General features: G+C 56.9%; 52 protein-coding genes and 2 pseudogenes (2 of these 54 running past the window's edge). 15 read left to right on the plus strand and 39 right to left on the minus strand.

Features of this window, described 5'->3' with window-relative positions; genetic code table 11:
- From acnB to ACHH0Z_RS06285, 11 genes are all read right to left on the minus strand, one after another.
- Nucleotides 1-382, minus strand: partial view of a bifunctional aconitate hydratase 2/2-methylisocitrate dehydratase gene (gene acnB / locus ACHH0Z_RS06235; RefSeq protein WP_045410300.1) — the 5' end (the start) only. Its footprint begins 2,213 nt before the window's first position; the window shows 382 of its 2,595 coding nt (coding positions 1-382); it begins with the start codon at nt 380-382; its stop codon lies beyond the left edge, outside the window.
- Between the two features lie 17 nt (nt 383-399).
- Entirely contained in the window at nt 400-948 is a 549-nt protein-coding gene (locus ACHH0Z_RS06240) for an alpha/beta hydrolase (protein ID WP_039025287.1), read from the minus strand.
- A gap of 17 nt (nt 949-965) precedes the next feature.
- A complete protein-coding gene (gene citG, locus ACHH0Z_RS06245; protein ID WP_025910943.1) occupies nt 966-1,841 on the minus strand; it encodes a triphosphoribosyl-dephospho-CoA synthase CitG in 876 nt (291 codons plus the stop codon).
- A complete protein-coding gene (gene citX, locus ACHH0Z_RS06250; RefSeq protein WP_025910942.1) occupies nt 1,816-2,355 on the minus strand; it encodes a citrate lyase holo-[acyl-carrier protein] synthase in 540 nt (179 codons plus the stop codon). The genes citG and citX overlap by 26 nt, the downstream gene beginning before the upstream one ends.
- A 5-nt stretch (nt 2,356-2,360) precedes the next feature.
- The gene (citF, locus tag ACHH0Z_RS06255) at nt 2,361-3,881 is read right to left on the minus strand and encodes a citrate lyase subunit alpha (protein ID WP_045410302.1); all 1,521 of its coding nucleotides are present in this window, start codon (nt 3,879-3,881) and stop codon (nt 2,361-2,363) included.
- A 31-nt stretch (nt 3,882-3,912) separates the two neighbouring features.
- On the minus strand, nt 3,913-4,788 hold the full coding sequence (citE, locus tag ACHH0Z_RS06260) for a citrate (pro-3S)-lyase subunit beta (RefSeq protein ID WP_023616934.1): 876 nt from the start codon (nt 4,786-4,788) through the stop codon (nt 3,913-3,915).
- Nucleotides 4,788-5,078, minus strand: a complete 291-nt coding sequence (gene citD / locus ACHH0Z_RS06265; protein ID WP_045410304.1) for a citrate lyase acyl carrier protein — start codon at nt 5,076-5,078, stop codon at nt 4,788-4,790. The genes citE and citD overlap by 1 nt, the downstream gene beginning before the upstream one ends.
- Nucleotides 5,079-5,102: 24 nt before the next feature.
- Nucleotides 5,103-6,170 (minus strand): [citrate (pro-3S)-lyase] ligase, encoded by a 1,068-nt coding sequence (gene citC, locus ACHH0Z_RS06270; RefSeq protein ID WP_045410306.1) that lies wholly within the window; start codon nt 6,168-6,170, stop codon nt 5,103-5,105.
- Between the two features lie 18 nt (nt 6,171-6,188).
- Nucleotides 6,189-7,052 (minus strand): fumarylacetoacetate hydrolase family protein, encoded by an 864-nt coding sequence (locus tag ACHH0Z_RS06275; protein WP_045410308.1) that lies wholly within the window; start codon nt 7,050-7,052, stop codon nt 6,189-6,191.
- A 71-nt stretch (nt 7,053-7,123) separates the two neighbouring features.
- The gene (locus tag ACHH0Z_RS06280) at nt 7,124-8,398 is read right to left on the minus strand and encodes an MFS transporter (RefSeq protein WP_258320300.1); all 1,275 of its coding nucleotides are present in this window, start codon (nt 8,396-8,398) and stop codon (nt 7,124-7,126) included.
- Between the two features lie 45 nt (nt 8,399-8,443).
- The gene (locus ACHH0Z_RS06285) at nt 8,444-9,532 is read right to left on the minus strand and encodes a 4-oxalomesaconate tautomerase (RefSeq protein WP_032667216.1); all 1,089 of its coding nucleotides are present in this window, start codon (nt 9,530-9,532) and stop codon (nt 8,444-8,446) included.
- A gap of 153 nt (nt 9,533-9,685) precedes the next feature.
- Between ACHH0Z_RS06285 and ACHH0Z_RS06290 the strand changes: the two genes are divergently transcribed.
- Entirely contained in the window at nt 9,686-10,615 is a 930-nt protein-coding gene (locus ACHH0Z_RS06290; RefSeq protein WP_045410313.1) for a LysR family transcriptional regulator, read from the plus strand.
- A 38-nt stretch (nt 10,616-10,653) separates the two neighbouring features.
- Here ACHH0Z_RS06290 and nhoA read toward each other — a convergent pair whose 3' ends face one another.
- Nucleotides 10,654-11,499, minus strand: coding sequence for an N-hydroxyarylamine O-acetyltransferase (nhoA, locus tag ACHH0Z_RS06295; protein WP_045410315.1), 846 nt, complete (start codon nt 11,497-11,499; stop codon nt 10,654-10,656).
- Nucleotides 11,500-11,607: 108 nt separating this feature from the next.
- Here nhoA and ACHH0Z_RS06300 point away from each other — a divergent pair, with 108 nt between their 5' ends.
- The 3 genes from ACHH0Z_RS06300 (at nt 11,608) to ACHH0Z_RS06310 (ending at nt 13,094) form a co-directional block, all read left to right on the plus strand.
- Nucleotides 11,608-12,180: a flavin reductase family protein gene (locus ACHH0Z_RS06300; protein WP_023292319.1), complete on the plus strand. Its 573-nt coding sequence runs from the start codon at nt 11,608-11,610 to the stop codon at nt 12,178-12,180.
- 126 nt (nt 12,181-12,306) lie between these two features.
- A complete protein-coding gene (locus ACHH0Z_RS06305) occupies nt 12,307-12,669 on the plus strand; it encodes a hypothetical protein (RefSeq protein WP_039025296.1) in 363 nt (120 codons plus the stop codon).
- A complete protein-coding gene (locus ACHH0Z_RS06310; RefSeq protein ID WP_039025297.1) occupies nt 12,669-13,094 on the plus strand; it encodes a DUF3828 domain-containing protein in 426 nt (141 codons plus the stop codon). Before ACHH0Z_RS06305 ends, ACHH0Z_RS06310 begins: the two co-directional genes overlap by 1 nt.
- 83 nt (nt 13,095-13,177) lie before the next feature.
- On the opposite strand, the gene fusA is transcribed toward ACHH0Z_RS06310, so the two are convergent.
- Nucleotides 13,178-15,277: an elongation factor G gene (gene fusA, locus ACHH0Z_RS06315; RefSeq protein WP_045410318.1), complete on the minus strand. Its 2,100-nt coding sequence runs from the start codon at nt 15,275-15,277 to the stop codon at nt 13,178-13,180.
- Between the two features lie 160 nt (nt 15,278-15,437).
- Between fusA and ACHH0Z_RS06320 the strand changes: the two genes are divergently transcribed.
- Entirely contained in the window at nt 15,438-15,737 is a 300-nt protein-coding gene (locus ACHH0Z_RS06320) for a helix-turn-helix transcriptional regulator (protein WP_008501755.1), read from the plus strand.
- On the opposite strand, the gene ACHH0Z_RS06325 is transcribed toward ACHH0Z_RS06320, so the two are convergent.
- Together ACHH0Z_RS06325 and ACHH0Z_RS06330 are read right to left on the minus strand one after the other, a co-directional pair.
- The gene (locus tag ACHH0Z_RS06325) at nt 15,730-16,371 is read right to left on the minus strand and encodes a helix-turn-helix domain-containing protein (RefSeq protein WP_045410320.1); all 642 of its coding nucleotides are present in this window, start codon (nt 16,369-16,371) and stop codon (nt 15,730-15,732) included. The two genes, ACHH0Z_RS06320 and ACHH0Z_RS06325, sit on opposite strands and share 8 nt — an antisense overlap.
- 121 nt (nt 16,372-16,492) lie before the next feature.
- The gene (locus tag ACHH0Z_RS06330) at nt 16,493-17,824 is read right to left on the minus strand and encodes a 2-hydroxycarboxylate transporter family protein (RefSeq protein ID WP_023344225.1); all 1,332 of its coding nucleotides are present in this window, start codon (nt 17,822-17,824) and stop codon (nt 16,493-16,495) included.
- Nucleotides 17,825-18,239: 415 nt separating this feature from the next.
- Between ACHH0Z_RS06330 and ACHH0Z_RS06335 the strand changes: the two genes are divergently transcribed.
- Nucleotides 18,240-19,925 carry an NAD-dependent malic enzyme gene (locus ACHH0Z_RS06335; protein ID WP_023292315.1) on the plus strand — a complete coding sequence of 562 codons (1,686 nt, stop codon included), beginning with the start codon at nt 18,240-18,242 and terminating at the stop codon, nt 19,923-19,925.
- Between the two features lie 44 nt (nt 19,926-19,969).
- Here the strand turns inward: ACHH0Z_RS06335 and ACHH0Z_RS06340 are convergent, their stop codons facing one another.
- From ACHH0Z_RS06340 to ACHH0Z_RS06390, 11 genes and pseudogenes are all read right to left on the minus strand, one after another.
- Nucleotides 19,970-20,971 (minus strand): Kdo(2)-lipid IV(A) acyltransferase, encoded by a 1,002-nt coding sequence (locus ACHH0Z_RS06340; RefSeq protein ID WP_039266480.1) that lies wholly within the window; start codon nt 20,969-20,971, stop codon nt 19,970-19,972.
- Nucleotides 20,972-21,155: 184 nt separating this feature from the next.
- A complete protein-coding gene (gene pptA, locus ACHH0Z_RS06345; protein WP_008501760.1) occupies nt 21,156-21,386 on the minus strand; it encodes a tautomerase PptA in 231 nt (76 codons plus the stop codon).
- A gap of 37 nt (nt 21,387-21,423) precedes the next feature.
- Complete coding sequence (locus tag ACHH0Z_RS06350) at nt 21,424-22,041, minus strand: glutathione S-transferase family protein (RefSeq protein ID WP_045410322.1); 618 nt, start codon at nt 22,039-22,041, stop codon at nt 21,424-21,426.
- Nucleotides 22,042-22,082: 41 nt separating this feature from the next.
- Nucleotides 22,083-22,970 carry an ABC transporter substrate-binding protein gene (locus ACHH0Z_RS06355; protein ID WP_032652013.1) on the minus strand — a complete coding sequence of 296 codons (888 nt, stop codon included), beginning with the start codon at nt 22,968-22,970 and terminating at the stop codon, nt 22,083-22,085.
- A 9-nt stretch (nt 22,971-22,979) separates the two neighbouring features.
- On the minus strand, nt 22,980-23,753 hold the full coding sequence (locus ACHH0Z_RS06360) for an amino acid ABC transporter ATP-binding protein (protein ID WP_045333893.1): 774 nt from the start codon (nt 23,751-23,753) through the stop codon (nt 22,980-22,982).
- On the minus strand, nt 23,737-24,663 hold the full coding sequence (locus ACHH0Z_RS06365) for an amino acid ABC transporter permease (RefSeq protein ID WP_023327573.1): 927 nt from the start codon (nt 24,661-24,663) through the stop codon (nt 23,737-23,739). The genes ACHH0Z_RS06360 and ACHH0Z_RS06365 overlap by 17 nt, the downstream gene beginning before the upstream one ends.
- Nucleotides 24,664-24,672: 9 nt before the next feature.
- Nucleotides 24,673-25,182: a GNAT family N-acetyltransferase gene (locus ACHH0Z_RS06370; protein WP_008501765.1), complete on the minus strand. Its 510-nt coding sequence runs from the start codon at nt 25,180-25,182 to the stop codon at nt 24,673-24,675.
- Nucleotides 25,183-25,191: 9 nt separating this feature from the next.
- A pseudogene (locus ACHH0Z_RS06375) lies at nt 25,192-27,455 on the minus strand (NtaA/DmoA family FMN-dependent monooxygenase).
- Nucleotides 27,456-27,471: 16 nt separating this feature from the next.
- On the minus strand, nt 27,472-28,593 hold the full coding sequence (locus ACHH0Z_RS06380; protein WP_021240231.1) for an amidohydrolase: 1,122 nt from the start codon (nt 28,591-28,593) through the stop codon (nt 27,472-27,474).
- On the minus strand, nt 28,590-29,591 hold the full coding sequence (locus ACHH0Z_RS06385; RefSeq protein WP_023344233.1) for an LLM class flavin-dependent oxidoreductase: 1,002 nt from the start codon (nt 29,589-29,591) through the stop codon (nt 28,590-28,592). Before ACHH0Z_RS06385 ends, ACHH0Z_RS06380 begins: the two co-directional genes overlap by 4 nt.
- Nucleotides 29,592-29,701: 110 nt before the next feature.
- Nucleotides 29,702-30,241, minus strand: coding sequence for an AAA family ATPase (locus tag ACHH0Z_RS06390; protein ID WP_045410324.1), 540 nt, complete (start codon nt 30,239-30,241; stop codon nt 29,702-29,704).
- A 341-nt stretch (nt 30,242-30,582) separates the two neighbouring features.
- Between ACHH0Z_RS06390 and ACHH0Z_RS06395 the strand changes: the two genes are divergently transcribed.
- Nucleotides 30,583-32,118 carry a methyl-accepting chemotaxis protein gene (locus tag ACHH0Z_RS06395; protein WP_045410326.1) on the plus strand — a complete coding sequence of 512 codons (1,536 nt, stop codon included), beginning with the start codon at nt 30,583-30,585 and terminating at the stop codon, nt 32,116-32,118.
- On the opposite strand, the gene ACHH0Z_RS06400 is transcribed toward ACHH0Z_RS06395, so the two are convergent.
- Nucleotides 32,115-32,513, minus strand: a complete 399-nt coding sequence (locus ACHH0Z_RS06400; protein WP_023292304.1) for a cupin domain-containing protein — start codon at nt 32,511-32,513, stop codon at nt 32,115-32,117. The two genes, ACHH0Z_RS06395 and ACHH0Z_RS06400, sit on opposite strands and share 4 nt — an antisense overlap.
- Before the next feature lie 108 nt (nt 32,514-32,621).
- Here ACHH0Z_RS06400 and ACHH0Z_RS06405 point away from each other — a divergent pair, with 108 nt between their 5' ends.
- Entirely contained in the window at nt 32,622-33,536 is a 915-nt protein-coding gene (locus ACHH0Z_RS06405) for a LysR family transcriptional regulator (RefSeq protein ID WP_008501773.1), read from the plus strand.
- A 304-nt stretch (nt 33,537-33,840) separates the two neighbouring features.
- Nucleotides 33,841-35,337, plus strand: coding sequence for an L-asparagine permease (gene ansP, locus ACHH0Z_RS06410; RefSeq protein WP_008501774.1), 1,497 nt, complete (start codon nt 33,841-33,843; stop codon nt 35,335-35,337).
- A gap of 92 nt (nt 35,338-35,429) precedes the next feature.
- Here the strand turns inward: ansP and ACHH0Z_RS06415 are convergent, their stop codons facing one another.
- The gene (locus tag ACHH0Z_RS06415; protein WP_023292302.1) at nt 35,430-36,491 is read right to left on the minus strand and encodes a YncE family protein; all 1,062 of its coding nucleotides are present in this window, start codon (nt 36,489-36,491) and stop codon (nt 35,430-35,432) included.
- A gap of 241 nt (nt 36,492-36,732) precedes the next feature.
- On the opposite strand from ACHH0Z_RS06415, the gene pqqU reads away from it, so the two are divergent.
- Nucleotides 36,733-38,847 (plus strand): TonB-dependent receptor PqqU, encoded by a 2,115-nt coding sequence (gene pqqU, locus ACHH0Z_RS06420; protein WP_023292301.1) that lies wholly within the window; start codon nt 36,733-36,735, stop codon nt 38,845-38,847.
- A gap of 119 nt (nt 38,848-38,966) precedes the next feature.
- Here pqqU and ACHH0Z_RS06425 read toward each other — a convergent pair whose 3' ends face one another.
- The 3 genes and pseudogenes from ACHH0Z_RS06425 to ACHH0Z_RS06435 form a co-directional block, all read right to left on the minus strand.
- A complete protein-coding gene (locus ACHH0Z_RS06425; protein WP_045410329.1) occupies nt 38,967-39,635 on the minus strand; it encodes a GntR family transcriptional regulator in 669 nt (222 codons plus the stop codon).
- Between the two features lie 255 nt (nt 39,636-39,890).
- Nucleotides 39,891-40,931 (minus strand): annotated as a pseudogene (locus ACHH0Z_RS06430) (NADP-dependent oxidoreductase).
- A gap of 65 nt (nt 40,932-40,996) precedes the next feature.
- A complete protein-coding gene (locus ACHH0Z_RS06435; RefSeq protein ID WP_008501301.1) occupies nt 40,997-41,572 on the minus strand; it encodes a helix-turn-helix domain-containing protein in 576 nt (191 codons plus the stop codon).
- Nucleotides 41,573-41,720: 148 nt separating this feature from the next.
- On the opposite strand from ACHH0Z_RS06435, the gene ACHH0Z_RS06440 reads away from it, so the two are divergent.
- On the plus strand, nt 41,721-42,239 hold the full coding sequence (locus ACHH0Z_RS06440) for a GNAT family N-acetyltransferase (protein WP_023292298.1): 519 nt from the start codon (nt 41,721-41,723) through the stop codon (nt 42,237-42,239).
- Nucleotides 42,236-42,685, plus strand: a complete 450-nt coding sequence (locus tag ACHH0Z_RS06445; RefSeq protein ID WP_023292297.1) for a DMT family transporter — start codon at nt 42,236-42,238, stop codon at nt 42,683-42,685. Before ACHH0Z_RS06440 ends, ACHH0Z_RS06445 begins: the two co-directional genes overlap by 4 nt.
- 3 nt (nt 42,686-42,688) lie before the next feature.
- Here ACHH0Z_RS06445 and ACHH0Z_RS06450 read toward each other — a convergent pair whose 3' ends face one another.
- Nucleotides 42,689-42,922, minus strand: coding sequence for a YdcY family protein (locus ACHH0Z_RS06450; protein WP_023292296.1), 234 nt, complete (start codon nt 42,920-42,922; stop codon nt 42,689-42,691).
- A 100-nt stretch (nt 42,923-43,022) separates the two neighbouring features.
- Complete coding sequence (locus ACHH0Z_RS06455; protein WP_032652043.1) at nt 43,023-44,621, minus strand: ABC transporter substrate-binding protein; 1,599 nt, start codon at nt 44,619-44,621, stop codon at nt 43,023-43,025.
- A 283-nt stretch (nt 44,622-44,904) separates the two neighbouring features.
- On the opposite strand from ACHH0Z_RS06455, the gene ACHH0Z_RS06460 reads away from it, so the two are divergent.
- From ACHH0Z_RS06460 to ACHH0Z_RS06470, 3 genes are read left to right on the plus strand one after another with little or no spacing between them, the layout of a single operon-like run.
- Complete coding sequence (locus ACHH0Z_RS06460) at nt 44,905-46,254, plus strand: SrfA family protein (RefSeq protein WP_045410332.1); 1,350 nt, start codon at nt 44,905-44,907, stop codon at nt 46,252-46,254.
- Between the two features lie 4 nt (nt 46,255-46,258).
- Nucleotides 46,259-49,240 (plus strand): virulence factor SrfB, encoded by a 2,982-nt coding sequence (locus ACHH0Z_RS06465; protein ID WP_032663439.1) that lies wholly within the window; start codon nt 46,259-46,261, stop codon nt 49,238-49,240.
- Entirely contained in the window at nt 49,237-51,414 is a 2,178-nt protein-coding gene (locus ACHH0Z_RS06470) for a virulence factor SrfC family protein (protein ID WP_045410334.1), read from the plus strand. The genes ACHH0Z_RS06465 and ACHH0Z_RS06470 overlap by 4 nt, the downstream gene beginning before the upstream one ends.
- Nucleotides 51,415-51,484: 70 nt before the next feature.
- Here ACHH0Z_RS06470 and ACHH0Z_RS06475 read toward each other — a convergent pair whose 3' ends face one another.
- From ACHH0Z_RS06475 to ACHH0Z_RS06500, 6 genes are all read right to left on the minus strand, one after another.
- The gene (locus ACHH0Z_RS06475) at nt 51,485-52,240 is read right to left on the minus strand and encodes an alpha/beta fold hydrolase (protein ID WP_023292291.1); all 756 of its coding nucleotides are present in this window, start codon (nt 52,238-52,240) and stop codon (nt 51,485-51,487) included.
- An 86-nt stretch (nt 52,241-52,326) separates the two neighbouring features.
- Nucleotides 52,327-52,500, minus strand: coding sequence for a GhoT/OrtT family toxin (locus ACHH0Z_RS06480; protein ID WP_013096478.1), 174 nt, complete (start codon nt 52,498-52,500; stop codon nt 52,327-52,329).
- A gap of 182 nt (nt 52,501-52,682) precedes the next feature.
- Nucleotides 52,683-54,107, minus strand: coding sequence for an aminobutyraldehyde dehydrogenase (gene patD, locus ACHH0Z_RS06485; RefSeq protein WP_021240249.1), 1,425 nt, complete (start codon nt 54,105-54,107; stop codon nt 52,683-52,685).
- A gap of 24 nt (nt 54,108-54,131) precedes the next feature.
- Entirely contained in the window at nt 54,132-54,938 is an 807-nt protein-coding gene (locus ACHH0Z_RS06490) for an ABC transporter permease (protein ID WP_032652061.1), read from the minus strand.
- The gene (locus ACHH0Z_RS06495; protein WP_023292289.1) at nt 54,928-55,872 is read right to left on the minus strand and encodes an ABC transporter permease; all 945 of its coding nucleotides are present in this window, start codon (nt 55,870-55,872) and stop codon (nt 54,928-54,930) included. The genes ACHH0Z_RS06490 and ACHH0Z_RS06495 overlap by 11 nt, the downstream gene beginning before the upstream one ends.
- A gap of 1 nt (nt 55,873) precedes the next feature.
- A protein-coding gene (locus ACHH0Z_RS06500; protein WP_045410336.1) for an ABC transporter ATP-binding protein crosses the window boundary here: on the minus strand, nt 55,874-56,885 show its 3' portion. The gene runs 2 nt beyond the window's last position; only the last 1,012 of its 1,014 coding nucleotides appear in the window; only part of the start codon is in view: it crosses the right edge, with 1 base visible at nt 56,885; the stop codon is at nt 55,874-55,876.

The following is a 56,885-nucleotide window of genomic DNA, read 5'->3' on the forward strand; positions in this document are numbered from 1 at the left end:
TGTCAAAAATGAGGATGGTCGAAGAGAGCTGCTGTGCGGCCAGCGGTGCCAGATCCGGATGATCAAGAAGCGCAATCAACGGCTGGACATTATAGCCGCCCTGCATGGTACCCAGCAGCGTGGTGGCCGCTTCGGGAGAGAGGCCGTTAACACGGTAGTCCTGCAAAGCCACCTTAAATAAAAATTCAGCTTTTAACTTTGCCGCAGGATCGACACCCGGTGGGACGCAGTGGGTTAATAAATCGATTAATTGCGGGTGATGTGTCGGCGCATCGTGAAGTAAACGCTGGATCAGCGCCGCTGTCTGTTCCGCTGTTAACGGTTTCGCCGGAATACCCGCCTCCTGGCGGGCTTTCCGGTGCTGAGTGTAATCATCTAACATAGGTTCTCCTGTTAAAGCTAAAGTTGTTCACAAAATTCTGTTAGCCGTTCGAGTCCGTAAGGCCATTCACCGTGGCCAGATTCGGCATTAATATGTCCGGCCTCGCCGATATCGATTAACTGCCCCTTCCAACAGGCAGCCCAGAACTGCGCGCGGGTGAAGCGCATCAGGGGATCGTTTCTGCTGGCAAACATCAGGCAGGGAACCGGTAATGGCGCAGGCTGAATGGCCTCTTCAAGGCCGAAAAACGCGGGCTCTGCCGGTGCGACCATCACCACCCCGGCGACGTTTACCCGCCGCGTTTGCAGCAGCCGGCATGACGCCAGCGCGCCAAAGCTATGGCCGACGAGGATGGCGGGCAGCTGACACGCTGCCAGCTCGCGGGTAATGGCGGAGACCCAGTTTTCAATATCGGGCTCGAACCAGTTTTTCTGCTGAATTCGCTTCCAGAAAGGAAAACGTCGGCCCCAGCAGCTTTGCCAGTGATGTTCATCGCTGTCTCTCAGACCCGGCACAAGAACCACGGTATAGACGCTACTGAGCTGCTTGAGGCGTTGTTCAATCATGACGTTTTCCTTTTCGATTATTCGCACGGAAACTGCGACAATAACCATCCGACGGCGATAAGATCTGCGCTCCCGCCCGGGCTTAAATTCCGGCGAATAAACTGAACGTCCATATTGGTTAAGGCATTAACGCGTTTCTCCGGCGTCAGATGTTTCACCGCTAAAATTCGTCTGGAATAGCGTCTGGCATAATTCAGCCCTTTTATTCCCCCCCGTGAAACAAGATTGGTATCCGGATTCGCCGCCATCAGCCCGAGCAACATTCTCAGTAACGCGTCATCCTCAGAGGCTCCCTGGCGCAGTGCCATTTCAAAGTGAGGTAGTCCGGCGTGGCGGACGGTGGCAAAACCGCTTTCAGCTTCCCCTCGGGCACCGGTTAAACCGTATGCCTGGAACTGCTGCTCGCCCTTCGTTTTCGCCACGCCGCGATTTTTCAGCTCCCGATCAACGATGCCAGCGCAAATCGCCCTGCTCTCATCGCACAGGCTGCGCTGCGTGAGGCTTTCCTGCCTTTGCGTCAGACGCCCTGCCGCGGCACACAACAGCCCCAGAGAGAAGATGCCGCCTTTATGGGTGTTCACCCCGCCGGTGGCGTTGAACATCGCCTGTTCGCAGGCCAGACCGACCGGCCTTATTGCCCGCAGCGTTTGCGGCCCGGCAAGACGGGCCGTCTCCCTGCCGACGTTAAAGAACGCGGTGAACCACGGGGCAATGGCCGCGATACTGGCCATAAACAGCGCGTAATTCATATCGCGATGCGCCCCGCTGTTGACGCGATCTACCAGACCCGGTTTCGGGGTCAAGCGAATTTCACGGTACAGGGCCTCGGCCGCCAGCTCCGCGAAGGGGTGCTGAACGTCTGGCGCATTACATCTGGCAAGCGAAGTAGTCATCGGTTAACGCCTCGATTACGCGCGTGAGCTCGGCCAGCGAATGACGTCGCATGCGGGAACAAACGTGAGCAGGTTCATGACAGATAAAGCATCTGCGCATCGGTTGCTGGATGGCGCTTCTTTTCAGCAGTCCCGTTTTCGGACACAGCACGTCGATATCCCACAGGCGTCCCAGAGGATGGTTATCTTCGAGATGCGCGGTGACGTGCTTGATCATCCAGGCCGGGGCCGCCACCGACCAGAGCGCTTCCGGCCCGGTGACCGGCTGCAGAGTCTGCTGGCGACAGACCGTCCACTGATGCGTGCGGAATAGCTCTCCGAGCGCCTCATTCGCAACGGCCATCACTCGTCGGGCCAGACCGGTATCCTTCACCGCCCCCGGCCAGACCAGCGTGACGGATACCACGGTATGATCCGACTGAAACAGCCACGCCTGCTGTCGGCGTGCGCGCTGCTCTTTTGATGTCAGAACCTGTTCCAGCGAAACAGGGGCGTTCGATGCGTTATCCGTCATGGGGATCACTCCTTCACCTGGTGAACCACATCAATCACGCTGCCGTCGCGGTAGCGCACCACGCCAACGATCCGGTCGGTAAACGCCACCGGCTTAGGCTCACCCGAGATGAGCAACGCCTTCTGATACAGCACCTCAATGTCGACGACGGGCAGCCCGGCGTGAATCAAGCGTTCGCGGACCTCCGGGCGCGCCGGGTTAACGGCAATACCGTGATCGGTAACCAGAACGTCAATGCTTTCGCCCGGCGTCACCAGGGTGGTGACCTGCCTGACAACGGTAGGAATTCGGCTGCGGATCAGCGGGGCAACCACGATGGTGAGATTTGCCGCCGCGGCGACGTCGCAATGCCCGCCCGACGCGCCGCGCATCACCCCGTCGGAACCGGTCAGCACGTTGACGTTGAACCGGGTGTCCACCTCCAGCGCGCTGAGGATAACCACGTCCACCCTGTCGCAGCAGGCGGCTTTTGCAGCCGGGTTCGCATAGACGTTGGTGGAGATTTCCACATGGCCAGGATTGACGGTCATGGAAGCGGCCGCAGCACCGTCAAAGCTTTGCGTATCGAGGATCTTTTCAATGAGCCCCTTTTGATGCAGATCGACAATGCTGCCGGTGATCCCGCCGAGCGCGAACCGGGCGACAATATTGTGTTTACGCATCCGGGCCTCCATAAACCGCGTACAGGCGGTGGACGCCGCACCTGAACCGGTCTGAATGGAAAAGCCGTTGCGGAAGTAGCCGGAGTGTTCGATTACATCGGCAGCAGAGCGGGCAATCATTAGTTCACGTGGATTACTGGTCACCCTGGCGGCGCCTACGCTGATTTTTGCCGGGTCGCCGACGCTCTCAATCTGCACCACATAGTCAACCCGGTCCTGAACGATACTGGCCGGCAGGTTGGGGAACGGCTTCAGGGTTTCGGTGAGCAAGACCACCTTTTTGGCATATTGCGCGTCGACCATAGCGTAACCGAGCGAGCCGCACTGCGATGTGCCGCCGTTGCCGCTGGCATTGCCATATTCATCGCTGCAGGACACCGCCAGAAAGGCGACATCAATGGCAATTTCACCCTTCTGAATCAGGTTCACCCGCCCGCCGTGGGAGTGGATCTGTACCGGCTCATCCATCAGCCCGTGTGAAATCGCATCCGCCAGCTCGCCACGCATGCCGGAGGTGTAGATTTTGCCAATCACGCCACTGCGAATATGTTCAATAAGCGGGGCATTGCACGACATTAACGAGCTGGACGCGAGCGTGATCCCTTTCAGACCGCGCTGAGCCAGCTTATCCATCACATAGTTGATCACCTTGTCGCCTTCGCGGAACGCGTGATGGAAGGAGACGGTCATGCCGTCATGCAAATCGCAACGGTCCAGCACCTCGTCCACGCTGGCAAAAAGTTTGCGCTGATATTTTTGCTGTGTATCAGAAAGATACGGCGTCGTCGCGTTAGCGCCGCTGAAGGCGACGTATTCACGACGCGTGCCGGGAATGTGGTGCAGGGTTTCTGTGAGATTTTTCATTATTCATCCTGTCGCTTGCGAAAAAAGGTGATTACTGACGAATGCCAGAGGCATTTTTGCGTTCGATAACAACCCGGGCATGGTTGATAATCGGCGCGTCGATCATTTTGCCGTTCAGTGAGATCACCCCGAGTCCGTTGCGTTCGCCCTCTTCTGCGGCAGCAATCACGCGCTGGGCGTAATCCACTTCTTCCTGCGTGGGCGCGTAGGCGTTGTGAAGAATTTCAATTTGTCGCGGATTAATCAGCGATTTTCCGTTGAAGCCCATCCGGCGGATGAGATCCACTTCTTTCAGGAAACCGGCCTCGTCATTGACATCGGCGTAGACCACGTCGAAAGCGTCGATCCCTGCCCCGCGCGCGGCATGTAATACCGCGCACCGCGCATAAAACAGCTCTGTTCCGTCGCCCCGCTCGGTTTGCATATCCATCACGTAGTCAAAGGCGGCGAGCGCAATCCCCATTAAACGGTCGGAGGATTTCGCAATGGCAACGGCATTAATGACGCCGACGGCGGATTCGATTGCCGCCATTAATTTCGTTGAGCCAACAGGACGCCCGCAGCTTTCTTCAATGCGGACGATTTCACGTTCGAGCTGATAAATATCTTCCGGTGTGTCGGTTTTCGGCAGACGAATAACATCCACCCCTGCCCTGACGGCGGCTTCCAGATCCTTTAAACCAAAAGGGGTATTAAGCGGGTTAATTCTGACAACGGTTTCAATATCGTTGTACATCGGGTGTTGCAGCGCGTGAAATACCAGAAGACGCGCGCTGTCTTTTTCTTTCAGCGCAACGGCATCTTCCAGGTCAAACATAATGGAGTCTGGTTTATAGATAAATGCCGTCGACAACATGGCAGCACTTGAACCGGGAATAAATAACATACTGCGACGTAACTTTTTCATTATAACGTTTCCCATGCACTGTCTTCCCGGGCTGTCCCTCTGAGCAGTGCAGCCTGCACGCGGGCGCGGATCACGCAGTCCAGCGCGCCTTTATCATCAATAATGATCTGCCCCTGTTCGATGTTGAACGCAGCCAGGGTTTCATGGACCACCTCTGCAATTCGGTCGCCGAATTGCTTATACACTTCGCTCTGGATGACCACGTCCAGCCCGCTCTCATCGGGGCTGACCTTAACCATGAGGTCGCTGGACTCCAGCGTTCCCGCCATCGCGGCTTGCACAATTTTCATATTCATTTTCCTGTGATAATGCACTTAAACCGCTGCCGTCAGCGGCTCGGATAAACAGGGCTGATGCTGTATTCCGTTATTCAGAAACGCGCGCGTGGTGGCAGGCACCATGCGGCTGGCGGCAGCGATGTTGTTTTCTTTTAATAAACGACGAACGGCTGAAGCCGATACCGGCACATTATTACCGTCCGTTCTTCTTTCTATTTCGTGTACGCTAATACGGGCCGCTGTGCTCGTTTCTTCTTCCAGCCAGCGGTGCATCGCCCGGTTATATTCGGCGGTTAACGGACAGAACGGCTCGGTACCCACGAAACGATGGTTAATATTCAACGCGGGGGCGATGTAATTTCTGAACAGCATGAGGTCAATTGCCGCGTAGGTTTTATCGATGACCTGCTTATCTTTCAGGAAATAGCTCGGGAATGTCCCGCGCGAAATAATATACGCCGACCCCGGATGAACGGTGACATTCGGCAGGTGCTGCGATCCGTCCCTGACCATCGCGAACCGTTCTTTAAACGAAAATGCCGAGACATCTTCCTGGACCACGAAAACATGTAACGCGTCGCACCGGCTCGCCGCATGCTCGATAAGATATTGGTGGCCGAGGGTGAACGGATTGGCGTTCATCACAATCGCGCCAATATTTTTCCCCGGCACGAAATGATGGCGGCGCAGCTGGCTGCAATAACGATGAATACCCACCGGCGTATTCTCCATTAATGACGCACGGTTCTCGACCGTCACCAGCGGATAAAACCCGCATCCGCGAAATGACTTCACGTTATCCGGACAGGTAAAGAGAAAGAGTTGATGTTCACCGTTCTGTGCCGCCTGAAGTTCGGCCTCATGGATTAACGTCAGGATTAACGACGTGCCCCGCCACCCGGCATCCACTGCGATGCACTTCAACGTGTTACCCGCAATGCCGGTGCAGGCGACAAGATGGCGCTGATAGCGGGCAACAATAAATTGCGCAATATCGTCATCAATACCTAAACCGTTGCGGGCCAGGAAGCGGACAACCTCTTCCCGGGACTGGGCGTTACCGGCGTTAATAACCTCAAACTCGGGTGTTCTGGCGGTGTACATCTTCTCTCTCCTGAGCGTTTAGACAGCTAACGCTTGTGGCTGCGGCTGGGCTTCCACAATGGTATTGACCAGCCGGCCAACGTTTTCGATCTCCACTTCAACGCGATCGCCGTCGTGCAGAAACAGAGGTGGATTGCGCTTTTTGCCGACGCCGCCTGGCGAACCGGTAATAATGACGTCGCCGGCGCTGAGAGAGGTAAACGTGCTGATGTAGGCGATAAGATCCGCCACTTTGTGGATCATGCTGCCTGTGGAGTCATTCTGAACCAGCATGCCGTTCAGCCAGGTGTGAATGGTCAGGGCGTGAGGATCGGGGATCTCGTCCGCCGTGGTCATGTACGGGCCGAAGGCGCCGGTTTGCGTCCAGTTTTTACCGGCGGTGAACCAGGCGTGCTGCCAGTCGCGCACGGAGCCGTCCATATAGCAGCTGTATCCCGCGACGTGGCTGAGCGCGTTACTGACGTCAATTTGGCTACCGGGTTTACCGATAATTACGGCCAGCTCGCCTTCATAATCGAACTCGCTGGAGAGAACCGGTTTTATCACCGGCCGCGCATGCCCGGTTTGCGAATCAGGAAAACGGATAAACAGCGTGGGGGCATTATTCGTCTCAGCAAACTCTTTTCTTTTTTCAGCGTAATTCATGCCAACGCAGAAAATTTTTCCGGGCGCTTCTATAACGGGCAAAAAGGTCACGTCTTCAGGCCTAATATCCACCGGGCAATCGAGATATTGTCTGGCGACATCAATCGCATCCCATTGAAGGAGATCTTTCAGGGTTGCATATTGATGGCCAATTTTATTACCCAGGTCGATAAAGCCCGACTCAGTATACATTCCGTAGCTTTTACGGCCCTGATGAATATAACTTGCTAGTTTCATAATAATACCTGATTAATATACGTGCTCATTCTGTGTTCACGCATCGAAGCGTGAACACATTGTCATGCAACTTACTCGGCTGACTGCGCTGGAACCAGAACCTGCTTATTACCAGATGCCAGATACGTAGCCACGACTACGCCAACGCCAAGTAATGCCAGAATAAATCCGGTCATTCCCTGCCAGCCCATTGAATGGAAGACAAAACCGTTGATAAAACCAATCACCGAACCGCCCATGTAGTAGAAGAATAAATAGAGCGCGACGGCCTGACCTCTTGCATGAGTGGCATTTTTACTGACCCAGCTTAAGCCGATAGAATGGCAGCCGAAGAAACAGCCGGTAAAAATCACTGCGCCAACAATAAAGGTGACAACGTTCGACGTGAGCGTCAGCAGCATGCCGAACGCCATGATCAGGAACAACACGCGCAGGACTTTCATTGCGCCATATTTTGCCGATAAGCGGCCTGCCTGCGGTGCCGTAAAGAAACTCAGGGCGAAGCTAAAGGAGAGCAGGCCTGCATTTGCCGGTGAAATATGGAACGGTTCACCTTTCAGGAAGAAGGCCAGATAGTTATACAGTGAGGTAAATGCGCCGAAGATAATAAAGCTGATGACAAACGCCAGCGCCAGATTTTTATTTTTGAAATGCGATGCTGCCCCTTTCACCATTCGCATCACGTTCAGGTTCTGGGTAGGGGTAAAATTTTTGGAATCTGGCAGCAGGAATTTCACCAGAATAGCAACCGCAATCAGGCTGACGGCAAAGCCGTAAAAGATGACATTAATGGAAACGTGGTCGATCAGCTGGCTGGCAACAATACGGCCGGACATGCCACCCATCGAGTTACCGAAGACAAAATAGCCCGTCACGATGCCAGCTGCCACCGGTGCGACCTCCTCACTGATGTAGGCGGTTGCTGCCGCCGCGATGCCGCTCAGCGCCAGACCAATCACCGCACGCAGCGCCACCAGCATCGCCCAGGATTCTACCAGCGGGCAGAGCAGCGTCAGAATGCCGCCCAGCAGGAGGGAGACGATAATTAACCGCTTCCTGCCATAATGATCGGATAACGTCCCGGTAAACAGCAACCCAATTGCCAGCAAGGCCGTTTCTGCGGATAAGATAATACTCACCTGGCTGACCGGAACATTATATTCCACGGCCAGCGTTGGAAGCAGTGGCTGAATAAAAAACAGAGAAGCAAGTTCTGCAAGCCCGGATAATGCGAGTGCCAGAATTACGCGAATATGCGCGCTGGCTTTTACAGGATCGGGCGCTTTCAGGGTATTGTTAGCATGCGTGAACGCCATAATAACCTCAGTATTATAGTTAAGGTACAGAATGTAATTGTTTAAGACAGGTATGTTTCTTAGTTTGGCTTTTACCTAATCAACTTCAGAGAGCATTTTTTCAGGTACGCAGACGACACCTTCAAATAGCTTACGGGAAGTACGAATTACCGCAGCTCGGGTATTTTCGATATTGTTCCCGTCCCTCAACAATGACACGGATATTTTTCCACTTGGGTGTTCAATATCAATAATATTGGTAAAGCGCTCTTTTGGACGACCAGCGACAATTTTAGCGGCGACGGAGCCTTCTATAAGCGTCGCGGTCGAAATACCAATCGAGCCGGTAATGGCCAGGGATTTATGGCAGGTGTGTGGCATGAAATACCGCACCTGAAGCGTTCCGCCGTTGCGCGCCCGGCTGAGGAGAACCGGTTTAGGGATCACTTTGTTTGACACATCCCCTAAGCCCATCGCCTCACCCGCCTGACGACGCAGGCTCTCCAGCCTTGCTTTAAACGCCGCATCGGCATCCAGTTCCGCGGGTGACTCCCCTCCTGTTTTCCCCAGTGCCGAGGCCTCAATCAATACCATCGGCATCGCCATATCAATACAGGTAACGTCAATACCGTCGAATACGTTTGTAACGCTGTCGGTCGGAAGCAATTTTCCTGTTTTGGAACCCGCTGAATTCAGGAAGGTTAAACCAATGGGCGCGGCAGTACCCGGAACTCCGTCAATCTGGGTATCGCCTTCATACACAACGCGATAATCCGGCGTTTGCACCTCGGCGTCGACCAGTGTTCCGGTGTTCAGATTGCGGATACGCACCGTTGTCACCGGGCTTTGCGCCTTTACCAGCCCTTTTTCTATCGCAAAGGGCCCCACCGCGCAGAGCATATTGCCGCAGTTTGGCGTGGTATCGACGCGACGTTCATTCACCATCACCTGTGCGAATAAATAATCCACATCAGCGTCCGGGCTGTCGGAAGGACTGACGATGGCCACCTTACTGGTTTGCGGACTTCCACCGCCAATGCCATCAATTTCAAGTTCATGACCTGCGCCCATCAAGCTGAGTAACACCGCGTCGCGCGCTTCGGTTTCCTCAGGCAGGTCGCTGGCCAAAATAACGGGGCCTTTTGACGTACCGCCACGCATTAATACGCAAGGGATCTTTAACATGTGTTTTTCTCATTTCGTTTTATCAGGAACGCAATAAGGTTTTCACACTCCAGTTGATAACTCTAATGTCAAAAAAAGCCGGATTAATACGTTTTGCACATTAATAGCCCTTGCGTTATCGTGGTTTAAGAAAAGCGAAAATGGGATGCAGACATGCAACATGAATTACAAGGAATACAAGCGTTTGTAAAAATTGCAGAAATCGGATGTTTTACAAAAGTGTCGCAATTTCTTCACATTTCACAACCGGCGTTAACACGAAGAATTCAAAAACTGGAAGAAAGTTTGGGTACCACGCTATTTGAGCGTTCAACGCGTAGCGTCAAGCTCACGACGGTGGGAAGAGAATTTTTACCTAAGGCAAAGAATTTAATCGATTTTTATGAAAGCTCAGTCCTGAGTATTAAAGAGATGGCGACGCATCAGGCCGGGGTTATTACGGTTTCCTGTATTCCTACTGCCGCCTTCTATTTTCTACCTTCAGTGATACGAGATTATAACAATGACTATCCAAACATCCGGATCCGCATCCTTGAGCACAGTGCCAGCGATTGTCTCGAAGCGGTTTTAAATGGCGACGCAGATTTCGGCATAAATATGATAAACATCACACATCCGAATATCGATTTTGCCCCGCTGGTAAACGAACCCTTTGTTCTGGCATGCCGCCGCGACAATGAACTGGCGAAAAAACCGCTGGTGACCTGGGACGATCTGGCAGGCATGAAGCTGATTGGAGTCAGGCGTTCCAGCGGGAACCGTTCGCTTATCGATCAGGCTTTTGAAAAGATGGACTGGAAGCCGAACTGGTTTTACGAAGTGCGTCACCTGTCAACGTCACTGGGGATGGTAGAGGCGGGTCTCGGGGTGTCTGTTGTGCCGAGTCTGGCGATGCCGACCGATGAACATCATGTCCTTGTTAGTCGCCCGCTGATTGAACCCGTCATCCGGCGAACGCTGGGGCTAGTACAACGCCGGGAAAACCCTCTCAGCCCGGCGGCGGAAAAATTCAGAGAGCTGCTTGTACAGCTATGGTCAGCGGAAAACAACAGCCCGTGGATCGGCAAGTTTACTCAGCTGTAAGCCATGACATGACAAAGGGGCTAAGGCCCCTTTGCGCATTATTTTCCCGCCTGAGGATGTGTATCAAAGCCCGCCATCACCGCCGTCAATTCTGCAAGTGAAAAACCGTGTTTTGCATCGTCAACGCCCAGCCCAAAGCGTTCCTGCACCAGCTGGTAAAGCGCTGCCGCATCGGAAAGATGGATCTGCTCCTCCACATGACCGTTCTGCCAGTGGGTAAAGTTGAAGTTGGTCAGCGTCAGCTTGCCGCCGTCCGGCAGATGGCGGCACATCAGCAGATGATGGCGGAAATGCGACTGCGGCCAGTGCGCCGACCAGAAATTTCCCATCACGTAATCGCTGAAATACTGCGTCGTCAGGTCAAAGTGGTACATCGACTGCCAGTGCTCGTGGTGGCGGAACTGCAGCACCCAGTCGTTGCCCTCGCTCAGCAGACGATACAGACCGTGCGGCGTTTCCTGCTCCTCGTTAGCGAGTAAACGAATCGGCGCCGTCAGCGTCTGGCCGCCAAACCCCACGTCCGCAATCCAGCGCTCACCGTTAAGCTCCACCAGCAGCAGGCGGTGCGTGCGCGGCGGCATTTGCGGCGGGCTCGCTAATACCACGCGCCCCAATACGCTGCGCACCGTAAACCCGACGTCACGCAATACCCGCTCAAACAGGCCGTTTTGCTCAAAGCAGTATCCCCCACGACGGGCGGTCAGCAATTTGTCGACCAGACACTGGTCTTCGAGATGAATTTCGCGCGGCAGGACGACATCGATATTCTCAAACGGGATCGCGCAGTTGTGATGTAAATGCAGTGCGCGCAGGGTGTCTATATCAGCAGAAGCCGGTTGCTTCCAGCCGATGCGGGCGAAATAGGCGGTCAGAAAGGGGGACATATATCAGTTTCCTTTGATAGTGATGCTGTGTTTATAAACTAATTCTACGCGCTCACTTTGATTTACGTGCTTTTTCGTCATACTCATCGTTACAGATGAGGAGATCCTATGAGCCACTTTCGCCCTGTTGAATTACGTCATGCCAGCCGTCTGCTCAACCACGGTCCTACCGTACTGATTACCAGTCGTGATGAAACGATCGACAGACGTAACGTTATGGCCGCCGCATGGTCCATGCCCGTTGAGTTTGAACCGCCACGCATCGCGATAGTCGTGGATAAAAGTACCTGGTCACGTGAGCTGATCGAACGCAGCGGGAAATTTGGCATCGTCATCCCCGGCGTGGCGGCGGCCAACTGGACTTACGCGGTGGGCAGCGTCAGCGGGCGCGACGAGGACAAATTCAACTGTTACGGGATCCCGGTCGTGAATGGCCCGGAGCTCGGCCTGCCGGTCATTGAAGAGAAATGCCTGGCGTGGATGGAATGCCGGTTATTACCCGTGACCTCCGCGGCAGAGAAATACGACACGCTGTTTGGTGAAGTGGTTTCAGCGGCAGCGGATGAGCGGGCCTTTATTGCCGGACGCTGGCAGTTTGACGGGGATAAGCTCAATACCCTGCATCATCTTGGAGCCGGGACGTTTGTGGCGAGCGGGAAGATGGTGAAGGCGCTGGATTGATTGTTTAAATCATATATGGCTGAATTATATTAAATTTCTATGGCATTTTATGTTTACTCTTGCGTTGTAAAACGGAGGATATTTCCGGAGTTGCTGCATTAGCACTCTCCCGTTAAGGAAATATCAATGTCATGGAATAAAGATGGCGCAATCTCCTATGCAAAATCACACGCCCAACCGAAGAGCACCGGTTATTGTGCTCGCTACGTCACCGAAGCGATCAGAACGGGGGGAAAATTAAAAATTTCCAATACGCGTCTGGCAAAAGATATGGGGCGTACATTGGTCAACGCTGGATTCCGCCTGGTATACGATCAACCTCATGCCGGAGACGTAGCCGTTATCCAAAATATAGTGGGTCACGATAGCGGGCACGTTTGCATTTATGATGGTCAGCAGTGGATAAGCGATTTTGTACAACGCACCCTGTATCCGGGACAGGCTTACCGAAACATACAGCCTCATTACGAACTGTTCAGGCACGACTAATGAAAATACTCTGCTTTTTTCTTTTTGCCCTGTCTCCCTTCGCGGTCGCAGATAGCCTATCTTCACCAGGCCAGGCTGCGCTTAAATTCAATCAATGGTATATCGCTCAGCTGAATCAGGACAAACCGCCAGTGCTGAATCCAGACATTATGAATGAGTACGTTGCCTCTGGGACAATTGATGCAATTAAGGAGATGTACTCAGGAGACAGTAACGAAAAAGACATGCCCGATGCTGATATGTTCATTAAAGCGCAGGACTGGGATGAGGACTGGGATCAGATAACCGTTCTGCATTCTGATTTTGATGCCGTTTGCACCAACGTTTATGTCGCATTCGGTCAGAAACAAGATCACGTTGTCGCAGATTGTCTCGTTCAGGAAAAAGGAAAATGGAAAGTTCGTTCGGCCACGCTGATTAAGTAACCACGGGCCAGGGAAAGAAGCGCCCCCTCGTGAGGGTGAAAAAGCACAGGGTAGCCTGGCGGCTACCCTGTACAATTACTTAACTACTTCGCACGCCGTGCAATAATCTCATCCGCAACATTCCGCGGGGCTTCCGCAAAATGGTGGAACTCCATCGTATACGTCGCGCGTCCCTGGGACATCGAACGCAATGTCGTGGCATAACCAAACATCTCCGCCAGCGGCACGTCAGCGCGGATAATCTGGCTGCCGTACTGCTCTGCCATCCCCTGCACCATGCCGCGTCGGGATGAGAGATCGCCCATGATGTTACCGGCGTACTCTTCCGGTGTTTCCACCTCCACATGCATGATCGGCTCAAGGATCACCGGATCCGCCCTGCGGGCCCCCTCTTTAAAGCCGAGGATCGCCGCCATGCGGAACGCCATCTCCGAGGAGTCGACGTCGTGATACGAGCCAAACGTCAGCGTCGCTTTGACATCGACGACAGGATAGCCCGCCAGCACGCCGCTGTTCATCGCTTCGCGCAGCCCTTTCTCAACGGACGGAATAAACTCGCGCGGCACCACGCCGCCCTTGGTGGCATCTTCAAATTTAAAACCACTTCCGGGCTCCAGCGGCTCCAGACTCAGGACCACATGGCCGTACTGCCCTTTACCGCCGGACTGTCGGACAAATTTGCCTTCGATGTCCTTCACCGTTTTACGCAGGGTTTCACGGTAGGTCACCTGCGGACGACCGATATTTGCCTCGACGCCAAACTCACGCTTCATGCGGTCGACGATAATCTCAAGGTGTAGCTCACCCATCCCGGAGATAATGGTCTGACCGGACTCTTCGTCAGTGTGCAGGCGGAAAGACGGATCTTCCGCCGCCAGACGCTGCAGCGCGATCCCCATTTTCTCCTGGTCGCCTTTGGTTTTCGGCTCAATCGCCAGCGAGATCACCGGGTCCGGGAACTCCATGCGTTCAAGCGTAATGACGGCGTTCGGATCGGTGAGCGTGTCGCCGGTGGTTACGTCTTTCAGCCCCACGCAGGCCGCGATATCCCCGGCGCGCAGTTCATCCACCTCATGGCGATCGTTGGCATGCATCAGTACGATTCGCCCGATGCGCTCTTTCTTCCCTTTCACCGGGTTATACACCGCGTCGCCTTTACGCAGCACGCCAGAGTAGACGCGGATAAAGGTCAGCTGCCCGACGTACGGATCGCTCATCAGCTTGAACGCCAGCGCCGAGAACGGCTCATCATCGCTCGGGTGACGCTCCGCGTGCTGCCCTTTTTCATCCACGCCATCAATGGCCGGCACGTCCAGCGGCGACGGCATCAGCTCGATCACCGCATCGAGCATGCGCTGCACCCCTTTGTTTTTAAACGCGCTGCCGCAGAGCATCGGCTGGATCTCGCCCGAGATAGTGCGAATACGCAGCCCTTTAATAATTTCCGCTTCCGTCAGGTCGCCGGTTTCCAGGTACTTGTCCATCAGTTCATCGCTGGCTTCCGCCGCCGCAGAGACCATTTTTTCGCGCCACTCTTGCGCGGTACTGAGCAGATCGTCTGGTACTGACGCATAGTTAAACGCCATGCCCTGAGTGGCATCGTCCCACAGAATGGTGCGCATCTTGATCAGATCCACCACGCCGGTGAAATGATCTTCGGCACCCACCGGGATGACAATCGGCACCGGATTGGCCTTCAGGCGTTCCTGCATCATCCGCACGACGCGGAAGAAGTCGGCACCCGGACGGTCCATTTTGTTGACGAAGGCCAGACGCGGTACGTGATATTTATTGGCCTGACGCCAGACGGTTTCCGACTGCGGCTGCACGCCGCCCACGGAGTCATACACCATCACGGCACCGTCGAGTACGCGCATGGAACGTTCCACCTCAATGGTGAAATCCACGTGCCCCGGGGTGTCGATGATGTTAATCCGGTGCGGCTCATAGCCTCTGTCCATGCCTGGCCAGAAGCAGCTAACCGCCGCGGACGTAATGGTGATCCCGCGCTCTTGCTCCTGCGCCATCCAGTCAGTGGTTGCCGCGCCATCGTGTACTTCACCCAGCTTGTGGCTCATCCCGGTATAAAACAGGATGCGCTCGGTGGTGGTGGTTTTACCGGCATCGATATGCGCGGAGATACCGATGTTGCGATAACGTTCGAGAGGGATGGGTCGGGGCATGATATTTCCTTAGTCACTATGACATGTTTGTGACGACCAGGATGGTCGTGCATTCGTTCGTTTGCTATAATAGTCCTATTGTACGAGTATTATCGAACTATTTTTTAAGGGTTGACCTATTGTTGATATAGCTCAATCTGACGCCATACGCAGGAAAACGATGATCCCTAACCACCCTGAAACTGAACAAATACTGCTGGAAAATGTGCTCTTTGCCCTCGGCAACCCGCTCCGGCTATCGATTATTCGCCGGCTCGCCGACGGCAGCGAACTGAGCTGTAACGCGCTGCGCCCGGAGGACGTGGTGAAGTCCACGATGACCCATCACTGGCGCGTATTGCGCGACAGCGGGGTCATCTGGCAGCGTCCGCAGGGACGCGAAAACATGATTTCATTGCGACGAGACGATCTGGATACCCGTTTTCCAGGGCTGATGGCGATCCTGCTGCAGGTTAAGTAATTTCAATCCCTTCCAGGCGATAGACCGGGACCTGCCGGGTTGTTTTGGTAAGCGTATCGAACACCTCGGCGTTGGACGTCACGATCCGCATCCCTGTTTTGCGTAACCGTTGTACATCAGCCGCGATGCGCTGAATGCCAAACCAGAAAAGCCCGTCGAGCGCGGTTACAGACAGCCCGTTGTCCAGCGCCAGTTTGAGGCGCTCCTTTGGCGCTTTCACCTGCTGGGCAATTTGTCGGTAAGACGCTTCCGTTGCGCCCGTGGCGTCACTGCGCTGGATCCGCGTCTTCAGGTGATAGGTAAACTCGTCAGGTATGCCGTCCAGATCCCGTTTAAGGCTGTAGACGCAGCCAAAGCGCTTGCCGTTAAACAGAACATTTTTCTGACTGAGCTGAAGCTCTTTCCTGACGGCATCAATCAACTGGGGCGCACGGGTGAGAAGCAGCCTGAAGGGCAGTTCGAAGCTGGTGACGTAATCCACATTAAGCAACGCGAGGCGCAGCCGCTCCTCTGCACCGGCCTTTTGCTCACGACACTCCTCCAGAACCTCTGCCCACTGGCGCGTCAGGCGCTCCGGTTCGGCAGCTTCGGTCAGGAGATATTTTTCAATCTGATAATCAACTCTTCTGGTCATCGTGTGGTATCCCGTCGCTGTGGCTGCGGTAATTCTATACAGCGCGGTGAGTTTTATAAAGGACTGAACCGCAGCGATACGCTGTAAATGTCGTTGCGATTCAGTATCCTGACGATTCGAATCAGTGCGCCATAATCCAGCCCATCAAGAGCGTGGCGAAAATCACCGTTGAGGCACCGCCAATACGCGTCGCGATCTGCGCGAACGGCATGAGCGACATGCGGTTGGAGGCGGACAGAATGGCCACATCTCCCGTACCGCCCAGCCCACTGTGGCAGCAGGTCACAATCGCCGCTTCCACGGGATACATATTCAGACGCGACGCAATCACGTAGCCGCTCAGCGCCATCGCAATCACCACCGATCCGCATACCACTACATAGCCCACCGAGAAGACCGACACCACGCTTTCGAGCGGCACGTATAGCATCCCGAGGCCGATCATCAGCGGCCAGACCAGCGCAGCCGAAACGAATTTATAGCAGCTGTGCGCCCCCTGCTCCATTGAGGCCGGGATCACCCTGAAGTATTTACACAGGACGGCAATCAGGATCATCAGCACCGGGCCGGGAATATGGACCAGTTTTTCAAACAAGCCTCCGACGATGAAAAACGCGCACACCATCAGCAATCCGCCGCCCATCAAATGAAAATCCGTCTGCTGAGCGCCAGGCGCCCCGGCGAACAGGCTGGCGTCGTCTTTACTCCGCGTGAGCATGCCATTTCCCGAAAGCGAAGGACGTTTCGTCCCGAGACGCGCCAGCGAGCCGGCACAAATAATGGCGAAGATATTTCCGACGACCGCAGCGGGAGCCAGCTGCGCCACGTAGACGTCCGGCGTCTGCCCCAGGATTGCCGAATAGGCCAGAGACAGGGGCAAAATCCCCTCGCCAATTCCACCGCCAATGATAGGGACAATGATAAAGAAGAAGGTGTGGTAAGGCGTATACCCAAACAGCGTTCCCACAATAAGCCCGCTCAGCACGGCCATCAGTGTCCCCGCCACCAGCGGAACAAACATGCGCATCATGCCCTGGATCAGCAGCACCCGGTTCATCCCCAGAATGCTGCCGACCACCAGGCAGGCGATGACGAAATAGAGCAGATTCGCCTCCTTCATCAGCAGATGCACCGTATCAAGGGTTTGTTTCCCGAATGCGCCAAAATAGACCAGCACGGAAGGCACCATCAGACACAGGATCGCCGGGCCGCCGATGTCCTTCAGCACGGGGATTTGCCGCCCCACTTTGGCAAACGCAAAGCCAAGGGTCATGATGACCGCCAGTCCGCCAATCATATTTTTCGGCAGCAGCCCTGCCCAGGCGGACGTCGCCACAATCGCGGCAATCCCGACGAACAGCATCAGCGGAACCGCGCCCACCTCGGTCGTGTTAAGCCCAAAAGCAAAACGCGAGGTCGACAGCGCGGAAGTCGGTACAGGATTATCTTTCATATAATCACCTGAAATTTGTGTTCGGATATACAGAGTAAGGAATAAGCGGAAAACTATTCCTGATTCGAATAAATGTTCTTAAATAGAAAATAATGACTTTGGTGGCCTTTTCTCAAAAACAGGCTCAGCGTGAAATTAACATGGGCTTTCGAAGAGAAATGTGAACACAACAGCCCTTTCCTTTTAAATAATTTAATTCATTATTATGTAACTAAAGTTATTCATGGCATTAAATGCAATTCTTTTGAAATTAATAAAACCAGAAATAATGTGACCCTTATCACTCCTGCTCCGTTAGCTAAGCGCTAAATTAGCTCCCCAACAAAAGACAGAAAACTCCGTGTCTTTATCATCCTTAAAGTCACTGTTTCTGCTCGTCTTATTTCTGTTTCGTTTAAATATTCAGGAGTTAACCATGTCTCGTAAAGACGTTCTGTACACGCCTTATAATGGCGCCGTACTGCTGGAAAATCCGTTATTAAATAAAGGCCTCGCCTTTATTAAGGAAGAACGGGATAATTTTAATCTGCATGGATTATTGCCGCATAACGTTGAAACCATTGAGGAGCAAACGGAGCGTGCCTGGGTGCAGTTCTGCCATTTTAAAAGCGATATTTCCCGCCATGTTTATTTGCGCAATATTCAGGACACCAATGAAACCCTCTTTTACAACCTCTTGCGTTCGCATCTGAAAGAGACGTTACCGATTATCTATACCCCGACGGTGGGTGAAGCCTGCGAGCATTTCTCCACGATTTATCGCCGCGCGCGCGGCTTGTTTATTTCATGGCCTAACCGCCACCGCATTGATGAGATGCTGCAAAGTTTCTCGCGCAACGACGTTCGGGTGATTGTGGTAACGGACGGAGAACGCATTTTAGGCCTCGGCGACCAGGGTATCGGCGGTATGGGCATACCGATTGGCAAGCTGTCGCTGTATACCGCCTGCGGAGGGATCCATCCGGCCTCCACCCTGCCGATTATGCTGGATGTCGGCACCAATAATCAGCAACACCTCGACGACCCGATGTACATGGGCTGGCGTCACCCGCGCATCAGCGACGACCAGTACGCTGAATTTATGGATATGTTTATCAGCACGGTTAAGGCGCGCTGGCCCAACGTTCTCCTGCAGTTTGAAGACTTTGCGCAGAAAAACGCCACCCGACTTCTGCAGCGCTACCGCGACCAGCTGTGCTGCTTCAATGATGATATCCAGGGCACGGCAGCCGTCACCGCAGGGACGCTGATCGCGGCGGCGCACGCGGCGGGGACGCGCATTCGCGACCAGCGCGTGGTGTTCCTGGGCAGCGGCTCTGCCGGATGCGGGATTGCTGAAAAAATTGTGGCGCTGATGGTCGATGACGGCCTGAGCGAGTCGGAAGCCCGCAGCCGGATCTTTATGGTCGATCGCTTCGGCCTGCTGACCGACGACATGACTAACCTGCTCGATTTCCAGAAAAACCTGCTTACCGCGCGCGACGCCGTTAGTCGCTGGCAGGTAGACTCGCAAAATATTTCCCTGCTGGACGTGGTGAAGAACGCACATCCCACGGTGATGATCGGCGTTTCAGGCCAGCCGGGGCTGTTCAGCGAAGAGATCGTCAAAGAGATGCATCGCCACTGTCCGCGCCCAATCATCATGCCGCTCTCGAACCCAACGTCGCGGGCGGAAGCCCAGCCGCAGGACCTTATCGCCTGGACCCAGGGAGCCGCGCTGGTGGCCACCGGCAGCCCGTTCGCGCCGGTATTCTGGGAGAATGCGCACTATGAGATTGCCCAGTGCAACAACGCCTATATCTTCCCGGGCCTTGGGCTTGGCGTGCTGGCCTGTAACGCTCGCCGGGTGACGGAAGAGATGCTGATGGCAGCAAGCCGCAGCCTGGCCGCGCAGTCTCCGCTCGTGACCACGGAAAGAGGAGGATTGCTGCCGCCGGTAGATCAGATTGAAACGGTCTCACGCCAGATTGCCGTTGCCGTCGCCCGGGCCGCCATTGAACAAGGCGTGGCGCCAGCGTTAGATGATGAAACCCTGATGGCGCGTATCGAGAAAACCTGGTGGCAGGCGGACTATGCGCCGTACCGCCGATCCGCGCTGTAGCGTCGGTCATGCCCTCACCGCAGGGTGAGGGCATCGCTGTGGTGTCAGTGCTGTACGCCTGAGCGGTCAGAAAAATCGCTGGCGGAGAGACTATCACCCCGAGTTGCCGCCTGCTTCAGACGGGCATACCGGTCAGGTACCCCTTCAGGACGGGTTTTGAAGCGACGGTGCAGCCACATATATTGTTCAGGCGCCATGCGTACGGCCTGCTCAATTGCCCTGTTCATCTGCGTCGCCACGGCTTCTTTATCGCCGCCCTGCAGCGCCTCGCTGATATCCTCCAGAATAATCAGCTCGTAACCGGTGCCATCCGCCCTGCGGCGCGGCACAAAGGGGATAACGGCAGGGTTAGCGCTTTTGACCAGCATATAGCTGCCCGCCGTCGTCGCGGCATCCGGCACCGCAAAGAACGGCACAAACACGCTGTTGGTTTTGCCATAGTCGTGATCCGGGGCGTACCACAAAATTTCATTCTGCTTCAGCGCGCGGATCATGCCCTTTAAATCATGGCGATCGAGCATGGTTTTGTTGGCGCGCAGGCGCCCGCGCGTCTGAAGCCAGTCCAGCAGAGCATTGTTATTAGGACGATAGACCCCGATACCGGGGTTAAGCATGCCAAATATCCGCGCGCCCAGCTCAAGGGTCAGAAAATGTATCCCTACCAGCACCACGCCTTTTCCCTGCGCCCTCGCCTTTTCCATGTGCTCATACCCCTGCACGGTAAAGCATTTCTTTACCCGCCATGCAGGCCAGAACCATGCCATTCCGGTTTCGATTACCCCCATTCCTACCGATTCAAAATTACGCTGCAGCAATGACTCGCGTTCATCCTTTTTCATCTCCGGGAAACAAAGCTCCAGGTTGCGGCGGGCAATCTCGACGCGGCGAGGCAGTAAGCGCATCGCCAGTCGACCCAGGCCATGACCGATTCTGAACAGAAGCGGATAAGGGAGCAGCATGATGAGCCACAGAGCCGCAATGCCGGCCCAGCTTAGCCAGTAACGGGGATGAAGAAAGGCGAATGAAAAACGGGGTAATTTTGTCATCAGAAAATTATCCTTTAACGTGTCTGTCCTTAATTGATTCTGTTGGAGATCTTTCCTAAGGATGAATAATATGCCAGTCAGAAACGTTAATTGTAGCGGATAAGACAAAACGCATTTTTATCGATTTTTGCGAAAAACGGGAAGTCGAGCCGGGAAGGATTTATCCGCTCCCCGGCAGAAGCTCTTACATCGAATACCCGGGCTTCTTAATAAGCTCCTCCAGCTTCGGTCCAATTTCGGTATCCCAGACCTGCGCCTTCCAGTCTTCAGGCGCGATCTGCTTCAACGCCACCGACACGGAACTATCTTTGCTGTTGAAATGGCGAATAATCACGTCGGCAATATCTGCCGCCAGGGCAGCTTTCTGTTCGTCGTTTAAATCACGGGGAAAACATTTAATATCTACGTGTGGCATGTGCAGGCTTCCGGTTGTGAATGTGGGTTCCACGTTATCAGATAATTTTGTTTGCCTTTAACACCTTGTGCAGTTCCGGTCGCTGACATACAGCGTCCGCAATCGCCGTGAATTTAGAGGTATTTTCGGCAAACCAGGCGTAACGGGGCCCCCAGGTGCGCGCGACCGCAATATACACATCCAGCAGCGTCAGCCGTTCCCCCAGCGCAAACGGGGCAGCCTTAAGCTGGCTTTCGAACCACATATAGAGGGATTTCCGGTATTCGATGCAGTTTTTCTGCAGCTGTTCCGGCGCATCCGGCACCCAGCGTTCGGGATAGTCTGCATAGGTAAACGTGGGATAGACGTTGGCTACGAACCAGATGAGCAAACGCTGAAACTGCTGACGCTCTGCCTGCCCCACGGGTGGAGCAAGATCGGGACATCTGTCGAGCACCATCAGGGCAATCGCCGCCGTTTCGGTCATGATGGCGCCATTTTCCAGCTCCAGCGTCGGCACCTGACACAGCGGATTGAGCTTGTGCAGCAATTCACGCTGCGGACCGGGCTGGTCAAACCCGTCCACGTTGATGAATTGATAAGGGATATCAGCCAGGGTCAGCATCACCTCACTGATTGCCGAGCCCCAGCCGGGTACGCCATAAAGTTTAATCATGTTGCCCCCTCAGGAGTGAAAATCCTAAGTGTAGAGCACCCTTAGTAGGTTATCCCAGGCGGGTTGACCTCCGATTGCGTCACCGCTTCGCCCTGCTCGCCCCAGCGCGCCAGCACCTTCTGGTACTCTCCGCGCTCAATCGCACCGTTCAGCGCGGCCTGCAGGGCATAAACCAGTTGATTGCCTTTTTTGGTCGTGGTGGCGACATAAGCTTTCTTCGGCCCTAAACCGACCACGCGGGTTTTGCCGGTGAGCGCCGCTTTGTAAGCTGAAACCGACTGAGGGCCAAAGAACACATCCGCCCTGCCGGACTGGATATAGAGATTGCCCGAGGCATCGTCGTGAAGATAGACCGGCAGCGCAGGCGCCCGCCCCGCCTTTTTATTTTCTTCGTTCCAGCCCAGCAGGATGCGCTCCTGATTGGTACCCGAGCCGACAATCACCCTTTTCCCGGCCAGATCTTCCGCGCTTTTGATTGACTGAATCTCGCTGGTGGATTTCACCGAAAACGCCAGCGAATCGACGCGGTAGGTCGCAAAATCAAACTTCTCTTTACGCTGTTCGGTCACCGCAATGTTCACCAGCGCCACGTCGTAGCGCCCGGAAGCGATCCCCAGCGGCCAGTCTTCCCACGCCGTCGGCACCAGCTTTAGCTTCAGCCCCAGGCTGCCCGCCAGCAGGCGGGCAATATCCGGGTCGCTGCCGATCCGCGTGCGGTTATCGCTGGCCAGCAGCGCCAGCGGCGGGGAGTTCAGCATCGAGACGGCGACCGTCAGCGTACCTGGCTCAACGAATTTATACCCGGCGGGGATCTTCGCCACGGCCTGCCGATCCACCGTCACCGGCAGCGGCTGCTCGTTGGCTTTCAGATCGATGCTGGCGTGGCTCGCCGTCGTAAAAAGCAGTCCCGCCAGAAGTCCGTATTTCATCTGCGCTCCTTACAGCACTTTTGACAGGAACTGGCGCGTTCGCGCGTGCGACGGACGGTTCAACACCGCGTCGCTGCTGCCCTGTTCCACGATTTTTCCGTCGACCATAAACACCACCTGATCCGCCACTTCCCGGGCAAAGCCGATCTCGTGAGTGACCACCACCAGCGTAGTGCCGGACCGGGCCAGTTTTTTGATTACGTCCAGCACCTCTCCCACCAACTCTGGATCCAGCGCCGAGGTGGGTTCATCAAACAGCATCACGCGGGGACGTAACGCCAGCGCGCGGGCAATGGCAATGCGCTGCTGCTGGCCGCCGGAGAGATGGCGGGACCAGGCGTCGGCTTTATCCCGCAGCCCGACCACGTCCAGCAGGCTGTACGCGCTTTCCACCGCCTCTCTTTTGCTGAGCTTTTTATGCGCGATGGGCGCCTCAATCAGGTTTTCCAGCACCGTGAGATGGGGAAAGAGATTAAAGTTCTGGAACACATAGCCCACGTTGACGCGCTGTTTGAGGATCTCTTTCTCCTTAAGCTCGTAGAGCTTGTCGCCCTGACGGCGGTAGCCAATGTAATCCCCGTCGATCTGAATAAAACCTTCGTCGACGCGCTCCAGGTGGTTTATGGTGCGCAACAGCGTCGATTTGCCCGAGCCTGAGGGCCCAAGAATGACCGTCACGGATCCCGGCGGGATCTCAAGCGACACGTTGTCGAGCGCCTTATGGCGTCCAAAATATTTGCTGACGCCGGTAATCGAGATATGTCCTTCAGGAGAGGCTTGCATGGATAGGCTCCTGTGCTGGCGTGGTGGTGACGGAACGGGTGCGACGGGCGGCACGGTTCTGATTAACCGCAGAGCGGCGTTCGCTGCGGGCGAGTGCGCGCTCAACACCGTACTGGATAGCGGACAGGACGGTGGTGATCGCCAGATACCAGGCGGCACCGACCATCAGCAGCGGGATCACCTCCTGCGTGCGGTTGTAAATCATCTGAATGGTATAGAACAGCTCCGGCATCGCCAGGACGTAGACCATCGCCGTGCCCTTGGCGAGGCTGATGATTTCATTGAACCCCGACGGCAGGATGGTGCGCAGCGCCTGAGGCAAAATGATGCGCACCGTGCGGCGCCAGGCCGGCAGGCCGAGCGCGGCGGCGGCCTCATACTGCCCGTGATCGACCCCGAGGAAACCACCGCGAATGATCTCGGCGGTATAGGCGCTCTGCACCAGCGTTAGCCCCACCACGGCGGTAGAGAACTGCCCCAGCACGTTGATGGTTTCAAAACTGCCCCAGGTAATACCGGTGAACGGCACGCCGAGCGAAAGCGTGTCGTAGAGATAGGAAAAGTTGTACAGGATAATCAGCACGACGATCAGCGGCAGCGACCGAAACAGCCAGATGTACGCCCACGCCAGGCTGCTCAGCAGCCAGGATGACGAGAGTCTCGCCAGCGCCAGCATGCCGCCAAACACCACGCTCAGCGCGGTGCCGATCAGCGTCAGCAGCAGGGTCTGCCCGACGCCTTCGAGGATCACCGGGTCGAAGAACCAGCGGGCGAACACCGCCCACTCCCAGCGCGGGTTAAAGGCGACTGACTGAATCACGACCGCCAGGACAAACAGCGCCACCGCGGCGCCGACGGCCCGCAGCGGATAACGCGCCGGGACCACCTTAATGGTTTCAACGTTGCTCATCGTCGTTCCTCATGCGGTTTTGCTGAACGCTTCACGTACCAGCGTTTTGGTGAAACGCAGCCGACCGTCAAACGGCGGCTGGCTATACTCTTCCGGATCGCGGTTCAGATCGAACTGCGGCTGATAGCCCTGGCTGAGATAGAGCCTGACCGCTTCCGGCTGACGAAAGCCGGTTGTCAGGTAGATCTGACTGTACCCTGCCAGCACCGCCCTGCGCTCCAGTTCCTGCACCACGCGCCCGGCAAGCCCCTGCTGACGCAGGGTTTTGTCCGTCCAGATGCGTTTGATTTCCGCGGTGCGTTCGTCGAACGGTTTGTACGCGCCGGTGGCGATAATCTTCCCGTCGCGCTCCAGGACGATAAACAGCCCCTGCGGCGCTAAATACCACTCGGTGAGCTCCACTTCCGCGTCTTTGGAAAAGTAGTCCCCGTAGCGGGCCGCATATTCACCGAATAGCCCCTCGATAATGGGCTGAAGTTCGGCATCTTCCGGTGAAACATCACGAAATCGTTCGCTCATCACGCCTCCTTAATCGCCCAGGCCCGCCGGGTTCACTTCGGACTGAGGAATGCGCTCAACCCCTTCTCCCCAGCGGTTCAGCACTTTGTCGTAATCGCCGTTTTTGATGACGCCGTTCAGCGCGGTTTGCACCGGCTCAACCAGCCCGCTGCCTTTTTTCAGCGTCACCGCGATGTGCGCCGCCTTCGGCCAGCCGCCGTCGACGCTGCCCACCAGTTTGGTTTTCCCGTTCAGCGCCGCTTTCCATGCGCCAATCACGTTCGGACCAAAGTAGGCATCCGCGCGCCCGGACTGCAGCGCCAGGGTTTGGGCCGCATCGTCTTTGGTGTAGATCGGGGTAAAGGGCTTCAGTCCCTTCTTCAGGTTTTCAGCATTCCACGCCAGCAGGATGGCCTCCTGGTTGGTGCCGGAGCCCACGATAATCTTCAGCCCGGCGATGTCTTCCGCCTTCTGAAGCGATTTGATCGGGCTGGTCGATTTCACGTAGAAACCGAGGGAATCCTTACGGTAGGTGGCAAAATCAAACTTCTGTTTGCGCTCTTTAGTGACGGTGATGTTGCTGATGGCGGCATCGTATTTCCCGGACGCGACGCCCAGCGGCCAGTCTTCCCAGGAGGTGGGCACCACGTTGAGCTCCAGCCCGAGGCTGTCGGCGACCAGACGCGCGACGTCAACTTCGCTTCCCAGCAGCGTTTTGTTGTCGTCGGAGAAGACCGTCAGCGGCGGCTGATTGAGTCCCGCCACCGCCACGGTAAATTTCCCCGGCACGGCAAAGCGATAGTCTTTCGGCAGCTGCGCCACCGCCTCGCTATTTTTCGCGGTGTTAATCGGCGTTTTATTGGCCTCGATGCTCACGCCGGTGCCGTTAATATTGACGTTCTCTGCCCAGACGGCAGGGGTAAAGGCCAGCGCGAGCGCCAGAACAAGCGATGATTTCTGCATAGCGGGATTCTCTTTTATTGTTGTGTGTACTGGTTTTTCGGTTGGTCTAAGCCAAGGCTTTCGCGCAGCGTGGTGCCCGGGTAGTCGGTACGGAACAGGCCGCGAGACTGAAGAATCGGTACCACCTGGTCAACAAAGCGCGGGAAGGTGTCCGGCGTGCCGCCCTGAATGATGAAGCCGTCTGCGGCATAACCTTCAAACCAGGCCTGAAGACCGTCAGCCACCTCCTCCGGCGTGCCGGAAAAGCGCGGGCGCGGCGAAGCGGCTTCAAGCGCCACCTGACGCAGGGTTAAGCTGCGTTCGCGGGCATTACGCTTGATTTCATCCGTGGTGCTGCGGAAGCTGTTTTTGCCTAAGTCGCCGATATCCGGGAACGGCTCGTCGAGCGGATACTGGCTGAAATCGTGATGTTCGAAATAACGCCCGAGGTAATTGAGGGCGTCATTAATCGACACCAGCGCCGCCGTGGTCTGGTACTGGTGTTCCACGTCATCGGCATCTTTCCCCACAATCACGCTAACGCCCTGGAAAATATGGAGATCCGACGCGCGGCGGCCGTTTGTTTCCAGCTGCTGTTTTACGTCCTGATAAAAGGCTTTTGCCTCGTCGAAGGTCTCGTGGTGGGTAAAAATGGCGTCGGCATGTTTCGCCGCCAGCTTTTTCCCGTCGTCCGACGCCCCGGCCTGAAAGACAATTGGTCGCCCCTGCGGCGTGCGGCCAATATTCAGCGGACCGGCGACCTGGAAGAAGTCACCGTGATGATCGAGCGTATGCAGTTTCGCCGGGTCAAAAAACTGGCCGCTCTCTTTGTTGCGGATAAACGCGTCCCCTTCCCAGGAATCCCACAGCCCTTTCACCACGTCGAGATACTCATCCGCAATCCGGTAGCGCAGCGCATGCTCGGGGTGTTTTTCGCGGGAAAAGTTCTTCGCCGACCCCTCCAGCGGTGAGGTCACCACGTTCCAGCCCGCCCGGCCGTTGCTCAGGTGATCGAGGCTGGCGAACTGGCGCGCCGTGGTAAAGGGCTCGCTGTAGGAGGTGGATAAGGTTCCCACCAGCCCCAGGCGCGAGGTGATGCTGGCCAGAGCGGAAAGCACGGTTAACGGTTCAAACCGATTCAGAAAATGGGGGATCGATTTCTCGTTGATATAGAGACCATCGGCCACGAAGAGAAAATCGAGCTTCCCTTCCTCAGCCTTTAACGCCGTTGCTTTCACAAAGTCAAAGTTAATACTGGCGTCGGCAATCGCCGCAGGATGGCGCCAGGCGGACATATTCCCGGATGCACCATGCAGAATGGTGCCCAGCCGCAGTTGTCGGGTTGCAGACATCTTTACCTCTCCTGAATTAAACGTGTTGCAGGGCTTTTTCCGCAAGCTGTGCAAAATAGCGGGCGGCGGGCTCAATCAGTGCTTCATCCGGGTTAAAAGCCGGGTGATGTAAACCAAACGGACTGTTGCTGCCAATGCTGACAAACGCGCCGGGAACAGACTGCAAATAGACCGCAAAATCTTCCCCGCCCATATGCAGTTCCGCGTGACGGGTTTCATAACCGGCCTCACGCGCGACCGAGGTGGCGAAGTCGGCCCAGCGTTCGTCATTCACCAGCGCGGTAGGCCCGGCATACCAGGTGATATCAATCTGCGCGCTGAAGGCGCTGGCAAACCCGGCGGCGATTTCGCCCACGCGGGCTTTCACATTCTGCTGCACTTCCGTGCGATGGGTACGCAGCGTGCCTTCCAGCTCGACGCTTTCCGGCAGCACGTTCCAGGTGTTGCCGCCTGCGATGCGGGTCACGCTCAGCACCACCGAATCCAGCGTGTTGACGTTGCGGCTGGCGACGCTTTGCAGCGCCGTTACCAGCTGGCTTGCCAGCACGATGGCGTCGTTGCCTTCATGAGGACGTGCGGCGTGCGCGCCTTTACCGGTAATGCGGATCACGAAGCGGTCGACGTTGGCGTAGAACGGCCCGCCGCGGGTGGCGAACTCACCAACCGGCAGGCCAGGCTCGTTGTGCATACCGAAAATCGCGCTGACGTCGCGTAAGGCACCGGCCCGCACCATGCTCTTCGCACCGCCAAAGTTCTCTTCAGCAGGCTGAAACAGGATGCGCACCCGGCCGTTAAGCGAGGCCTCCCGCTCTTTCAGCTTTAACGCGGCGCCGAGGATGACGCTGGTGTGGATATCGTGTCCGCAGGCGTGCATCACCCCGGCATGCTGTGAGCTAAACGGTACGCCGCTGCGCTCCTCGATCGGCAGCGCGTCAATGTCGGCGCGCAGCGCAACCAGCCTGCTCCCCGTCCCGATTTCCGCCACCAACCCGGTCGACAGGTCGTAAGGCTGTGGGGCGATCCCGGCATTCGTCAGCCACTGGCGCAGGCGCGCGGTGGTTTCGACCTCCTGGCCGGACAGCTCCGGGTTCTGGTGCAGTTCGCGGCGCCAGGCAATCAGTTGTTCGCCAAAACTCATACGGTGACCTCCTTGTTAAGACGCGCCCCGGCAAGCAGACGCAGCGACGCGACGCGCGTAGCCCCCTCCGCCACCGGCGTGTCGATGATAAATTCGTCAATGCCCCACTGCTGGTGCAGCGCGTTGAGCTGTTCCACTACCGACTCAGCGGTGCCCGCCAGCAGCGACTGCGCCCGGCGTGCAATGCGCACCGGCTCACTGCCCGCCTGGCGCGCAAACGCGTAGGCCTGCTCTTCGCTGGCCACGGTGACACGCTGCCCGTTTGCCAGCTCAACGCCCCACACTTCGACCTTCTGCGCCAGCGCGTCTGCCTCAGCCTGCGTCGGCGCGACAATCGCCTGCACCGCCACTATTACGTCGCGCGCGCTGTTCTCACGCCAGGTCGATACCACCTCGCGCAGCAGGTCCGGGTCACCGTTCAGGTGTGCGGCAAACACAAAGTGCCAGTCGAGCCTGGCGGCGAGCAGCGCGCTGTCGGTACTCGCGCCCAGCAGGAACCCCTCAGCAGGCAACGGCGGCAGCGGCGTGGCGCGGACGGCCTCTTCAATAGCGTGATGCTCAGGACGGATCCAGCGGTCGAGCTGGGCCAATTGTTCGGCGAAGCTGCCCTTTTCCTGTTGATTCAGGCCCTGCTGCAGCGCGCGGGTTGAGAGCGGTAATCCACCGGGGGCTTTCCCGACGCCGAGATCGACGCGGCCAGGCGCCAGCGCGGCCAGCACGTTGAAGTTCTCGGCGACTTTATAAGGGCTGTAGTGCTGAAGCATTACGCCGCCAGACCCGACGCGAATGCGCGTGGTTTGCCCGAGGATCCAGGCAATCAGCAGCTCCGGCGAAGGGCTGGCAAGCTGTGGGGTGTTGTGGTGTTCGGCAATCCAGAAGCGGTGATAGCCCAGATTTTCTGCCTGCTGCGCCAGCGCCAGGGTACGCGCCAGTGCATCGGCAGCCGTTTCGTTTTCAGCGATGGGGCTTTTATCCAGAATGCTGATTCGCCATGACATGTTGCGTTCTCGTTTGACTTAACATGTCGACATTATTAAAGGCGCATTTCACCACTGAGAAACAATTAATTTACATTTGGTTTGCCGGAAAACAGATATATAAAACCCTGCTAAGAATAAGACTTTAAGGAGGCAATCAGCGATTCCACCTGCTCCCGACGGGTAATGCGGACGAAGCGAATATGGCTATATTGCGGGTTTTGCAGGTCGGCTTCATAGCGCGTACGGTTATTACGCCAGGTTTTGATCGTCCAGATGATAATGGATTCTCTGCTGAAGAACGCGCGCCGGAAACTCTCTTTGTTTCCCGTTCCCGGCCAAAGCTCGTGTTTATGCCAGGCTCGCTTTATTGCTCGGGTGACGGCCTGCCAGAGGGTGCGGGTAAACCCATAATCCACCCAGACCACCACATCGACATCGCGCCATTTCAGCGGTCGCGTGCGGTTGTAGTTACCGTCGAGCACCCAGTCTGGCGAAGCCTGTAGCGCCTGCGCCAGCTTTGCCTGAAACTCGTCGTCCGGAGTTCCCTGCCAGTTAGCCTGCCAGTAGAGTCTGTCCATCTCGATACAGGGAATAGACAGCGCGGTCGCAATCTGCTTCGCCAGCGTGCTTTTTCCGCTCCCGCTGGTACCGATGACGTTAATTTTCACCTCAGCCTCCCTGTATTTACGAAAATGTGACCAAATGATAGTGTTTTCATCCTGTTAACGAAACGCTATTTCAGCATGACAATTTTTCCAGAGAGACGATCTCCCTCTTGCAGTTTGGCTTATGTCATTTATTTAAGCCGGTTCAAAATAACACCCACTAAAATATTTTCAATTTTATTACATTCGACAACATTAACAGATTAAAAATAATGAATGCCGGGTATTTCGGAGAGTCTCAATTTCAGCGAGAATATATCCAGGCCGTTATTAAAATAATCATACTTATCTTGCCGGAGCGCTTTCCGGATTTTTTATTCTTGCACAACATCATGGAGTTACTCATGAGGCGTAACACCCCCGTTACACAAAACGAGTATTTGCTTAACGCCGGTTCGACGTTAATGTCCACTACCGATATAAAAAGTCATATTACCTATGCTAACTCCGCTTTTATAGAAGCCAGCGGATATAAAGAAGAGCATCTTCTGGGGGAGCCGCATAACCTCATCCGCCATCCCGACATGCCTGCCGAAGCGTTTGGCGACATGTGGTTTACCCTCCAGCAGGGCGAGACCTGGACAGGTCTGGTGAAGAACCGTCGTCATAATGGCGATCACTACTGGGTGCGGGCCAACGTGACGCCGGTCTGGCAGGGGGAATCCCTGACCGGCTATATTTCGGTGCGCAATATCCCCTCACGGGAAGAGATCGCGGCCAGTGAAAAACTGTATGCAAAAGTGCGTAATAACGAATTAAAACATCATCGTTTTTATAAAGGACTGTTCGTTCGGCGCGGTTTATTTTCCTTTTTGTCGCTCTTTAAATGTCTCAGTACCGGAAAACGAATTCAGCTTGGTATTACTGTGACAGCATTACTTTCCTGCCTGGCGATGTATTTATTCCGCGATCGTCTCGTTCAGGCCACCGCTCTGGTGCTGCTTTTTTCTGCGCTGTCCTGTTATCTCCATGCGCAGATCGCCCGGCCGGTAAAATCCATTGTTCAACAGATGCAGCGCGTGGTTTCAGGACGTAAAACGGACTATTACCATTTTGACAGGATCGATGATATCGGGCTGATGATGCGCCTGGTGAATCAGTCTGGTTTAAACCTGAACTCGCTGGTTGATGATGTCGGGGCGCAAATCAGCGGTATTGGCACCATCAGCCAGCAGGTCGCGAAAGAAGGTGCGGCGCTGCAGACGCGCTCTGAGGAAACCGCCGATTTCTTGCAGCAAACCGCATCTGCGGTGGAAGAGATCGCCAGCGCCGTGAAGCAGACGGCCGAAACCGCGAACGAGGCGATTCAGATGGCGGATCGCACCCGCGACAGCGCCCACTGCGGTGAAGCGATGATGAAAGAGACCATCGGTATGATGCAGTCCGTTTCGCAGGATAACGGCCAGATCGTCGATATTATCAGCGTTATCGATCGTATTGCCTTCCAGACCAATATTCTTGCGCTGAATGCCGCCGTGGAAGCGGCGCGCGCGGGTGAAGCCGGCCGCGGCTTTGCCGTGGTCGCGGCTGAGGTGCGCAATCTTGCGCAGCACTCCGCGACGGCGGCGAAAGAGATCAAAGCGCTGATCGAGAAAAACGTTGCCAGCGTCAACGCTGGCGTGGAGAAGGTGGGACAAACCGAATCACAGCTGACGGTTATGATCGACAACGTGCTGCGGGTCTCCTCCCTGATTAAGGAGATCGGCCACGCTACGCAGGAGCAAACCCAGGCGCTGACGCTCATCAACGCCTCCCTCTCCCGTATCGGCGCAATGACCCAGAGCAATACGGGGATGGTGGATAACGTCACTCACGCCGCGAATCACCTGACGCAGCGGACGACGCGCCTGAAGCAGGCAATTGCCGTTTTTGGCGGTTAGCCGTTCGGGTACTGCTCGTCGGTCACTTTTTCCAGCCATGTTACCGGGCTGCCGTTTACCGCTTCGGCGATGGCAATATGCGTCATCGCCGTTTGCGCACTTGCGCCGTGCCAGTGCTTCACGCCGGATGGGATCCAGGCGATATCGCCCTGATTCAGGATTTCCGCCTCTTCGCCCCACGCCTGTAGCCAGCCGCGACCCTGCGTCACAATCAGCGTTTGTCCCAGGGGATGCGTATGCCAGGCCGTGCGCGCGCCCGGCTCAAAGGTTACGGTTGCCCCGCCGACGCTGGCAGGTTCGGTCGCCTGAAAGGGCGCGTCAATGCGAACATCCCCGGTGAACCAGGCTTCCGGTCCTCGTACTGAAGGTAATGAACCGCTGCGGATAATTTTCATCTTTTGCTCCTCGTTGACTGTTGCGTTAACAGTAGCGCAAAGCACTCCGCAGCATTAGGGTGCATAATCAGATAGGACACATGACTGAAACTCATAAATAGAACCGCGATGCTAAAAGATAATTTCAACGATCTGCTCTCCTTTATGGTGGTGGCCCGCGAGCGCAGCTTTACGCGCGCAGCGGCGCAGCTGGGCGTCTCGCAATCGGCACTGAGCCATGCGATGCGCAAGCTTGAAGCGCGATTAGACGTTCGCCTGTTAACCCGCACAACCCGCAGCGTGGTTCCGACACCCGCGGGTGAGCAGCTTTTTTCGCGCCTCAGCCCGCATCTGCTGGAGATCGAACAGGAACTCACGGCGCTTCGCAGCAGCCGCGACAAACCCGCAGGCGCTATCCGCATCGTCGCCGGCGAGCACGCGATGGACGCTGTGCTCTGGCCGGTACTGAAGGCTTTTATGCTGCAATATCCTGACATTAACGTCGAAGTGACGGTCGACAATGGCCTGACAGATATCGTCGATGGCCGCTTCGACGCGGGGGTTCGCCTGGGTGAACAGGTGGCAAAAGACATGATTGCGGTGCGGATTGCGCCGGACATGCGCATGGCGGTCGTCGGCTCCCCGGATTACCTGGCTCGTTTTGGCGTGCCGCTCGTGCCGGAGCAGCTGGGTGAACACCGCTGTATCAATCTCCGCCTGCCCACCCGAGGGGGATTGTATGACTGGGAATTTGAGCGCGACGGGCGCGAGCTTCGCGTGCGGGTTGACGGACAGCTTACGCTCAATAACCTGTCGCAGCGCATCGACGCCGCGGAGAATGGTCTCGGATTAGCCTACGTGCCCGAGTCCTCGGTTCTGGACGCTCTGAATCAGGGACGGCTGGTCAGGGTCCTTGAATCGTGGTGCCCCACGTTTGAAGGATACCACCTCTATTATCCGAGCCGTCGGCAGCACACAACCGCGTTCAGGTTACTTCTCGATGCCCTGCAGCAGCAAAAATTTATACCATCTGGTAATAATTAAGAGAATCTGATGATTAAATAATCAACCCCACCATTGTTTTGACTAAAAACTCATCACGTTTCAGCGTGTTGTGATCCCCGTCTGCTCTGACCACACGATTTCCTTCGACGTGCATCACTTTCGGCACGGTTATATTTTGCGTCGCTTATGAATTGCAGGTAGGATGCCTCGCCATGTTTCGCCTTATCCATACGCAGAATGACTGGGAAGGCGACATGTGTTTGCGCAGAAGCAATCGTTTGTATTGCGCTCTGCCAGGCAGGACTATCACGATAATGGTTCAGACAGGCAAACAGGTAACTCAATGAAAACAAGCAATAAAAGCGCAGCCGATCATCACGCTGCTAAACGTCGCTGGTTGAACTCCCACGAAGAGGGCTACCACAAAGCGATGGGCAACCGTCAGGTTCAAATGATCGCCATCGGCGGCGCTATCGGAACGGGTCTGTTTTTAGGTGCGGGTGCACGTCTGCAGATGGCTGGCCCGGCTCTCGCCCTGGTCTATCTGGTGTGCGGGATCTTCTCTTTCTTCATTCTCCGCGCGCTGGGCGAGCTGGTACTGCATCGCCCTTCCAGCGGCAGCTTCGTCTCTTACGCCCGTGAATTCCTCGGTGAAAAAGCCGCTTACGTCGCGGGCTGGATGTACTTCGTCAACTGGGCGATGACCGGTATCGTCGACATCACCGCCGTTGCGCTGTATATGCACTACTGGGGCGCGTTTGGCGATGTGCCGCAGTGGGTCTTTGCGCTTGGCGCCCTGGCGATTGTCGGCACCATGAACATGATCGGCGTGAAGTGGTTCGCGGAGATGGAGTTCTGGTTTGCGCTGGTTAAAGTGCTGGCCATCGTGGTGTTCCTGGTCGTGGGTACCGTCTTCCTCGGCAGCGGTAAGCCGCTGGATGGCAATGCCACCGGCTTCCACCTGATAACCGATAACGGCGGATTCTTCCCGCACGGTCTGCTGCCTGCGCTGGTGCTGGTTCAGGGCGTCGTGTTCGCCTTCGCCTCCATCGAGCTGGTGGGCACCGCAGCAGGTGAATGTAAAGATCCGCAGACGATGGTGCCAAAAGCCATCAACAGCGTGATCTGGCGTATCGGTCTGTTCTACGTCGGTTCCGTGGTGCTGCTGGTGCTGCTGCTGCCGTGGAACGCCTATCAGGCGGGTCAGAGTCCATTCGTCACCTTCTTCTCGAAGCTGGGCGTGCCGTACGTGGGCAGCATCATGAACATCGTGGTCCTGACCGCAGCGCTCTCCAGCCTGAACTCCGGCCTCTACTCGACCGGCCGTATCCTGCGCTCCATGTCCATGGGCGGTTCTGCGCCGAAGTTCATGTCGAAGATGAGCAAGCAGCACGTGCCGTACGCCGGTATTCTGGCGACGCTGGTGGTCTATGTCTTCGGCGTGTTCCTGAACTATCTGGTGCCGTCTCAGGTATTCGAAATCGTTCTGAACGTGGCGGCACTGGGGATTATCGCGTCCTGGGGCTTTATCGTGGTCTGCCAGATGCGTCTGCGCAAGGCGATTAAAGAAGGCAAAGCCGCTGACGTCAGCTTTAAGCTGCCTGGCGCGCCGGTGACCTCCTGGCTCACCCTGCTCTTCCTGTTCAGCGTGCTGGTGCTAATGGCGTTCGACTACCCGAACGGCACCTACACCATCGCGACCATTCCGCTGCTGGCCGTGCTGCTGATTGCGGGCTGGTTCGGCGTGCGTAAACGCGTTCATGAAATTCACAGCACCGCGCCGGTTCATCCTGACGATGAAAAACACGACGCCCCGCTGGTAGAAGAAACCTCGCGTTAATAAAAAAGCCGGGTGGCGGCTTCGCCTTACCCGGCCTACATTTCATGGTTTTGTAGGCCCGGTAAGCGGCAGCGCCACCGGGCAATCCCATCTTACAGAGCAATACGCATCACATCGTCAGGCTGGGTGGCTTCCTGCTGGCGGGTAGATTTCTGTTTCACCGTCACGTACAGGGTTTTGCCATCCGCTGAAAGCGCCAGGCTGTTCGGGTAGACCGGCGTGTCGAAGGTTTTAGTGACCTTATACGATTTCGCGTCAATCACGCTCACCTTGCCGGCTTCACGGTGCGTCACGTAGGCTTCATTGCGGGTCGGGTTAAACAGGACCGCCAGGGATGCCGGCGCGGCGATTTTCTCGATCACGCTACCGTCTTTCAGGCTCACCACCAGCACTTCCGGCTGTTTTGAATCGGTCAGGAACGCGCGCTGACCAGCAGTGTCGAGGCTCAGGTTCAGGTAGAAGTGCTCCTTCCCGTCATCCTGCACCTTTTTACGGGCAATAATTTTATTGCTGGCCGTATCAATCGTCACCAGTTCGCCGTCCGCATTCGTGGTGTACAGACGTTTCGCCTGCGCATCCAGCGCCAGGCCGGTGCTGTAGGTGCCCGTATTGGCAATGGTTTCTTTCAGCTTCAGCGTGGCGCCATCCACGACCCAAATCACGCTCTCTTTACCGACACCGGTGATGTAAATCGTGTTGCTCGCGTCATCTGCCACCAGCTGGCGCGGCTGCAGCGGTTTGACGGTTTCGCTGCGCTGACGCCCGTCCAGCACCAGCCGCCCTTTTACGTCACCCGTTTTTGCATCAATCGCGGTTACCGCGCCGTTGATCGTATTGCCGAACCACAGCGTTTGAGTCGCCTTGTCAAAGGTGGCACCAAAGGGTTTCAGATCGCTATGGATTGCCTGCGTCACGTCCAGCGTGACCGGATCAAGGCGGTAGACAACCCCGCCCTTGTCGGTTTTACGGCTTTGCGAGGTCGCCACCCACAGCGCATTCTCCTGCTGGCTCACGGCCATTTCATACGCCCCTTTGCCCACCGCTTTACGCAGTACCTCTTCGGCGGCATGCACCTGGAACGTCCCGGCAAGCAGTAAAGTGGCAGACAGCAGCGACAGGCTCAGACGCGGCGAGCACAGTTGACGTAAAGACATATCAATTCCTTTTCTGAAAAGTGGGGTTGGGCTGACATCACTTCCGGCAGACAACGTCATGGCATTGTCTTTTGATAATGAGAATAGTAATCATTAATGGGTTAAATGTGGAGTTTTTCTTTCCCGCTTCGCCTTCCATTAACGCAATGTGCGGTTATAGTTTTCAAAACTTTTACAAAACCTTTAACATATATGGACATGTTCCATTTGGTTCGTTTATACACCACAACCGGTTTTATTCATGAAAATCATTTCTGCCCGTAAGGCTTCTCTCCCGCTGCTGCTGGTTCCTGTTATTTTTGCGCCGCTCACCGCCGTGAGCGCAGAGGAACAGACCATGATCGTCAGCGCCACGCCGCAAACCGTATCGGAGCTCGATACTCCGGCCGCGGTCAGCGTCGTCAATGGCGACGATATGCGCCAGGCCGCGCCCCGCATTAACCTGTCTGAATCCCTTGGTAGCGTACCCGGGCTGCAAATTCAGAACCGTCAAAACTACGCCCAGGATCTCCAGCTTTCGATGCGCGGATTTGGCGCCCGCTCAACCTTCGGGGTGCGCGGTATCCGTATGTACGTCGATGGTATTCCAGCCACCATGCCGGACGGACAGGGTCAGACCTCCAACATCGACCTTTCCAGCGTGGAGAGCGTTGAAGTGCTGCGCGGTCCCTTCTCTGCCCTGTACGGCAACGCCTCTGGCGGCGTAATCAACATCAACACCCAAACCGGGCAGCAGCCGCCAACCATTGAAGCCAGCAGCTATTACGGCAGTTACGGGACCTGGCGCTATGGCATGAAAGCCACCGGCGCGATGGGTGACGGCACCCACGCCGGGGACGTGGATTACACCGTCTCCACCACCCGCTTCACCACCAAAGGCTACCGCGACCACAGCGGCGCGCGGAAAAATCTCGCTAACGCCAAACTGGGTGTACGCATTGACGACGCCAGCAAGCTGACGCTGATTTTCAACAGCGTGGACATGAAGGCCAACGATCCGGGTGGACTGAATTACCAGGAGTGGCGTGACAACCCGCGTCAGTCGCCGCGCGGCGATCAGTACAACACCCGTAAGACCATCAAGCAGACCCAGGCCGGCCTGCGCTACGATCGCCAGCTCAGCGCTCAGGACGACCTGAGCGTGATGATGTACGCCGGCGAGCGTGAAATGACGCAGTATCAGTCGATTCCGTATCAGCCGCAGCTAAAAGCCACTCACTCCGGCGGGGTGATTGATATGCAGCGCCACTATCAGGGCGTGGATACCCGCTGGACACACCGCGGCGAGCTGCTGGTTCCGGTGACCTTCACCACCGGTCTGAACTACGAAAACATGAGCGAAGACCGTCGCGGATACGAGAACTTCGTGATGCGCAACGGCGTGCCGGACTACGGCGTCAAAGGCGATAAACGTCGTGACGAACGCAACCTGATGTGGAACGTCGATCCTTATCTGCAAACGAGCTGGCAGCTGACGCAGAAACTCTCTGTCGACGCGGGTGTCCGCTACAGTTCGGTCTGGTTTGATTCCAACGACCACTACGTTACGCCGGGCAACGGCGATGACAGCGGTGACGCGAGCTACCACAAGTGGCTCCCGGCGGGCGCCGTGAAGTATGCGGTGACGGATGCGTGGAACCTCTACGCTGCCGCAGGGCGTGGCTTTGAAACGCCAACCATCAACGAGCTCTCCTATCGCGCCGATAACCAGGGCGGTCTGAATATTGGCCTGAAGCCGTCCACGAATAATACGTATGAAGTGGGCAGCAAAACCCGCATCGGCAACGGCCTGCTGACGGCGGCGCTGTTCCGCACCGACACGGATGACGAGATCGTGGTGGATTCCAGTTCCGGCGGCCGTACAACCTATAAAAATGCCGGGAAAACCCGTCGTCAGGGTGTCGAAGTTTCCCTGGATCAGCAGTTCGCGGAGAACTGGAAGCTGAAGATGGCCTGGACGTACCTGGATGCCACCTACCGGACTAACGTCTGCAGCGACGCAGACTGTAACGGTAACCGTATGCCGGGGATTGCGCGCAACATGGGCTTCGCCTCGTTTGGCTGGCAGCCGGAGGAAGGCTGGTATGCGGGGACAGACGTGCGTTACATGAGCGATATCATGGCCGACGACGAAAACACCGCGAAAGCGCCGTCCTATACGGTAGTCGGGCTGAATACCGGGTATAAATTTAACTACGGCAACTGGGGAATGGACGTCTTTGGCCGCGTCGATAACCTGTTCGACAAAGAGTACGCGGGCTCGGTAATTGTCAACGAGTCCAACGGTCGTTATTACGAGCCTGCACCAGGCCGAAACTATGGCGTCGGGCTGTCGGTCTCTTATCGCTTCGAGTAAGCAAAAAGAAAAGTTTATTTTATAAATGAAATAACCCTCCTGATGGCATTAAGCCATCAGGAGTTATTCACCAGATAAATAATTAGCGGCGGTATATAGTCGCTCTAATAAATAATCTCTCAGTTAAAATATTGTCGCTGTAAAAGAGAATCTGCTTCATCAATCAACTTATCAATCGCCTTCTGGCTCGCATCAACATCTCTCCGCTCAAGGGCCGAAAGAAGCTCGTCATAGTGATACGTTGCCGTTTTGATGTCGTTAAGTTCGTGATGCAGGTAGTTCATGCAGGGCCCGATGCGGACCCATAGCTGTTCAATTAAGGCATTAAGCGTAGGCATTTCCGCATACTGATAAAGCGTAAACCTGAAGATACGATTCGCATGCAATGCCTGCTGAACGTTTCCATTGCGCATGGCATCATGGAAAGCCTCTGACATTTTGCGCAACGCCTCCAGCTTGCCGTCTGACACCTTCTGGCATGCTGCGGCGACCGCCATTGGCTCAAGCTGTTTTCTGATGGCGTTAATCTCGTTATAACGCTCCAGCGTCACTTCAGGGACCAGGAATGCCTGTGCGGGCGTGGCGTGAAGCGCGCCTGAGGAGACCAGGCGCAACAGCGCTTCGCGGACCGGCGTAATACTGGTGCCTAATTTATCAGCAATCTCTTTCGTAATCAGTCGTGCTCCTGGTTTGAGAGAGCCTGTAATTAACGCCCCTTTCAAACTGTGTTCAACCTGCATGGTAAGGCTAACCCTTTGGGCTTTTTCTAAGTGATCCAAATCAAGCATGTGGAATTCCTGTAGCTAAAACTTAATGCTATTTTTAAACGCCAGTTTTAATAAAACGGCGCCGGTACGATATATCCTGTATCGTCATGCCTGGTGGTGGGAAGTACAAAAAACAGCAAAAAAAGTAAACGTCATTTTTTTTATCGTTTTCGGGCTCATCGGGGATGATGGCGCGAAAAGTCATGTCCAGTAATTAAAGACAATATATCGTATCTTCACAAATAAATATGGCGGGAACCCCCGCCATATTGCGCTTTATTTATTGTCACTCGCGACGCGAATCACGACTTTGCCGAAGTTTCGTCCTTCCAGCAGGCCAATGAGCGCCTCGGGGGCGTTTTCCAGCCCGTCCGTGACCTGTTCGCGATAGTGGATTTTTCCCTCCTGCACCCAGCGCCCCATCTCTTCCTGGAACTCATGGATGCGATGTCCATAGTCCTGGCCGATGATAAAGCCCTGCATCCGAATGCGTTTCTTGAGAAGGGTCGCCATCAGAAGCGGCAGGCGGTCCGGCCCGTCAGGCAAGCCCGTCGCGTTGTAGCCGCTCACCAGGCCACACACCGGCACGCGCGCGGAGGTGTTCAGCAGGGGCAGCACGGCGTCAAACACTTTCCCGCCAACGTTTTCATAGTAGACATCAATGCCGTTCGGGCAGGCCTGCTTGAGCTGGTCGGCAAAATCCGCGGCGTGGTGATCCAGACACAGGTCAAACCCGAGCACCTCAACGGCATGGCGGCATTTCTCTGCGCCACCGGCGACGCCGACCACCCGGCAACCTTTGATTTTGCCGATCTGCCCAACCGTCGCGCCAACCGGGCCGGTCGCCGCCGCCACCACCAGCGTTTCACCCGCTTTCGGTTGCCCGATATCCAGCAGCCCCATATAGGCGGTAAAGCCCGGCATACCCAGTACGCCCAGCGACCAGGAAGGATGAGACGGATTTTCGCCCAGCTTCACCAGGCCGCTGCCGTCCGAGAGTTCATACTCCTGCCAGCCGCTGTAGCCCAGCACCTATTCACCGGCTTTGTAGTCGGGATGGTTTGACTGTTCAACGCGGCTGACCGTTCCCCCCACCATCACCGCACCGAGCTCAACCGGCGGTGAATAGGATGGCGCGTCGCTCATGCGACCCCGCATATAAGGATCCAGCGACAGCCAGACGGTACGAAGCAAAAGCTGCCCCGCCCCTGGTTCCGGAACAGGCTGCGTTTCCAGACGAAAATTTTCCGCGACCGGTGCGCCCTGTGGACGAGAGGCCAGCACCCAGCGGCGGTTATGCGAAACAGAGTGATTCATCAGGATCTCCTTCTGGTACAAATGTCATTACAGCCTGGCTCACGTTCGGCGTTATCGCATTAGCATTACGAGCCAGACTGATTGAGGCGTACAACCAGATAGATGCAGGTTTCGTTCGTCTCGTTAATGAACCGGCAGTCATTAGGCGGCCCCAGCTCAAGACAGTCTCCGGCGTGCATTTCGTGGCGCGTATCGCCCTCCTGAAACACCAGCTCACCGGACTGCAGCCAGATAAGCTGACGCGCCAGCGCGTAAGAAGAGGCCGGCATCGGAACATCGCTGCCCGCAGGCAGTTCAACCTGAACCAGGTCGATGGGCAGATCGGTACGGGGGGAAACATGGCGGCGAAGGTAGTGCGTCTGCGGATCGCGCCAGACGGGCTGATTTGCCAGGCGCAGCAGCTTGCCCTCCTGCATTTCGGCCCGGGCAATCAGCGTTGACATGCTGATGCCAAACGCGCCCGACAGGCGGGCAAGCAAGGTGGCTGTCGGGCTACTGTCCCCGCGCTCGATTTTATGGATCATGGCGCGGGAGACGCCTGCCCGGTCCGCCAGTTCGCTCAGGGACCACCCGCGAGACTCGCGTTCAAGGCGAATTCTTGCGCTAATCCGTTGATTCATTGTGTCTGTTATGGTGTTCATGACGTCATACTATAGTGTATGAACGGCAATTCAATGGGCTTTTGATAACAAAAAAATATGGCTTATACCGTAGCGATCGGGCGATACAGTTGTGTAATATCGTAGCGATAACGTAATACTATAGTGAACAACACACAGAGGCTTCATCATGATCGTTCGTCATGCCTGCAAAGAAGACTGCGCTGCGATAGGCGAGATTTACAACCACGCGGTGCTGCACACTGCCGCGATCTGGAACGATAAAACCGTCGATACCGATAACCGCATCGCCTGGTTTGAGGCGCGCTCGCTTGCGGGCTACCCGGTTCTGGTGAGCGAGGAAGACGGCGTAATCACCGGCTACGCCTCTTTCGGCGACTGGCGCGCCTTTGACGGTTTCCGTCATACGGTTGAGCACTCGGTCTACGTCCACCCGGCCCATCAGGGCAAAGGGATTGGCCGCACGCTGATGAAGGCGCTGATTAACGAGGCCCGCGCCATCGGGAAACACGTGATGGTGGCCGGGATTGAAGCGCAAAACCATGCCTCGATTCATCTCCATGAAACGCTCGGCTTTGTGACGACCGGACAAATGCCGCAGGTGGGAACCAAGTTTGGCCGCTGGCTGGACTTAACCTTTATGCAGCTGCAGCTGGACGAGCGCAGCGACCCGGACGCGATCCCATGAATCAGTCACTGACGCTGGCGTTTCTGGTGGCGGCGGGCATTGGCCTGGTGGTGCAAAACACCCTGATGGTGCGTATCACCCAGTCCTCCTCCACCATTCTAATCGCGATGCTGCTGAATTCGCTGGTCGGCATCGTGCTGTTTGTCAGCATTCTGCTGCTGAAACAGGGCGTCGCCGGGTTCAGCGAGCTCGCCGCAACGGTGCGCTGGTGGACGCTTATCCCGGGGCTGCTGGGGTCGTTTTTTGTGTTTGCCAGCATCAGCGGCTATCAGAACGTTGGCGCGGCGACGACCATCGCCGTGCTGGTGGCAAGCCAGCTGATTGGCGGGCTGGTGCTGGACGTGCTGAGGAGCCAGGGCATCCCGCTGCGCGCCCTGATCGGCCCGGTGTGCGGCGCGGTGATGCTGGTGGTCGGGGCCTGGCTGGTGGCGCGACGCCAGTTTTGATGGTTACAGTATGGTGCCGCCTTTCGTCAGCTGTTCCTCACGCGCGTCCATCTCCTCTTTATGCTGCTTACCGTGGTGCGAAATCGCGGTGCGCAGACGCTGCTGCTGAGTGTAGCGCTCTTCACGGCTCAGCTCCGCATCATCGCTTAATTCAATCAGCAGTTCGTTCATGTGGGTAATCACGCTCTCTTCGATGGCGGCATCGACGCGGGCGATAACTTCGTTTAAATGTGACATTGTCACTCCTCGTTATGTGCCCGGTGGCGCTACGCTTACCGGGCCTACAGGTGCCAAATGTAGGCCGGGTAAGGCGGAGCCGCCACCCGGCTAAAAAGGCTTAGTTCAGCTTCGCTTTTGAGAAATCGCTGCCCATCAGGCTTACGCTGTACCCGCTCACGTTGCTGCGGGTCGCGTAGAACGTTTTCCCGTTGGCCAACGCGATCCACGGCGCCTGCTGATAGAAAATCTCCTGCGCCTGGCCATAGAGCTTCGCGCGCTCGGCCGGGCTGCTGGTCAGCTTCGCTTTTTGTACCAGGGCATCATACCCCTTATCGCACCAGCGCGCGGCGTTTGAGCCGGTTTTAATGCTGTTGCAGCCGAGCAGCACGTCGGCAAAGTTGTCCGGGTCGCCGTTGTCGGACATCCAGCCAAACAGCGCGGAGTCATGCTCGCCTTTACGCATTCCGGAGAGATATTCGCCCCACTCGTAAGAGACAATTTTGGCCTTCACGCCGACTTTCGCCCAGTCGCTCTGGATCATCTCCGCGATACGACGCGAATTCGGGTTATACGGACGCTGCACCGGCATTGACCACAGCGTGACTTCCGCGCCCTTCTCCAGACCCGCCTGCTTCAGCAGGGCTTTCGCTTTTTCAGGATCGTAGCTGTAGTCCTTCAGGTCTTTATTGAAGCCCAGCATATTTGGCGGGATCGGCGATTTTGCCACCGTGCCCGATCCCATAAAGACCGCATTAACGATGGCCTTCTTGTCGGTCGCGTAGTTGAGCGCCTGACGCACCAGCACGTTATCAAACGGTTTTTTCTCGGTGTTAAACGCCAGATAACCGACGTTCAGCGCATCGACGGCGTGCAGCGTCAGGTCTTTGTTGTTCTTGATGGCGTCAAACTGAACCGGGGATGGCGCAGGAACGATCTGGCACTCGTTGGTCTGCAGCTTCGCCAGGCGGGTTTCCACGTTTGGCGTAATGGAGAAGATGAGATGCTTCGTCGGCACCTCACCTTCCCAGTAGTTCGGGTTCGCGACGTAGCGGATCAGAGAATCCACTTTATACTGCTGCAGCACGTATGGCCCTGTACCAATCGGCCAGGTGTCCACGTTTTCAGGCGTGCCTTTTTTCAGCATCGCGTCGGCGTATTCCGCGGAGAGAATCGAGGCGAAATCCATCCCCCAGTCGGCCAGAAACGCGGCGTTGGGTTCGCTGAGTGTGAACTGGACGTGGTAGTCATCGACCTTTTTAACGTCCTGGATCAGCTTATCGAGACCCACATCGTTAAAGTATTCGTAGTTGCCCTGCGACACGTTGTGGTACGGGTGTTTAGGGTCTTTCTGGCGCATGACCGAGAAAATAACGTCATCGGCATTAAAATCGCGCGTCGGTTTGAAGTATTTGTTGCTGTTGAACTTCACCCCTTTACGCAGGGTAAAGGTATAGGTCTTGCCGTCCGGGGAGATTGTCCAGGACTCCGCCAGCGACGGCACCGGGGTGTTTTTCACCGGGTCGAAATTGATCAGACGATTATACAGCACCTGAGAGCTGGCCACAAAAGACGGGCCAGAGCTGGCGATTTGCGGGTTGAAGGACTCGGGGGAGGCTTCTGAACAGTAAATAAGGGTGTCGTTATTTGCCGCCCATGCGGCACCGGCTGGTAACAGCGCGCTCAGCGCAAGGGCGAGCAGTGTTTTCCCTGTAGACATGGTTATAACCCTGACAGTTTTATTATATAGGACAGTAATAACAGCACAGGCGTTTTGACCTGGCAAATAACGAAACACTATCAGGTTATTCTAAAGCCGCGGTTTTTGCTGTTTTAACCGCCAGCACCCAGAAAGACGATTTGTCTTAAGTGCCATTATTCGTCAAGCACAACCGTCACTTTCTATGCCGCAAGAAATCGGCGCTTTTAGCGTCTCTTCCTCCGTTTGGTTGCGTCCTCGGTTCGTTAAAGTAATGGTGTGAAGAAGTATATGGGATCAAATCGTGGCAAAAACTCTTTTACGCAGCGGTAATCTGGATGATTTTCAGGCCGTTGGCGGCGGCGGACAAGCCGTTTTCGAATCAGCGTTGCAAATCCGGGAAGCGCTCCGGTTGCGCAAACAACAGGCCATCGTCGACTGTCTGGCGATTCCTCAGGTCAACGACAGCGGCGACCGCGTGGACTGGTATTCCCCGGTTGAAGGGAGCGTAACCAGCTGGAAAGCGGCCGATGAAGATGATCGCTATCGCGCCCTGCGCTATCTGGAAAACACGCTCGCCAGCGTCGAGTCATTAAGCAAGAAATGCCTGCAGTCGCCCAAAACCGCGCAACAGCTCTTTGGCTCTCTGCTGTCGAAGGCATTTCAGTTCCCGGGCGAAAACTTCCTCTTCCTGGTGGACGGAAAGCCGGTCATCAGCTTCTGGGGATTTGTAAACCTCAACGAGAACGCGCGCGACGATGTCCTCGACTGCCTGCGTGAGTCCCTGATCCCTGAGCCAGCCCCCGTTGTGATTGACGATCCTGAACCCGAGCCTGAGCCAGAGCCGGTGATGACCTTTGAGCATGCTGACGAGCCGCTGATCGCCCCATCCACGGTGGTGCGTATTACGCCGGAGGAGCTGTATGAGCCCGAACCGGCCCCCGTCGTTGCGCAACCAGTCCAGGAACCTGTTCCGGCGAACATCGTGAAAAAGCGCCGCGTTCCCCTGTGGACCCTGCCGGTTGCCGCCGTGATCGTCGCCGCCGTTGCCGCCCCGCTGCTGTGGCCGAAACAGGCGCCTTCCGCTGAGCCCGCCCCGGCACCCGCACCTGAACCCGTGGAGATTGCGCCAAAGCCGATCAAGGCGGTTGAACCGCTGGCGCTGAAGTTACCGCTGCATCAGGCAGAGGTCGTGGCCAGCAAAGAAAAAGAAGCGGCTCCGTCTGAAGCTGCGCCACAACCTGCTCCGGTGGTGATTGTCGCCATTCCGAAAGACGCCATGGTGATGGAAGCGAATCAGGTGAAAGCGGGCTCGACGCGCTTCCTGAACGGCACCTGGCGCGCCATCCTCGACGTGAAGGATCCGGTGACCGGCAAGCCGCCGTCGCTGCGCTATCAGATCCAGAACAATAAAGGTTTCGCCCGCGTTGTCCACGGCGACAACATTGTCTGCCGCGCGGAGGTCTTCTCCGGGCTGCACAGCAATGGCGAGCTGATGATTAAGAGTCGCGGTACTGCCCGCTGCACCGACGGTTCCCGCTACCCGATGCCGGAAATTGCCTGTAAAGCAGGCACCAGCGATATCGCAGAATGTCGCGCCCGTTATGATGCCAACACCGTCGTCCCACTGACGTTCAAGAAAGCAGGTGCCTGATCTTATGCTGGTAAATCTTTGCGACTATAAACAAAGCGTCACGCTTATTGCCAACAGCGGCGTGCAGTTCCTCGATTTCGGTCTGACGCCGCAGGACTCCGCCAGCAACGGGCGCTTCGTACGTAAAACCGCGAACGGCCCGCTATTGCGCCTCGATTTCGACCTGGTCAACGGTCGCTATACCCTGCCCGGCATGAACGGCGGCCAGCCTGAAGTGGTCAAGCCGGAAACCACTATCCCGCTGCATCAGTCGCTGACGGTACTGGATGGCGTCTGGCTTCCGGTTCCTTTCCTGCGCTTCAACCCGCCGCGGACGTTTGTGGAAGGGCCGGATAACTGGGCCCGCGTTCAGGTGCGCAAGCTTGAGACCCCCGACACGGCAGGCAATACCCACCGCGTGACCCTCGCGCTTGACAGCCAGATTGCCGACCATGCCACGTCCGCGCTCTCTCCGGTGGAAAACGATATTCTGAACGGCACCCGCTTCGCGCTGGCGTGGCGCGATAGCGAGGTAGACAGCTTCCTCGATCAGACCTGGATTGACGGCTGGCTGCGCGAGGCGTTTACCCAGTATGCCGACGGCGTTGAGAACCGCTCTGAACGCGACCTGCAGCAGGCGATGCGCAGCTTTGAGTATCAGGCCCACTGGCTCAACCTGCTGACCATGCTCGGTGAACAGCTCACCGTGCCGGAAGTAAAATTTGTCACCCATACGCTCAGCACGCCTGCCATTCCGGTCGACCTGATCCTCGACGTGGGCAATACCCACACCTGCGGCGTCATTATTGAAGACCACGGCGATGCCAACGATGGGCTGCGCCAGACCGCCGAGCTGCAGGTCCGCTCGCTCAGCGAGCCGCAGTTCCTGAACGAACCGCTGTTCACCAGCCGTCTCGAGTTTTCGGAAGCGCGTTTTGGCAAGCAGCACTTCTCGGTGGAAAGCGGTCGCGAAGATGCCTTTGTCTGGCCGTCGATTGTCCGCGTCGGCGATGAGGCCCGCAAGCTGGCGATGCAGCGTCTGGGCACCGAGGGCAACAGCGGTATCTCCAGCCCGCGTCGCTACCTGTGGGATGAAACCCCGGTCGTGCAGGACTGGCGCTTTAGCCAGATGAACAGCAAGACCCAGCGTGAACCGCTTGCCACCGCGTTCCCGCTGATGAACCTGATGAACGATGACGGCGAGCCGCTCTTCACGCTGCCGCAGGACGAGCGCCTGCCGGTCTTCTCGCCGCAATACAGCCGCAGCACCCTGATGACCCATATGCTGTGCGAGCTGCTGGCACAGGCGCTGGGGCAGATCAACAGCGTCGCCACGCGCCTGCGCCTGGGCTTCCCTGCCTCGCCGCGCCAGTTGCGCACGCTGATCCTGACGCTGCCCTCCGCCATGCCAAAGCAGGAGCGCGAGATCTTCCGACGCCGCATGTTTGAAGCCATCGCCATTGTCTGGAAAGCGATGGGCTGGCACCCGCAGGATGAGGATTTTGTCACCCGCAAACAGCAGGAAAAAAGCGTGGTGCCGGTACCGGAAATCCAGATGGAGTGGGATGAAGCCAGCTGCGGTCAGCTGGTCTGGCTGTATAACGAAGCCATCTCCCGCTTTGGCGGCCAGACCGAGGCCTTCTTCGCCTCCCTTGCCCGTCCGGACCGTGAGCCTGAGCCGGGCAGCCAGCCGGGACGCGCGCTGCGCGTCGCGTCCATCGACATCGGCGGCGGCACAACGGATATGGCGATCACCCATTACCAGCTGGACGACGGCTCCGGCAATAACGTCAAAATCACCCCGCAGCTGCTGTTCCGGGAAGGGTTTAAGGTCGCGGGCGACGATACGCTTCTGGACGTGATTCAGCGCTACGTATTGCCCGCCCTGCAAACGCAGCTGCAAAAATCCGGTATCGCAGACGCCTCGCTCCTGATGGCTTCACTGTTCGGCGACTCCGGGCGCATTGATACCCAGGCCGTACTGCGCCAGCAGACGGCGCTGCAGCTGTTTATGCCGCTTGGCCATGCGATTCTTGCCGGGTGGGAGTCCAGCGACGTTGACGATCCGCTGGCTGGTCTGCACGCCACCTTTGGCGATCTCCTGCCGCAGAAGCCGACCCGCAACGTGATGAACTATCTGCAGCAGGCGATCGACCATGCCCTGCCTGCGGGTTCTGACGCTTTTGACCTCTTCGCCGTGCCGCTGCACGTCAATTTCCGCGAAATGCAGGATGCGATGCTGGCCGGGCAGTTTACGCTGGCCTCCCCGCTCCACGCGGTGTGTGAGGCGATCTCCCATTATAGCTGCGACATTCTGCTGATCACCGGACGCCCGGGCTGCCTGCCTGGCGTTCAGGCGCTGATTCGCCACCTGCAGCCGGTGCCGGTCAACCGCATCGTCTGGCTGGATAAATACCAGGTGCATGAGTGGTATCCGTTCAGCCAGCAGGGGCGCATTGGCAACCCGAAATCGACCGCTGCCGTGGGGGCCATGCTCTGCAGCCTGGCGCTTGACCTGCGTCTGCCGCGCTTCAACTTTAAAGCCGCGGACATTGGCGCGTATTCCACCGTGCGCTATCTGGGCGTGCTGGATAACACCGTCAATACCCTGCGCGAGGAAAACGTCTGGTATCAGGATATCGATCTTGATAAACCCGGTGCGAAGCTTGACGCGCGTCTGCACTTCCCGCTGCGCGGTAACGTCACCCTCGGCTTCCGCCAGCTGGCGAACGCGCGCTGGCCTGCCACGCCGCTCTACACGCTCAGCATTAACTCGGCCGAACTGGCAAAAGCGATTGCCGGCGACGGCGTGCTGAACGTGCGGCTCAAACTCTGCGGCGGCAGCAAGCATGAAGGCCCGGAGGCCTTCGAGCTGAGCGATGCCTGGCTGCAGGACGGCACGCCGGTGGCGCCTGACGCCTTAACCTTCAAACTGAATACCCTGGCCGACCGCCGACACAGCGGCAGCCACTACTGGATCGACAGCGGGAGCGTATACCTGAAATGACAGCGACGACCACCACCACTCAGGCCTTAATCGGGTGGATCAACGAGACGCGCCTGAACGCCCCCGTGCTGGATAACGATGCCGACGCCCTGCTTGCCCGCATCAACGCGGCGCAGGCGCGCGAGCAGGCCATTGAACGCGCCATGACCCGTCAGAGCAGCATCGGGCTTTACGGCCATTCGCAGAGCGCGAAAGCGCACCTGCTGTTGTCGCTGTGCGGCAGCGGCAATGGACGCCTGAACGTGACGCCAGGCCAGCGCACCTTTGACTATTTTTCGCATATCAATCCGGGACATGCCCTGACCAACATGGCCGTCCGCTTCACCCGGAAAACCCCGGAAGCGCTTGACGAGGCGTTTCCGCTGCGCCTGAGCCTGGTCACCGAGGCCGAGCTGGTGCAGCTGTTTATTGCCCGCACGACGCTGCACCCGCAGATGCGCGCGGTGGATAAGGCGGTCATTGAGACCCGCCTGGAGAAATGGCGCGGCCTGCGTCAGCCGCAGAGCGTGCCCGGCATCACGGCGCAGGACGTGGGGGCGATTGCCCGCTTCTGGCAGAGCACGGTACCCGCCGCGAAACAGCAAATTGATGATGCCCTGTGGCACGAGTTCGCCCAACTGGTGCCTTCGCTCGATCTCAGCACCCGCGCCAGCGTGTGGTCGCTGCTGTGGGGCGAGCAGCAGGAACTGACCCAGCAGTGGTTAAATCTGGCCCATGTGCTGCACCAGACCAGCCATGCCAGCGAGATTGCTGCCCCCCTTAGCCTGCTGGTGGATAGCTTCGGGCTGCCTGGCGAAGGGTTCCTGACGCACGACGGCTCGGTAGCGCTGCAGAATACGCAAGAGACGCTTCTCCATCCGCTGAACAACGGTGAGATGCTGAACGCCATCAGCCTCCCCGTCGATGTGCTGGCCTTCCTGACCCGTGAACTGGTGCTTCCGGTTGAGAACGGCGCGCTGGATAGTGTCGATATCATTGATATCCCTGTGTTTGAAGACCGCCATGCCGATCCGCTACGCCAGGCAAAATCCCAGTGGCTGCTTGAGCACTATCGTCAACAGCTCCAGCCGGATGTGCTGGTCATCTGCAACGCGACGGCGCAGCACGAACAGACGGCCAAAAAAGCAAAAGTGTTAATGAACTGGGTCAGGGAGACGCAGCCTGCGGAAGAATCTGCCCTGCCGGGTCTGGTATGGGCGATCACCCCGCACGACGCTCGCTTTACCACCCGGCAGAATCTCGATGAAGCCGTACAGCATCTGCTCGGGAAGCCCGGTCTGCGCTGGGGCACGCTGCAGGCTCTGGACAGCCACAGCATGCAGCGCGTCATTGAGTGGCTGTCTCAGGCCACGCTGCCCGCGCAGCGACAGAAGCGTCTCGGCACGCTCAAAAACGCGCTGCGTCTGGAGCTCTCGGCGATGATGCAAAGCTACCTGGCACCGCTGGTTGAGGAGCCAGGTATTCGACGCACTCAGGCAGAAAACATGGTGCGCACGCTGCAAAGCAGCGCCGCCCGCCACGGCGAGCTGCTTGAAGGCCTGCTGCCGCCGCTGAAGGCCTTTGAAACGCTGTTGGCCGTTCAGCAGCCGCGCGAGGAGCAGGTTAACGGGCTATTTACGGATACCATTGACCTGTTTGCCGAGAACGCCCAGGAAAGCGCCGGTCTGTACCAGACCAAAGACAAAGCGCGCCTGGCGCACAAAGTCTGGATAAATCATCTGCGCCAGTGGAGCCGCAACGAGGCGACAGCCGCCCGTCTTGGGCTGGATCCTGCGGTGTTACAGCAAATTGCGGATGTGCTGGTGGTCACCAGCTACCGGCTGGATCTGCCTCAGCAGCTGCAGCGAATTGTCGAAGCGGATAAGAGTAGCGCTGCGCAACTGCATGCCGTGATGGGCAATTTCGTTGGCTGGCTGGGTTACGACAAGACCCCCGTGGCGACGCGCCCGGCAAGCCGCATCCGCAAGGGGCAGGCCATCTTCGTCACCCCGGTGGTGAGCAGCGCCGAGCCCCGCCTGACGCGTCTGGGCGAACAGCCGGTCCATGCGGCTACCGCGTACGTTTACGACTGGCTGGTCGCGCTCTATAGCCGCGCGATCGAGAGCATTGATTACCATCACCCGCATGATGTTCAGCCTGACGCTCGTCAGGCACTACGTGCTTTAATAATGTAGCCGCCTTCTTGCCGGGTGGCGCTGCGCTTACCCGGCCTACATTTCGCAACGATGATAAATTGTACAATAATTACATCGTCATACACCCGGCTAATGCCTGCGCCAGTGCAGAGGGGTTTTCCCACGACATAGAGTGCCCCGCCGCAGGGATAATTTTTACCTCAACGCCTTTCTGTTGCAGATTTTCCACATCGTCATCCGGCAGAGAGAGCTCGCCAAAAATCAACGTTACCGGGCAAGGAAGTGACAGGAACTGCGCTTCCCATTCCGGTTCAACGCCCGCCACCAAGCCAGATGCACCGCGCCAGACGGCATAAGCCGCATTGCTCTGCAGGCACCCTGCCCACGCCGTTTTTTCTGCGCTGAGCATGGCGTCGTAACCCTGCTCCAGAAACTGTTGCTCGCTTTGCGCCGCGATTGACCGGCTGAACATGCCCCCACCCGCATGAAAATTGGGTTCTGACACCATCAGCCCCTTCACGCGCGTAGCCAAAAGCCCCGCCGTTTCGATAGCAATACTGCCGCCCATGCTGTGGCCGTATAACCAGAAGGAATCCAGTTTAAGATGGTCAATCAGCTCCGCCACAACGTGCGCCTGGTCGGTGGTTTTATAGCTGTAGTGCTCAGGCTTATCGCTGTAGCCGCTGCCGGGCAAGTCGATGAGAATGGCTCTGCGTGCGCCAAACAGCGGGTCACGAACGACGCGGGGATATTCATAGGAAGCGGCGCAGCCCAGCCCGTGAATGAACACCACGGGATCGCCGGAGCCGGGCAAGTCGTGCCAGCGTACGGTGCAACCGGCCTGCTGCGAGTAAAAACTGTTCATAAGCACTCCTTTTATGATGCACTGTGTATTTATACAGTTATCACATCAGGAATGCTATGTTCATCTTTTAAAACTGGAAGCGTGCTTCAGAAAAGCGAGACCAACAGCGCAACGGGAAAGCTCATTGGCCAGGTTGACCCCACCAGGAAAGCGCTCAGCAGGCGGATACGTTTGCGGTCTTTTGAGAGGAACCAGGTGATTAACGCGCAGATGGAAGCCATGATTGCGTAAAAAACCAACATCTTTTGATACAACGTCATTCTGTATACCAGAGCCGAAAAAATAACCGCACGCAATATGCGTCATATGTTGACACAGATCAAGTTTTTTCGTTACAGAATAACCACTTAAAAATTATGGCTAATAACAATTGAGTATCTTACGTAACACATCTGGCGGGCAAAGAGAACGCCTGACCGCGCAAGCGGCCAGGCTAAGCGGATCAGTGTTTGATCATGACATGCCGGACAACCGTATAATCCTCAAGCCCGTAGACCGACATATCTTTCCCGTAGCCCGATAATTTCATGCCGCCGTGCGGCATTTCGCTCACCAGCATAAAATGGGTGTTCACCCAGGTGCAGCCGTACTGCAGGCGCGCGCTCAGGCGATGGGCGCGCCCCACGTCTTTGGTCCAGACCGATGACGCCAGGCCGTACTGCGAATCGTTTGCCCAGGCCAGCACCTGCGCCTCGTCATCAAACTCGGTGACGCTCACCACCGGGCCAAACACCTCGCGCTGAACGATGGCGTCGTCCTGTTTTGCTCCCGCCAGCAGGGTTGGCTGGAAGTAGTAGCCCGCCCCCTCTTTTTTGCTCCCGCCGGTGACAACGCGGATATGGCCGAGCGCTTTCGCCTCATCGACGGCCTGACAGACGCGTGACAGATGGGCGGCCGAGCTGAGCGGTCCCAGTTCGGTCGAGGTGTCTTCCGGCGCCCCCATTTTAAGGCTGGCGACTGCGGCACCCAGTTTTTCAACCAGTTGGGCATAGATTCCCTTCTGGGCATAAATGCGGCAGGCTGCCGTACAGTCCTGCCCGGCATTGTAGAAGCCAAACGTCCGCACGCCTTCAACCACCGCATCCAGGTCAGCATCATCAAACACGATCACCGGCGCTTTGCCGCCCAGCTCCATATGGGTGCGTTTAATCGAGGACGCCGTATGGCCGATGATATGTTCCCCGGTCGCGATCGAACCGGTCAGCGAAACCATGCGGACCTTCTCGTGCCCGGTGAGCGGGTCGCCGACCGTTTTCCCGCGACCAAACAGCACGTTCAGAACGCCCGCCGGGAAGATATCTTTTGCCAGCTCTGCCAGCTTCAGCGCGGTCAGGGGCGTGATCTCAGAGGGCTTTATCACCACGCAGTTCCCTGCCGCCAGCGCGGGGGCCAGCTTCCAGGCTGCCATCATCAGCGGGTAGTTCCACGGCGCGATAGAGGCCACCACGCCCACCGGATCGCGGCGAATCATCGACGTGTGACCGTCAAGGTACTCGCCCGCTGCCAGACCGTTCAGGCAGCGGGCGGCCCCGGCAAAGAAACGGAAAACGTCGACCACCGCCGGAATTTCATCCCCCAGCGCGCAGTGCAGCGGCTTGCCGCAGTTGAGGGACTCGAGCCGGGCAAACGCCTCACCGTGCGCTTCAATCGCGTCCGCCAGCTTCAGCAGGCACTCGGCGCGGGTTTTCGGCGTCGTTTGTCCCCACGCCGCAAAAGCACGGTCAGCCGCCAGCACCGCCGCGTCGACCTGGGCCGCTGACGCCTCAGCAATCTCCAGCAGCACCTCTCCGGTGGCCGGGTTATAAACCGGCTGTTTTTCACCTTCTCCGGCAACCAGCTCACCGTTTATCAGCAGATGTTTTTGCATAGCATTTTCCTGTTGAATTCACTGTTATTTCCCGCTGCCGGCAATGTTTTCGCCGTCGCGGGTTAGCCACCAGGCTCCCAGAATGGGGAGAGTTGTCACCAGCATCACCAGCAGAGCCACGACGTTGGTGACCGGCACGTCGCGTGGACGCCCGAGCTGGTTGAGCAACCACAGCGGTAACGTGCGCTCGTGTCCCGCCGTAAACGTTGTGACGATGATCTCGTCAAACGACAGGGCAAACGCCAGCATTCCCCCGGCCAGCAGCGCGGAACCCAGATTGGGCAGCACCACATAGCGAAAGGTTTGCCACCCGTCAGCCCCGAGATCCATCGACGCTTCCACCAGGCTCCAGGAGGTGCGTCTGAACCGGGCAATCACGTTGTTAAACACCACCACCACACAGAAGGTGGCGTGTCCGACCACGATGGTGAAAAACCCCGGCTCAAGATTGATCGTTTTGAAAGCCGTCAGCAGCGCCAGGCCGGTGATGATCCCCGGTAACGCAATCGGTAACAGCAGCAGCAGAGAGATCGCATTCTTGCCAAAAAACGCGCTTCGCCACAGCGCTGCTGCAGCAAGCGTGCCAAGCACAAGGGCTATAGCGGTAGAAAGCGCGGCAATCTGAAGTGACAACGTCACGGATTCGATGATATCGCCGCGCCCCGCCGCCACGCTAAACCACTTCAGCGTCAGCCCCTGCGGCGGAAAGCTGAAGGCGGCGTCCTCGGTGTTGAAGGCATAGGTCGCGATGATCAGCAGCGGGAAGTGCAGGAAGATGACGCCTCCCCATGCTGCCACTTTCAGGAACAGCGGTGCGCGTTCAGAGTGCATCGAATGCTCCCAGACGTTTCACGAACGCCAGATAAAGAGAAATCAGCACGATGGGAACCAGCGTGAACGCGGCGGCCATCGGCATATTGCCGATAGCGCCCTGCTGGGAGTAGACCATGTTACCGATGAAGTAGCCCGGCGGGCCGACCAGCTGAGGAACGATGAAGTCCCCCAGCGTCAGGGAAAACGTGAAAATGGACCCCGCCGCAATGCCCGGAATGGCCAGCGGCAGAACGACATAGCGGAACGTCTGACGGGGACGCGCGCCGAGGTCGGCCGAGGCCTGCAGCAGCGAGGCCGGCAGGCGCTCCAGCGCCGCCTGGACGGGCAGGATCATAAACGGCAGCCAGATGTAAACGAAGACCAGAAACCGTCCCAGCCCGGAGGTGGACAAGGTGTTGCCGCCAATTGCCGGGAGCGTCAGGATTGAGGTCAGAATCGGCTCCAGGCCGAGATGGCTGAGAAACCACTGGGCCACGCCGTCCTTCGCCAGCAAAAGCGTCCAGGCGTAGGCTTTAACGATATAGCTCGCCCACATTGGCAGCATCACGGCGATATAGAAGAAAGCCTTCCACTTGCCGCTGGTGTATCGCGCCATGTACCAGGCCATCGGGAATGCGAGGATGGCGCTGGCAATGGTCACCGCAATCGCCATCGTTAACGTGCGCAGGATGATGTCGTAGTTTGCCGGGTTGAAAAGCGCCTGAATGTTCGCCAGCGTGAGATCCGGCGTGACCGCCATGGTGAAATCGTCAAAGGTGTAAAACCCCTGCCACAGCAGCGTCAGCAGCGATCCTAAATAGACGATGCCAAACCACATCAGCGGCGCAAGCAGAAGCAGGAACAGACCGAGCGACGGCTTTCGCCAGAACAGGGCCGTCATGCGGCTCAGGCGGCCGCGTGGGGCGGGAGGATGCGCAACGCTCATATCCATTTCACCTCTCCTCGTGAAGGCGGATCATCGCATCGCGTGACCATGACGCCATGACCGCCTGCCCCGGCGCAATGCCGCTCAGCGGCGAGGCGTCACTGAAGTTAGCCTGGCTCACCAGCAGTTTGGCGCCATCGGCGAGCTTCAGCTCCAGACGCGTGGCAGCCCCCTGATACTGTACGGCCTGCACGACGCCCTGAACCTGAACGTCACCCTGTTCATTAAGGCGAATATGCTCCGGGCGCAGGGAAAAGATGCCCTCCATGCCGCAAAGCGTCTGCGCAAGGCCCGCATCAAAAACGTTGGAGGTGCCGACAAAACCGGCGACAAACGGCGTGCGCGGACGCATGTAGAGATCGCGTGGGGTATCCACCTGCTCGATGCGCCCGTTATTGAACACCGCCACCCGGTCCGACATGGAAAGGGCCTCGCCCTGATCGTGGGTGACAAAAATGAAGGTGATGCCGAGTTCTTGTTGAAGCTTCTTCAGCTCGAACTGCATCTGTTCCCGCAGCTTGAGATCGAGCGCCCCTAAAGGCTCGTCCAGCAGCAGGACGCGCGGTTCGTTTACCAGCGCGCGGGCGATGGCGACACGCTGACGCTGGCCGCCGGAAAGTTGCGAAGGTTTGCGGGCGATGGCAAAGCTCAGGCCCACTTTTTCCAGAGCATCGCGGGCCTGCGCATGGCGTTTTTTCTTGTCGACGCCTTTGACCATCAGCCCGTAGGCGACATTGTCGAGGATCGACATATGCGGGAACAGCGCATAGTCCTGAAAGACGGTGTTCACGTCCCGTTCCCAGGGGGGCAGTTCGCTCGCCTCTTTGCCGAAGATGGAAATCGTCCCGCCTGACAGCTGTTCAAAACCGGCAATCAGACGCAGGCAGGTGGTTTTGCCGGAGCCCGAAGGCCCCAGCATGGAGAAAAACTCTCCGTCGCGGATCGCAATGGTGACCCCATCCACCGCCCGGACGTCGCCGTACAGACGGGAAACATTGTTAAACTCGACTGCGTACGTC

This window comes from Enterobacter cloacae complex sp. 2024EL-00227 (assembly GCF_043945315.1).
GTDB classification, from domain to species: Bacteria; Pseudomonadota; Gammaproteobacteria; order Enterobacterales; family Enterobacteriaceae; genus Enterobacter; species Enterobacter roggenkampii.

Excerpts from the sequence above, each read along its gene's own strand:
- ACHH0Z_RS06240 (WP_039025287.1), bottom strand. The coding sequence starts at position 948 with ATGATTGAACAACGCCTCAAGCAGCTCAGTAGCGTCTATACCGTGGTT.
- citG (WP_025910943.1), bottom strand. The coding sequence starts at position 1,841 with ATGACTACTTCGCTTGCCAGATGTAATGCGCCAGACGTTCAGCACCCC.
- citX (WP_025910942.1), bottom strand. The coding sequence starts at position 2,355 with ATGACGGATAACGCATCGAACGCCCCTGTTTCGCTGGAACAGGTTCTG.
- citF (WP_045410302.1), bottom strand. The coding sequence starts at position 3,881 with ATGAAAAATCTCACAGAAACCCTGCACCACATTCCCGGCACGCGTCGT.
- citE (WP_023616934.1), bottom strand. The coding sequence starts at position 4,788 with ATGAAAAAGTTACGTCGCAGTATGTTATTTATTCCCGGTTCAAGTGCT.
- citD (WP_045410304.1), bottom strand. The coding sequence starts at position 5,078 with ATGAAAATTGTGCAAGCCGCGATGGCGGGAACGCTGGAGTCCAGCGAC.
- citC (WP_045410306.1), bottom strand. The coding sequence starts at position 6,170 with ATGTACACCGCCAGAACACCCGAGTTTGAGGTTATTAACGCCGGTAAC.
- ACHH0Z_RS06275 (WP_045410308.1), bottom strand. The coding sequence starts at position 7,052 with ATGAAACTAGCAAGTTATATTCATCAGGGCCGTAAAAGCTACGGAATG.
- ACHH0Z_RS06285 (WP_032667216.1), bottom strand. The coding sequence starts at position 9,532 with ATGTTAAAGATCCCTTGCGTATTAATGCGTGGCGGTACGTCAAAAGGC.
- ACHH0Z_RS06290 (WP_045410313.1), top strand. The coding sequence starts at position 9,686 with ATGCAACATGAATTACAAGGAATACAAGCGTTTGTAAAAATTGCAGAA.
- nhoA (WP_045410315.1), bottom strand. The coding sequence starts at position 11,499 with ATGTCCCCCTTTCTGACCGCCTATTTCGCCCGCATCGGCTGGAAGCAA.
- ACHH0Z_RS06300 (WP_023292319.1), top strand. The coding sequence starts at position 11,608 with ATGAGCCACTTTCGCCCTGTTGAATTACGTCATGCCAGCCGTCTGCTC.
- ACHH0Z_RS06305 (WP_039025296.1), top strand. The coding sequence starts at position 12,307 with ATGTCATGGAATAAAGATGGCGCAATCTCCTATGCAAAATCACACGCC.
- ACHH0Z_RS06310 (WP_039025297.1), top strand. The coding sequence starts at position 12,669 with ATGAAAATACTCTGCTTTTTTCTTTTTGCCCTGTCTCCCTTCGCGGTC.
- fusA (WP_045410318.1), bottom strand. The coding sequence starts at position 15,277 with ATGCCCCGACCCATCCCTCTCGAACGTTATCGCAACATCGGTATCTCC.
- ACHH0Z_RS06320 (WP_008501755.1), top strand. The coding sequence starts at position 15,438 with ATGATCCCTAACCACCCTGAAACTGAACAAATACTGCTGGAAAATGTG.
- ACHH0Z_RS06325 (WP_045410320.1), bottom strand. The coding sequence starts at position 16,371 with ATGACCAGAAGAGTTGATTATCAGATTGAAAAATATCTCCTGACCGAA.
- ACHH0Z_RS06330 (WP_023344225.1), bottom strand. The coding sequence starts at position 17,824 with ATGAAAGATAATCCTGTACCGACTTCCGCGCTGTCGACCTCGCGTTTT.
- ACHH0Z_RS06335 (WP_023292315.1), top strand. The coding sequence starts at position 18,240 with ATGTCTCGTAAAGACGTTCTGTACACGCCTTATAATGGCGCCGTACTG.
- ACHH0Z_RS06340 (WP_039266480.1), bottom strand. The coding sequence starts at position 20,971 with ATGACAAAATTACCCCGTTTTTCATTCGCCTTTCTTCATCCCCGTTAC.
- pptA (WP_008501760.1), bottom strand. The coding sequence starts at position 21,386 with ATGCCACACGTAGATATTAAATGTTTTCCCCGTGATTTAAACGACGAA.
- ACHH0Z_RS06350 (WP_045410322.1), bottom strand. The coding sequence starts at position 22,041 with ATGATTAAACTTTATGGCGTACCCGGCTGGGGCTCGGCAATCAGTGAG.
- ACHH0Z_RS06355 (WP_032652013.1), bottom strand. The coding sequence starts at position 22,970 with ATGAAATACGGACTTCTGGCGGGACTGCTTTTTACGACGGCGAGCCAC.
- ACHH0Z_RS06360 (WP_045333893.1), bottom strand. The coding sequence starts at position 23,753 with ATGCAAGCCTCTCCTGAAGGACATATCTCGATTACCGGCGTCAGCAAA.
- ACHH0Z_RS06365 (WP_023327573.1), bottom strand. The coding sequence starts at position 24,663 with ATGAGCAACGTTGAAACCATTAAGGTGGTCCCGGCGCGTTATCCGCTG.
- ACHH0Z_RS06370 (WP_008501765.1), bottom strand. The coding sequence starts at position 25,182 with ATGAGCGAACGATTTCGTGATGTTTCACCGGAAGATGCCGAACTTCAG.
- ACHH0Z_RS06380 (WP_021240231.1), bottom strand. The coding sequence starts at position 28,593 with ATGAGTTTTGGCGAACAACTGATTGCCTGGCGCCGCGAACTGCACCAG.
- ACHH0Z_RS06385 (WP_023344233.1), bottom strand. The coding sequence starts at position 29,591 with ATGTCATGGCGAATCAGCATTCTGGATAAAAGCCCCATCGCTGAAAAC.
- ACHH0Z_RS06395 (WP_045410326.1), top strand. The coding sequence starts at position 30,583 with ATGAGGCGTAACACCCCCGTTACACAAAACGAGTATTTGCTTAACGCC.
- ACHH0Z_RS06400 (WP_023292304.1), bottom strand. The coding sequence starts at position 32,513 with ATGAAAATTATCCGCAGCGGTTCATTACCTTCAGTACGAGGACCGGAA.
- ACHH0Z_RS06405 (WP_008501773.1), top strand. The coding sequence starts at position 32,622 with ATGCTAAAAGATAATTTCAACGATCTGCTCTCCTTTATGGTGGTGGCC.
- ansP (WP_008501774.1), top strand. The coding sequence starts at position 33,841 with ATGAAAACAAGCAATAAAAGCGCAGCCGATCATCACGCTGCTAAACGT.
- ACHH0Z_RS06415 (WP_023292302.1), bottom strand. The coding sequence starts at position 36,491 with ATGTCTTTACGTCAACTGTGCTCGCCGCGTCTGAGCCTGTCGCTGCTG.
- pqqU (WP_023292301.1), top strand. The coding sequence starts at position 36,733 with ATGAAAATCATTTCTGCCCGTAAGGCTTCTCTCCCGCTGCTGCTGGTT.
- ACHH0Z_RS06425 (WP_045410329.1), bottom strand. The coding sequence starts at position 39,635 with ATGCTTGATTTGGATCACTTAGAAAAAGCCCAAAGGGTTAGCCTTACC.
- ACHH0Z_RS06435 (WP_008501301.1), bottom strand. The coding sequence starts at position 41,572 with ATGAACACCATAACAGACACAATGAATCAACGGATTAGCGCAAGAATT.
- ACHH0Z_RS06440 (WP_023292298.1), top strand. The coding sequence starts at position 41,721 with ATGATCGTTCGTCATGCCTGCAAAGAAGACTGCGCTGCGATAGGCGAG.
- ACHH0Z_RS06445 (WP_023292297.1), top strand. The coding sequence starts at position 42,236 with ATGAATCAGTCACTGACGCTGGCGTTTCTGGTGGCGGCGGGCATTGGC.
- ACHH0Z_RS06450 (WP_023292296.1), bottom strand. The coding sequence starts at position 42,922 with ATGTCACATTTAAACGAAGTTATCGCCCGCGTCGATGCCGCCATCGAA.
- ACHH0Z_RS06455 (WP_032652043.1), bottom strand. The coding sequence starts at position 44,621 with ATGTCTACAGGGAAAACACTGCTCGCCCTTGCGCTGAGCGCGCTGTTA.
- ACHH0Z_RS06465 (WP_032663439.1), top strand. The coding sequence starts at position 46,259 with ATGCTGGTAAATCTTTGCGACTATAAACAAAGCGTCACGCTTATTGCC.
- ACHH0Z_RS06470 (WP_045410334.1), top strand. The coding sequence starts at position 49,237 with ATGACAGCGACGACCACCACCACTCAGGCCTTAATCGGGTGGATCAAC.
- ACHH0Z_RS06475 (WP_023292291.1), bottom strand. The coding sequence starts at position 52,240 with ATGAACAGTTTTTACTCGCAGCAGGCCGGTTGCACCGTACGCTGGCAC.
- ACHH0Z_RS06480 (WP_013096478.1), bottom strand. The coding sequence starts at position 52,500 with ATGACGTTGTATCAAAAGATGTTGGTTTTTTACGCAATCATGGCTTCC.
- patD (WP_021240249.1), bottom strand. The coding sequence starts at position 54,107 with ATGCAAAAACATCTGCTGATAAACGGTGAGCTGGTTGCCGGAGAAGGT.
- ACHH0Z_RS06490 (WP_032652061.1), bottom strand. The coding sequence starts at position 54,938 with ATGCACTCTGAACGCGCACCGCTGTTCCTGAAAGTGGCAGCATGGGGA.
- ACHH0Z_RS06495 (WP_023292289.1), bottom strand. The coding sequence starts at position 55,872 with ATGGATATGAGCGTTGCGCATCCTCCCGCCCCACGCGGCCGCCTGAGC.